Genomic DNA, 55849 nt, shown 5'->3' with positions numbered 1-55849 from the left:
AGGCCCAGGTCGACAGCGCGGCGGCGTAGTTGGAGGCCGAGACGACGAGCATCGTCTCGAGCGCCTGGTGCTCGGTCATGCTGCTGCCGGTCGGCATGGGCGCGATCGTCGCGTTCTGCACGTAGTACTGGTCGTAGAGCGCGTGGTCGGCGGCGCTGAAGGTGATCAGCGGTCCGGGCGTCGTCGCCCCCGAGAGCGGTTTCGCCTTCAGGATGACGAGCGCCGTCACGATCTTGCTGATGCTCGCCATCGGCACGGCGTCGTCGCCGCTCTTCTGCCAGACGCCGCTCGCCCCCGGGCCCAGGTAGTCGTCGGCGCCCGCGACGCTGATCGCCGACGAGCCCTCCGGCGCCAGCACCGGCTGGGCGGCCGGCGGCGTGGCCACCGTGGGCTGGGCCAGGGAGGCGGAGGCCGCGCCGATCGGCGCGTTGAGCGCCCAGCCGACGTAGGAGGCGACGAGCGCCGCCACGAGCAGGAGGATCCCGCCCGTGACAGAGAGGCCGACGATGCGGCGGCGACGCCGACGGCGCCGGTCGACCGGGGTGCGCGGGGCGGGGGATCGGAGCGGTGCGCCCGCCGGCGTGGACCGCATGATCTCGGTGAGCTGCGCGAGGCCGTCGCCGTCGTTCCGCGCCATGCCGCCCCCGATCCGTTACTGAGCTTCGATCATGCTAGGCGCTCGCGGCGCGTGCCGTACCCGTCCCAGTGCACGACGTCCTCGAGCGGCTTGCGACGGGGCTCCGACCAGCGGCCGCCGTCCGGATAGCCCATCGGGATCAGGCACATCGTCAACGCGTCGTCGGGCAGGCCGAGCAGCTCGCGCACGTCGTCCTCGTGCCCGCGGTAGAGCGTCGTCAGGTTGGTGCCGACGCCGTACGCCCGCGCCGCGAGGAAGAGCTGCTGGACCGCGCCGTAGATCGACGAGCCGGTGAGCGGATCCGTCGACCCTCGTGCGCCGAGGAGCGCGGGGATGACCCACACCGGCGCCTCGGCGAGGTGGTTCGCGAGGTGTTCGGCGCCGAGGAACGCGCGGGCGCTCATCGGCAGCTCACCGGGCTCGGCGCTCAGGAAGGCGTCGCGCCGACCGCCGTAGGCGGCATTCCAGCCCTCGAGGTACCAGGAGGCGATGCGGTCCTTGACGACCTGGTCCCGCACGACGACCCATGCCCAGCGCTGCGCGTTGCCGCCCGACGGCCCGCGAACGGCCGCGTCGAGGACGGCCCAGATCACGTCGTCCGGGATCGGCTCCCTCGAGAGGCGGCGGCGGGCCGGGGTCGAGTGGAGGGCGTCGAGCACGGAGAGGTCGTCGGGGGTTTTCATGCCCCCAGTCTCACTCCGCCCCCTCGCCCCCGCGCGGCGTCGGGCGCGCCGCACCCGGCGGACGACGAGCGCCCCCACGGCGACGGCGGCCGCCGCGATCATGGCCGCGTCGAGCCACCCCGAGTAGCGGTCGACGAGGTCGAAGCGGCGGCCGAGGGCGGCTCCCGCGAGGATGAGCGCGCCGTTCCAGAGCGCGCTGCCGAGGGCGGTGAAGAGCACGAACCGCGCGACCGGCATGCGCTCGGCGCCCGCCGGGAGCGAGATGAGCGACCGGACGCCCGGCACCAGCCGCCCGAGGAGCACCGCGCGCCCGCCGTGCCGGGCGAACCAGCGGCTCGCGCCCTCCAGGTCCTCGCGGTCCAGGAGCGGGATCCGGGCGAGCAGCCGGATCGACCGCTCGCGCCCGAGCGCTGAGCCCGCTGCGTACAGCGCGAGGGCCCCGGCGAGCGACCCGGCGGTCGCCGCGAGCACGACGAGCGCGAGGTGCATCGACCCCGCCGTCGACAGGAAGCCGGCGAGCGGCAGGATCACCTCGCTCGGGATCGGCGGGAACACCGTCTCGAGCAGGATGAGCAGCCCCACCCCGACCTCGCCGAGGAGGTCGAGGGTGCGCGCGGCGAACCCGGTGAGGCCGTCCAGGCGCCCGAGATCGGCGTCCGTCATGCCGCCGGTCTACCGGACCGGCCTGGGCGCCGCCTCAGTCGACCGAGTTCGACAGCCCGTCGAGGGTCGCCACGTCGTCCGGCGCGAGCTCGAAGTCGAGCTCGCCGTTGGCGCGGATGCGCTCCGGGGTGACCGACTTGGGCAGCGCGACGACGCCGTGCTCGAGCAGATAGCGCAGCGACAGCTGGGCGGTGCTCACGCCGTACTTGTCGGCGAGCCCGGTGAGGCGCTCGTCGTCGAGCAGCTTGCCCGTCGCGAGCGGCGAGTACCCCTCGACGAGCACGCCGTGGGATCGACACCAGGCCGTGGTCTCCGGCTGCGTGTTGCCGATGAACCACCGGATCTGGTTCGCGTGCGGGGTCACGTCGGTCTCCGAGCCGAGCGACTCGAGGTCGGCGACGTCGAAGTTGGAGACGCCGATCGAGCGGACCTTCTGCTGGTCGTAGAGTTCCTCGAACACCTTCCAGACCTCGATGTTGCCGGCGCGGTGGTCGGATCCGATCGCCGTCCACGGCCACGGCGCGTGGATGAGGTAGAGGTCGATCACACCGAGGTCGAGCGTCGCGGTGGAGCGCTCGAAGGCGGCGCGCGCGCCGGCCGCGTCTTTGATCTCGGCGCGCAGCTTCGTCGTGATGAAGATCTCGTCGCGCGGGATGCCGCTGTCGCGGACCGCGCGGCCGACGCTCGCCTCGTTGCCGTAGGCCGCCGCGGTGTCGATGTGCCGGTAGCCGGCGTCGAGGGCGACGCGGACCGAGTCGTAGGTCTCCGGCCCGTCCGGGATCTGCCACGTGCCGAAGCCGACCTGCGGGATCCGGACACCGTTGCCGAGGCTGAGGGTTTCGAGGAGAGCGCTCACCCGATCGACGCTACGCCTCCCTCATCCGCCTCGTGCCGGGTCGCCGGGCGCGCTCAGGCGATACTCCGGGACCGCGTGAGAACCACGGCCTGCGCGGCGATGCCCACGGCGGCCGACGCGGCGATCACCATGCCGTAGACCGCGGCGACGGCCGTCGCGCCTGCCGAGGCGAGGAAGAGCCCCGCGACGATGGCCGGGACGCCGAGCGCCGTGTACGACACGACGTAGATCCCGGAGAGGAGTCCCGCGCGCTCGTGCGGGTGGGCCGACGGGACCAGCGACCGGACCGTGCCGGAGAAGCCCGCGCCGATCCCGACGCCGCCGAGCACCGCCGCGACCCACACGAGCGGGAACGCGGCCAGCACGACGCTCCCGACGAACGCGGCCGAGCCGACGACCGAGGCGGCGGCTCCCACGATCATGAGGCGGTGCGCCCCGACCTTCGCGCCGAGGAGGCTGGTGGCCGCTCCCGACCCGAAGGCGACGGCGCCGCCGACGCCGGCGATCAGGGGGCTCTCGAGGTGGAAGACGTCGCGCACGACGGTCGGGACGAGCCCGAGGAACAGGGCGCCGGTCATCCACGCGGCGGCGTTGACGGCGATGGTCGCCGCGAACCGGGACTGGAGGCGGCGCGGGATCGCGATGCGCGGACGCAGTGAGGCGAGCGCGCCCGCCATGGGCGTCGTCGACTCCGGCACGAACAGGGTCACGCCGACGCCCGCGACCGCGAGGGCGAGCAGCACCACCCACACCGTGGTCGCGGGGCTGCTGGAGAGCTGCGCCACGAGTCCCGCGAACAGCGAGCCGATGGCGAGGCCGATCGGCACGGCGGCGCTGACGAAGAGCGCGCCGAACCGCTTCGAACGCTCCGGCGCCAGCTCGACGATCGCCGCGCCGAACGCGCCGGCCCCGGCGCCGACCGAGACGCCCTGCAGCACGCGCGCGACGAGCACCCATTCGATCGACGGCGCCACGAGGAACACCGCGATCGCCATGGCCTGGACGGCGACGGCGGCGAGAAGCAGCGGGCGCCGTCCGACGTGATCGGAGAGCGATCCGACGACCAGCAGGGTCACGAGCAGCGCCACGGCGTAGACGCCGAACGCCAGCGTGACGAGCCACGGCGCGAATCCCCACCGCGACTCGTAGATCGGCAGCAGCGGGCTGGGGGCGCCGGCCGCGAGGAAGAGGGAGGCGAGAACCGTCGCCGTCGCCGCGAACGCGATCGTCGCGGGCAGGAGTCGACGCGGCCGCGCCGCGACGGTGGGGATGCTGAGGGTCTGGGTCACGGGGTCACCATATCGATTCAATGATTGAACTTGCAAGCTTCAACCAAGAAACCGATTGTGGTATCCTCCGACCATGCCGCTCGGATCGGATTACGCCTCCCAGCACTGCGCGATCGCCCGCTCGTTGGAGATCGTGGGCGAGCGGTGGACGCTCCTGATCGTGCGCGACCTCTTCTACGGGGTGCGGCGCTTCAACGACCTCCGCAAGCACATCGGAGCGCCGAGCGCGACCCTCGCCCAGCGTCTCGGCGACCTCGTCGAGGCGGGCGTCGTGGCACGCGTGCCCGGCCGCGGGGCGCGCGACGAGTATGAGCTCACCGAGCGCGGGCGGGCGCTCTGGCCCGTGCTGCGGGAACTCGGCACCTGGGGCGGCGCATGCCTCGATCCCGACGAGCGTCACGCCTACACGCACGCCACGTGCGGCAGCGTGCTGGTCGACGGACGCTGCCCGGCCTGCGGCATCGCCCCACCGGCCGAGGACATCGTGATGCACCCGGCCGAGCGACAGCCCGCCGACGCCGATGCCGACCCCGTGACCCGGGCGCTCGGCCGGCCGCATCGACTGCTCGAGCCCCTCGCCGTCTGACGCTCGCGCCGCTCCCGCGCCCGCGCGACAATGGCGTCATGCGGATCGACGACGCGGTGGCCGTGGTCACCGGAGGTGCATCGGGGCTCGGGGCGGCGACGGCGCGGGCGCTCGCCGAACGCGGGGCGACGGTGGTCGCCCTCGACCTGGCACGGAGCATCGAGAGCGCCGAGACCGTCCCGGGCCTGACGTACGCGGAGGCGGACGTCACCGACGCCGACGGCCTCGGGACCGCCATCGAGCGGGCCGCGGGGCTCGGCCCGCTGCGGGTCCTCGTCAACTGCGCGGGCATCGGCCCCTCGGAGCGCATCGTCGGCCGCAGGGGCATGCACGACCTCGCCCTCTACGCGCGCGTCGTCGGCATCAACCTGATCGGCACCTTCAACGCGCTCGCGCTGTGCGCGGCCCGGATGGCGGAGACGGAGCCGGTCGACGCCGACGGGCAACGCGGCGTCATCGTCAACACCGCCTCCGTCGCGGCCTTCGACGGGCAGGTCGGGCAGGCCGCCTACTCGTCGTCGAAGGGCGGCGTGGTGGGGATGACGCTCCCGGCCGCGCGCGATCTGGCGCAGCACGGCATCCGGGTCGTCACGATCGCGCCCGGCATCGTCGACACCCCGATGATGGCGACCGTCAGCGACGCGTACCGGGCGGCGCTCGCGGCGAGCGTGCCGTTCCCGGCGCGGCTCGCGCGGGCCGATGAATACGCCCGGCTGGCGCTCTCGATCATCGACCAGGACTACCTGAACGGCGAGGTCATCCGCCTCGACGGCGCGCTGCGGATGGCGCCGCGCTGACGTTCCGACCGCGGACATGGTCGCGCCTCGGGCATCCTCTGTCGAAGATGCACCGGGGCGCTGGATCGTCGCGGTCGGACCGGTGGGGTGAGCACTGCGCGCCGCCTCTGCCCCGCCGGTGAAGGCCTATGCCCGATCTCCCGGGCACCTCCGCAACCGTGCTGCGACGAAGTTGACTCCAGTGTGCCGCGCGACCCGAGCGGACGTCGAATCCGGGACCACCTCTTCCAGGTGGCTCTCTGGTTGAGCGCCCGCCACGGTCAGCGCGACGCGTCGGCGGTGGGCGCCACCGGTTCGCGCAGCGACTCCCAGTAGGGGGACTGCCAGCGGATGAGACCCGCATGCCGGCGGCGGAATGCCGCGAGGACGGGGTCCGAGAAGCGCATGCCCTGCACGCCGGTCACCACGAAGGAGCCGCCGAAGCGGGCCAGCCCTTCGCGAGCGAGCTCGGAGTAGTGCACGCGACCGCGCTCATGGACCTGCTCGATCATCCACTGCGCCACGTCGTACTGATTCACCTTGTTTCGGAGCGTAAGCAACCGCGGTCCGCTCGCGCGAGGGGTTGACAGACCCGCCCGTCGCGGGGCAGCCGAGGCCTAAAGCCCGTAGGGTTCTCGCCATGACCGACGCCCTCGACGCCGACCACATCGCGCACCTCCGCAGACGGCTGGAGTGGGAGACGGACGCCTCCGACGTCCATGCGGCGCAGGAGGCGGGGGAGCGATTCGTGCTCGTCGACACCCGGGGCGACGCGGCGTGGGCGCAGGGGCGCGCGGTCGGCGCGATCCACCTGCCGACGGCACGGATCGCGGAGGACGCGGCCGCCGAGATCCCGATCGACGTCCCGGTCGTCGTCTACTGCTGGGGCCCCGGATGCAACGGCGCCACGAAGGCCGCGCTCGCGTTCGCCCTCCAGGGCTACCGGGTGCGCGAGATGATCGGCGGCTTCGAGTACTGGGCGCGCGAGGGCTACCCGGTCGAGACCGACGGCGGTCGGATCCACCGCGCGCCCGATCCGCTCACCGCGCCGACCGCGGGCGTCGCCTGCGATTGCTGAGCCGCGGCCTTCAGGCGATGCGGCTCCCGGCGCCGAGCCGTCCCGCAGGCGCGCGGATCGCGTAGCCCGCTCCCACCAGCGCACCGGCTCCGAGCACCACGTGGATGAGAAGTCCCACGGCCCAGCCGGGTGCGGTCGCGTCGATGATCCTGGCCGGTGTCCAGCTGCTCTCGCCGCAGTCGCTGCGCAGGGTACCCGGAGGCAGCTGCGCGGTGCGTTCGCCGAGCTTGATCGTGCCGAACAGGTCCGTCGGCGACTGCCCGCGATGGAGATCGGTGGGCACGGCATCGGCGAGGATCACGTACGGGTTCGCGGCCAGCACCCACCACACCCGGTCGAAGCGCGGTTCCTGCGTCGTGAAGGTCCCGTCGGTGAGGCATTGCCCGTCGGCCGTCCACTGGGTCGAGCGGTAGGTGGCCGGCGTCGTCATCACGGTCCCGGCGATCCCGAAGGCGATGAGGGTGCCGACGCTCAGCAGGGCGATCAGCAGGTACGTGACGACGATCGAGAACAGCGGTCGTCGGAGCAGCCCGGAGAGCCCGACCCCGAGGGCGGAGACGACGCCCATCTCGACCGCGAGGACGAGCAGCGACACGACGATCGTCACGGGCGACACCCCGCCGAGCACGCACGCCCAGAGCAGGAACGGCACCGCGACGACCAGGAAGGCGAGGGACGAGGCCCACGCGGCGAGGAACTTCCCGAGCACGAGCTGCGGCGTCGTCACGAGGGTGACCTGGGTCGTCGCGAGCGTGCCGGCATCCCGATCGCCGTTGATCGCGTTGCCGCCGAGCGCCGGGGCGACGAGCGTGGCCAGCAGCAGCACGAAGTAGACGACCCCGGAGAACAGTCCGGCACCGGACCCGCGGGCACCGTTCAGGCTGAGGGCCCAGGTGACCACGACCGAGACGACGAGCACGAGGAAGGCGAAGACGCCGAGCAGCACGTACCAGGCGACGCCGCGCACCCGCTGGCGCAGCTCGATGGAGGCGATGGTGCCGATCCCCTGCAGGCTGTTCATCGCGCGCCGCCGTCGAGGTCGAGGAGCGTGTGCTCGAGGTCGCCGACCGCGGGCGCGAAGGACAGGACCGGCTCGCCCGCGCCGACCAGGATGCGCAGCAGAGCGGCCGCCGCTTCGTCGGTCGCGACGTCGACATCGAGGCCGTTCGGGGCGGTCCGGATCGCCTCCGCGGGGACCCCGGCGGCGGCGAGCGCGGCCGGCAGACCGCCGGGCGCCAGCGAGCGGATGCGCCACGGCCGGGCGCGGGCCCGGGCCGCCTCGATCCGCTCGTCGCTCGCGGTGACGCCGCCCTCGAGGTAGACGGCGTCGTCGGCCATCTCCTCGAGCTCCGCCAGCACGTGGCTCGACACGAGCACCGTCCGGCCCTCCTCGGCGAGACGGCGCAACAGCGTCCGCAGCTTGGCGCGGGCGGCGGGGTCGAGGCCCGACGCCGGCTCGTCCAGCAGCAGAACCGAGGGGTCGTGCACGAGCGCCCGGGCGAGGCTCAGCCGCTGCTTCTGGCCGCGCGACAGGACGCGGGTCGGCTGCTCGGCGAAGGGCACGAGGTCGACGAGCTCGATGAGCTCGCGTGCGCGGTCATCGGCGGCCGTGCGGTCGATGCCGTAGAGGCGGCCTGTCAGTCGCAGCGTCGCACGGACGGTGAGCGGGGCCCAGGAGCCGAGCACGTCCGGCATCCAACCGATCGCCGCGCGCACGGCGCGAGGGTCTGCCACCGGGTCGTGCCCTGCGATCCGGATCCCGCCCCGGTCCGGGCGCAACAGCGTGGCGAGCATGAGCAGCAGGGTCGTCTTGCCCGACCCGTTCGGACCGACGAGCGCCGTCACTCGGCCGGGCAGCGCGTCGAAGGTCACGTCGCGCACGGCGTGCACCGCACCGAAGGACCGCGCCAGACCCGAGACGTGGATGCCCCCGTCGATCGCGTCCCCCATGCGGCCACCCTAACCGCGCGCCGGCCGATCCCGACGGATCCTCCGGTCCGCGTGGCGGTCGCGGCCACGTCGCCGCGCCGCGCGTCAGACTGGCGCGATGAGAGTCCGCCGCCTCCTCGTCGTCGCGGCGCTCACCGCGGGGCTGGTGGTCGCGGGGGCGGCATTCGTCGCCGCCGCCGTCCGACTCACGACAGCGCCGGCGGGGCGGCTCCCGGGCGACCCGTTCGGCGCGCGCATGCCGAGCGGCGCCCGGGCGGTGTTCGACGAGCCGCAGTCCGCCGGCGACCGGGCCGCGGCGCGGCCCTTCGGCTTCCCGACGCGGTCGATCGAGTCGGCGACGGTCCGTCTGCTCGCTCGACCCGACGGACTGCTCGTGCTCGGCTGGAGGTCGTCCGTCGGGGAGATCTGCGAGGGCGTCTACCGGCCGGGTCCGACCTTCGAGCCGGTCAGCGGATGCTCGACACCGGGGGACTTCACGCAGGGCGGGGTCACCGTGCGCTGGCCGGACTCGCCGGACCTCGGCCCGATCGACATCCTGTGGCAGCCTGACGGCGGGATCACGCTGCTCAGCGCGCGACCGCCCGGCGGCATCCGGGTGACGCCGCGGCCGAGTCCGACCGCGACGATCGAAGGCGGTTAGGCCGTGAAGGGCAGCCCGAGCGCCGCGGCGACGCCCGGGTTGCGCACCGCACCGCCGGCCGTGTTGAGCCCCTTCGCGAGCGCCGGGTCGGCGGCGAGGGCCGCCTCCGCCCCTTGAGCCGCCAGGGCGAGCACGTAGGGGAGGGTCGCGTTGGTGAGCGCCACCGTCGACGTGTGCGCGACCGCGCCGGGCATGTTGGCGACGCAGTAGTACACCGACCCGTGCACGCGGAACGTGGGGTCGTCGTGCGTCGTCGCGTGGCTGCCCTCGAAGCACCCGCCCTGGTCGATCGCGATGTCGACGAGCACGCTGCCCTGCTTCATGCCGGCGACCATCTCATCGGTCACGAGCTTGGGGGCCGCCGCACCGGGGATCAGCACGGACCCGATCACGAGATCCGCCTCGCGCACCAGCTCGGTGATCGTGTAGGCGGTGCTGAGCGCGGTCTCGAGCGCCGGATGCGCGGCCTCGAGCTGGCGGAGCCGCGCCACGTTGATGTCGACGACGGTCACCTGCGCGCCCAGGCCGAGCGCGTTGATCGCCGCGTGCTCGCCCGCGACACCGCCGCCGATCACGACGACGCGCGCCTTGCGGGTGCCCGAGACGCCGCCCATGAGGACCCCGGCGCCGCCGTTCGGGCCCATGAGCTGGACCGCGCCGACGTAGGCGGAGAGCCGCCCGGCGATCTCGCTCATGGGCGCGAGGAGCGGCAGCGAGCGGTCGGCCAGCTGCACGGTCTCGTAGGCGATGCCGGTGGTGCCGGCCTCGAGGAGCGCGGTGGTGAGCGGTCGGTCGGCGGCGAGGTGCAGGTAGGTGAAGAGGGTGAGGTCCGGGCGCAGGAACCCGTACTCCGAGGCGATCGGCTCCTTGACCTTGAGCAGCAGCTCGGCGCGGCTCCAGACGTCCGCGGCCGACTCCACGATCGTCGCGCCGACGGAGGCGTACTGCTCGTCGGAGATGCCGGACGCGGCGCCCGCGCCCGTCTCGATGAGCACCTCGTGACCGCGACCGGTCAGCTCGTGCGCACCCGCCGCGGTGATCGCGACGCGGCTCTCGTTGTTCTTGACCTCACGGGGGATCCCGACGCGCATCCTCGCGCTCCTCTCGCTCTGCGACGAATCTGGCCGAATAGGCGGTCGAATGGAAGACTTGCCGAATGATCTACGGTCAAAGACGTGGGAGGCCGACGATGTCGACGATGAGCGGGTCCGAATCGGCGCCGGGGCGCAACGTCATGCGACGGGAACCGGACGCGATCGACCGGCGGCTGCTGGAGCTCCTGCGCGACGACGCCCGGATCCCGAACGCCCGGCTGGCGGAGGAGGTCGGGCTCGCGCCGTCGACCTGTCTCGCGCGGGTGCGCGCCCTCGTCGACGCCGGGGTCATCTCCGGGTTCCACGCTCGGCTCGACCCGCGCGCGCTCGGCCTGACGCTCGAGGCGCTCATCAGCGTCAGCATCCGATCCGGCGCGCGCACGGCGCTCGCGCACTTCGCCGAGGAGATGCGGCAGCTGCCGGAGGTGCAGCAGGTCTGGTTCCTCGGCGGCGCGGAGGACTTCATCCTCGACGTCGCGACGCGCGACTCCGATCACCTGCGCGAGTTCGTCGTCGAGAACCTGTCGAGCCATCCGTCGGTCGCGTCGACCCGGACCAGCGTCGTGTTCGAGCACACGACGCCGGGCCTCCGCCTGCCGTGACGCGGGTCGAGTAGGCCGCGCAGCGGACCCGCCAGGCGTGTCGGCTCAGAGGCGCGACCAGGCCTCCGTCAGGACGCCGCGGAGGATGCCCTCGATCTCGTCGAACTCGGCAGGCCCGATCGTGAGCGGCGGGGCGAGCTGGATGACGGGGTCGCCGCGGTCGTCGGCCCGGCAGTAGAGGCCCGCGTCGAAGAGCGCCTTCGACATGAACCCGCGGAGCAGTCGCTCCGACTCGGCGTCGTCGAACGTCTCCTTCGTCGCCTTGTCCTTCACGAGCTCGATGCCGAAGAAGTACCCGTCCCCCCGCACGTCGCCGACGATCGGCAGGTCGGTCAGCCGCTCGAGCGCCGCACGGAACGTCGGGGAGTTCTCGCGCACGTGCTCGTTGAGCCCCTCCTCCTCGAAGATGTCGAGGTTCGCGAGCGCGACGGCCGACGACACCGGGTGCCCGGCGAACGTGTAGCCGTGGTAGAAGCTCGTGGTGCCGTGGCGGAAGGGCTCGTAGATGCGGTCGGAGACGATGGTCGCGCCGATCGGCGAGTAGCCCGAAGTCATGGCCTTCGCGCACGTGATCATGTCGGGCTGGAAGCCGTAGCGCGACGATGCGAACCAGTCGCCGATCCGCCCGAAGCCGGTGATCACCTCGTCGGCCACGAGCAGCACGTCGTACTGGTCGCAGATCTCGCGGACCCGCTGGAAGTAGCCGGGAGGCGGCGGGAAGCATCCGCCGGAGTTCTGCACCGGCTCGAGGAACACCGCGGCCACCGTCTCGGGACCCTCGAACAGGATCATCTCCTCGATCCGGTTCGCGGCCCACCGGCCGAAGGCGGCCTCGGCCTGCTCGCGCGAGGCGCCGGGCTCGGGCACGAAGCCCATCTCCTCCGCCCGGTAGAAGTTGGTGTTGGGCACGCGGAACCCGCCGGGCGTCACGGGCTCGAACATCTGCTTCATGGCCGGGATGCCGGTGATCGCGAGCGCGCCCTGCGGGGTGCCGTGGTACGCCACGGCGCGTGAGATGACCTTGTGCTTGGTCGGCTGCCCCTGGAGCTTCCAGAAGTACTTGGCGAGCTTGAACGCGGTCTCGACCGCCTCGCCGCCGCCGGTCGAGAAGAAGACCCGGTTGAGGTCGCCCGGCGCGTACTGCGCGAGCCGGTCGGCCAGCTCGATCGCGTTCGGGTGGGCGTACGACCAGATGGGGAAGAACGCGAGCTGCTCCGCCTGCTGGGCCGCGACCTCCGCGAGCCGCTTGCGGCCGTGGCCCGCGTTGACGACGAACAGCCCGGAGAGTCCGTCGAAGTACCGCTTGCCCTGGGCGTCCCAGATGTGGTGGCCCTCGCCGCGCACGATGATGGGGACGCCGTGCTCCTCGAGCACCGACTGCCGCGTGAAGTGCATCCAGAGGTGATCCTTGGCCTTCTGCTGGAGCGCCGAATGATCGGTGCCCGGGATCAGCTGCTCGGTGATCGTCATGGGCTCACGATATCAACCGTCAAGGGCGAAGGATAGAGCGGAATCGGTCGACCAGTGGCTCGAAATAGACGGATTCCGCAACTCATGCTGCGGAACTTTGTGGTCCCGAACGATCTCCTGTACTCCTGTCGCCGCGGATCCGCAAGACCCCCGGGTGCGGTGCGCGTCGGTCCTAGCGTCGGATACGAGCGAGGGGCGGGGTGCATGAGCGTGATGGCGAGTGTGACGACGGCGGTCCTGTCGGCGGCCGCAGCGGTGGCTGCCGCGGTGGCGCTGTTGAGCGGGGTCGTCCGTTGAGCATCGCCACGCAGCTGCCCGGTGCCCGGGTGGCCCGCACCGCACAGGCGGCCGCTCCGCAGCTCCTGTCGCTCGCGACGAAGCGCCCCGACCTCGTCGAGGTGTCGTCGTCGCAGCGCGTCGTGGGCTACATCGAGGTCGTCGAGCACCTGTTCGTCGCCCTGGCGGGCCCGCGGTACGACCTCGCGGTCGAGATCGCGCAGGCCCACGACTTCACCCTCGCGCTCCACGCACTCCAGGAAGGAATCCGAGATGACGACATCTAAGCCGAACGGGGTGGCCATGCTCAGCCGGGTCAGCTCGCCGTACCTCCGCGCGCTCGGCGAGCTCCACGTGCTCGAGCTGCGCCTGCGCCACATGGCGCAGGGGCCGGCCGCCGGGATGGGGCCGTCGTGGCACGAGGCCACCGACTTCCTCCTCCAGCAGAACGCCGCGCTTCAGGAGCGTCTGGCCGAGGGGCCGCTCGTGGAGCACTCGCTCCACGTCCGAGCGGTCGACGGTTCCATGGTCCCCGCGGACATCGTCTTCGTGCAGCGCCTCGTGCGCCGCATGAGCTACCAGCTCGGCCTGATCACCGTGGAGCAGCCCTCGGTGGCGGGACAGCTGCCGACCGCTCCGGTCTCGACCATCTCCGCTGAGAAGCCGGCGGCCGCGGCGGCGATGGCGTCCTGAGCCTCAGGCCGGTGGTGCGGGCTCCGGGACGATGTGCATGCCCCCGGGCGAGTTCGCGGACTTGGTGAGGGCCTCGACCCAGGCAGGATTGATCGCCGCAGTCTTGGATCCGAAGTAATCGAAGACGAGGGAGACGTGAGGAGTGATCCAGATGGACGTACGACCGAAGCCGTTGCGCTCCGGATCGTTCCACGTGAACGCGAACGTCTCACCGCGGCGCAGCTTCGACCAGAAGACGACCTGCAGGTGGGCGAGCACGCGATCGTCGATCGTCGCCACGACCTTAGAGTCGTATGTCAGGGTGCCCACCGTCAAATCGTATGCGGCCGGCGGGTGACATCATGTCCATCGCCATGACCGAGAACGAGCTGCGGACGGCCATCGACGCCGATCAGATCTTCGCGCTCTACCAGCCGCAGGTCGACGTGACCTCCCGCCGCGTGGTCGCGGGGGAGGTGCTGGCGCGCTGGCGGCACCCTGACGCCGGCATCGTGTCGCCGCTGGAGTTCATCCCGCTGGCCGAGCGCACGGCCCTGATCGACGACATCGGCCTGCGCATGCTGCAGGCCGGATGGCAGGCCGCTCAGCGCTGGAACACCCCGGACATGCACGTCGGCGTCGCCGTGAACGTCTCGCCGGTGCAGCTCACCTCCGAGCGCCTCGACGAGGCGGTCTCGATGCTCGTGCAGCACACCGGCCTGCCGGCCGACACGCTGACGCTCGAGATCACGGAGTCGCATCGGATCCTCGACGTGCCGGGCGTGGCCGCACGTCTCGAGAGCCTGCGCGAGCTCGGGGTCGGCATCTCGATCGACGACTTCGGGGTGGGCTACTCCTCGATGGAGCGGGTGGAGGAGCTGCCCATCTCGGAGATCAAGATCGACATCTCGATGGTGCAGGACGACTCCGACGCCGGCTATGCGGCGTTCATGGAGATCGCGGAGTACGCGCACGACCGGGCGCTCCGTCTCGTCGCCGAGGGTGTCGAGACCGAGGCCCAGCTGGAGCGGGTCGATCGGCTGCACTGCGACCGCGCGCAGGGCTGGCTCTTCGGCGAGCCGCTCGACGACGCGGCCTTCGAGCGCGCGGTGCGCCCGGGACCGCTGCGCGGGCTCGACGACTGACGTCGTCGCAGCCCGAACCGGTCAGAGCTCGGTGTAGCCGGCCTCTGCTCCGAGATCGGCGGGCGTGTCCGCGACCTCGATCTGCGACCACGTCGCCGGCATGCCGGGCGAGAACAGGATCTCGATTCCCGGACCGCCCCGCAGGGGCGGGATCGTGACGTATCCGCCGCCCGCCCGGATCGCGTCCAGGATCTGCTGCTTGAGCGCGTCGACCGGATCGGGCAGGAAGTAGTCGCGACCGTCCACGGTCAGCCGATGGATGAGTGCCACGGCCCTAGTATGACAAGCACGATGGGTCATCTCCGCTACGGGTCGCCGACGCAGACCTTCGACATCGACGATCGCACGCTCGCCCACGTCGAGATCGTGACCCTCGCGAAGCTCCGCCGCGGCGAGCCGTTCGCTCTCACGATCCCCAGTCCGACGGGCGGCCGCAGCACGCTGTGGGTGAGCGGCTCGAGCACCCTCGTGTTCGAGCTCGACGGCGAGAGCGGCCCCATCGACCGGGCGTGGCTCGAGTCGCTGATCGACGCGGCCAACGGCGCGGCCGGCTTGCGCCTTCCCGCTGTCCCCGTCGAGTGAGCTCCATCGGGTAAGCGCGCCGTCGGAGGAGGCGCCGCTACTCCGCCGAGCGGTTCCGTCCCGCGCCCTTGGCGCGGTACATCGCCGCGTCCGCCCGGTCCAGGTTCTCGGCCGGGGATCGGTCGTGGTCGAGCGGGGCGATGCCGAAGGAGCCGGTGATCGTCACCGTCGGCCGGCCCGGCGTCTCGACCGGTCGCGCCACCGCCGCCAGGAGTCGCTCGGCGATCCGGGTCGCCTCGGCGACGCCGACGCCGCGGCACAGCAGGACGAACTCGTCGCCGCCGAGCCGCGCCACGACGTCGTCCGGCCGCGAGCTCTCGCGCAGCCGCTGGGCGACCGCCGTCAGCACGATGTCGCCGAACTCGTGGCCGTGGCTGTCGTTGATCGACTTGAAGCGGTCGAGGTCGACGAACAGCAGCGCCGCCCGCGCATCGTCCGCGACGGCGAGCTGGAGCTGCTCCGTGAGGTACCGCCGGTTGTGCAGCCCGGTGAGCGGGTCGAGCAGTGCCAGCCCCGCGAGCTCGGCGTCGGCGCGCCGCGCGAGCACGTCGCGCAGCTCGCGGCCTAGCTCGGTCGCGTCGGAGGCCGCGTCACCCCAGGGCAGCGACCGGCCGGAGACGCTCTGCTGCCACTCCGAGAACGAGTTGCGCGGCGACAGCGGGTCGGCCCGGTTGTCTTCGCCGAGGTCGCCGAGCCAGCGCACCACCTGGGCGGCCTCGCGCCGGAGGAAGAGCAGGCGGTCGTCGCCGCCGAGCGGCACGACGAGGAGCCCTGCGAAACCCGGCATGAGCCGGGCGAGATCCGGACGGTCGGCGGCCAGCGCGTCGGTGGCGACGGCGTCATCGCCGACCGCGTCGACGAGGGCGTCCCGGTCTCCGCCCGGCACGTCGCCGGCGACACGGACCATGCCGTCCACGCGGGCGATCACGCCCTCCGAGGGGATGAGGTCGCGCACTGTTCCGCGGCCGTCGAGGAGGGTCGCCAGCACGTCGCCCGACGCCATGAGCGGTGCCAGCAGCGCGGCCCGCCGCTCGCGCACGCGAAGGGTGCGGCTGAGTCGCTCGATCGATTCGAGCGCGACGATCTGGAGTGTGATCTGGCCGGCGAGCACCTCGAGCGCCCGGCGCAGCAGGATCGGCATACGGCGCTCGGTGCGGTGGGCGCAGGTGATCATCCCGATGAGACGCCCGTCGGAGATCATCGAGAGCGACACCGTGGTCGCCTGCCCCATGTTCCGCATGTACTGCAGATGGTGCGGCGAGACGGCGCGGAGCTCCGCCTGGCTGAGGTCGAGCGAGCTCGCGTCGCCCTCCAGGGCGAGCAGCGGCGTGCCCGGGTCGTCGGTGCTGACGATCGCGCGCGACAGCTTCGTGAGGTAGAGCTCGCGCGCCTGCACCGGGATGTCGGATGCCGGGAAGTGCAGGCCGGCGAACGACTCCATGTCGTCCGCCCTCGCCTCGGCGACGACCTCCCCGTGCCCGTCGTCGTAGAAGTGGTACATCATCACGCGGTCGTAGCCCGTGATCTCGCGCACCATCTCGACCGTTCGGCGTCGGATGGCGTCGACGTCGGAGAGCTGAGAGAGCTGCTGGATCGCGCCGACGACCGACAGGCGGGCGTAGTCGAGCGAGGTCACGGCCGGTTCGAGTTCGATGACGGCCCGGTCGCCGAGCTGGTGCGCGATGGCGTCGTAGGGCTCGCCGGCCAGCTCGACGCGCACGGGATCGATGTGCGCACCGGCGGCGACGGCCCACTCGAGGGTCTGGCTGCCGAGGTCGGCGACGTGGCGGCCGAGGAGGCTGCCGGCGTTCTCGCTCGCGACGGTGACCGTGCCCGAGACGGCGTCGACGCCGAGAAGGATCCCGTGCGACTGGATGCGGCCGGGAGTGCGGATGGCCTCCACCGAACATTCGGCGAGGCGCTGTCGCTCACTGACGGCGTGGAAATCGAGTGCGGCGTCGTCAGTCATGTGCTCCAACTTTGTATCAGGGCTGAAAACCCTGCGACACCCCTTGACCCGGTGTCCGCGAGCGACTATAGACGCATCCTCATCGGAACGGACTCAGTGCGGCCGGGGGTCAGGCATGTCTCTCGGGACGATCAAGCGCTGAGCCAGGCGCGCCAATCGGCGGGCAGGTTGGCGATGGTCATTCCCCGCTGCTCGTCGTCCGCAGCGGCGTACAGCTGGACGAGCGGCCACCGCTGCCCGCTCTCGTCGTGGTAGTCGAGGCGGAATAGGAGGTCCCGCCCCGCTGCCAGCTGGCGCTCGAGCCGGTGGAGGAGCCGGCCGAGGTACTCCTCGTCGGCGGGGAACATGGTGCCGTCCGCCGATTCGGTCGCGATGGTGTCGCCGCGCGATCCCGAGAAGTGGGCGCCACCACTCGCCGCGAACATCCGATCGCGTGTATCCAGCAGGCGGGCGACGCTGCCGGCCCAGCCGGCGACGTCCTTCGCGGTGGCGACGCTCCACGGGGGCGGGACAAAACGCTCGCGCTGCAGTCGCGGCACCGTCCTGTCCTCCGGATCCCGGAGCTTGACGGCGCGTGCGACCTCGCGCGCGACCAGCTCCAGTCGCGAGGCGTCGACCGCCACCTCGCCGAGGTGCTTCAGCACCACCTCGTTGGCGTGCCCGCTGCCCGCGAGCGGCCCCACGGCCTGCAACGTCATGGCCTCAGCCTCGCACCGTCCCCGGGTTCCGGCCAGGGCTTTGTGCCCCGTTCGGGGGCCCCGTACAATCGCGCGCCGAGCTAAGACAGTGATGGCCGGTGGAATCGATCCACCGGCCGTCACCGCTCCCAGTGAGGGACGACAACTAGACGCGCGTTCCGCGTCCGCTGATGAAGCGGACCAGCCACACGATGACCGCGATCACGAGCAGCACGATGCCGACCCAGAGCAGGAACTGCAGGGACTGCACGAACCCGCCCGTGAGCAGCAGGATGACCGCGATGATCGCGACGATGATCGCCAGGATGTTCATCTTCTTGACTCTCCCTCTCACGTCCGGCCGGGGCCGATCGGGTCGGGGGCCTCGCGTGGTACGACCTCCATGGTCCCGAGAGCGTGCGGTCGAGACGGTGCTTCTCCAGGCAACGACCAGGCGCTGTCAGTCGGCGTTCAGCCGCTGTCGGACCGCGACGAGCCTCAAGTCGTAGGCTCGGATCGCGGAGGTGGGCATGCCCGACGACCCGAAACGCATCGACCCCCGGTACGACCCGGCGTTCCAGCGCGGGTACCGGGGAGACGTCCGTACCCAGCCGCGAGGCGAGTCGGCGCTCCGCCGGACGCCGCCCGCGGATCCCCACCCGGCGCACGAGCGATCCGCCGCCACCTCTCCGGCTCCGGCGATGATCCCCGGGCCTCCCGCTCCCGCGCCGGTTCCGACCGCCGCGGAGCCGGTCGGAACGGCGGTCGTCCCGCACGCCTCCGAGCCGACCGTCCCGCCCGAGGTCTCGGCGACGCCGCGTGACGTCACCCGGAATCCCTTCTACCTCGCCGCCGGCGCGCTCGCCGTGCTCCTCATCGTCGGCGGTGCCGTGTGGCTCGGCCAGGGATTCGCGGCGATCGCCGACGGTCGCGCCGCGAGTGTCGTGGGCTACTACGCGGCCGCGACCATGACGGTCGGGGCGCCGCTCCTCATGGGCATCGGCGTGCTGATCATCGCCGGGCTGCTCTTCGTCCTGGCCCGGAGCTGGCGCCCGCGCGACGAGGCCTAAGCGCGGGGCTCGTCGGCCTGCGACGGTGGCTGTGGTGCGAGCGGTGCGGCCGGGCGGGTGCTGCGGAACGCCGCGATCAGGATGCGTGCGCAGCCGAGTGCCGTGAACGCGACCGCGATCACCAGCTGCAGGGTGAACCGGGGGTCGGCGATGGCGGCGAACACCTGCTGCCAGAACCGCCCGTCGACGAGCGCGTCGGCGACGCTGCGGCCCGTGACGTCCAGGTAGGAGGGGATCAGCTCCACCGCGAAACCGGAGATGTAGGCGAGCACCATGGTGGCCGCGGTGATGACGAGGACGGCGATCGCGCCGGTCCGGCTGAACGCCCCGTTGGAGCCGAGCCGGTAGAGGCGCAGCGCTCCCCAGGACACGCCGAACGCGACGATCGAGGCGACCAGGCCGAACGTCCAGAGCAGGTCCCACACCACGATCCCGGCGGGCAGGACGATGAGCGCGAGCGCGACGCCGCGCTGAACGTTCTCGGGCGGCGCGTCGAGCGATCCCGGCGCCGCCGGGGCCGCCGGGGGTGCGGGCTCCGGCTGCCGCCGCGAGGGCTCGGACGAGGTCATGCGCCCACCCTATGCCGGGCGGTCCTCAGCTCTGGCAGACGGGGCACCAGGTCACGACGCGCTCCTCGCCCTCACGACGGCCGAGCTCACCGCCGAGCAGGGTCGTGCCGCAGCGCCGGCACGGCTGGCCGGTGCGGCCGTACACCCAGCTGCGCCGACCCGGGCGCAGATCGCCGGTCGTCGACCGGGTGAAGCGGTCGCGGTTGGCCCGCAGCATCCGCCGGGCGAGCGCGACGAGCGCCGGCAGGTCGGCCACCTCGCCGATCGGGCGGGTCGGAAGGAGTCCGCGGACGAAGCAGAGCTCGTTGGCGTAGACGTTGCCGATGCCGGCGAGATTGCGCTGGTCGAGGATCGCGCCGAAGACGGTCTGCTCCGGCTCGGCGCGCAGCCGCCGCAGCGCCTCCTCCGGATCCCACGCGTGCGGGCCGGGACGCGTCGACGCCTCGGGGGCGAGGAGGTCGGGCCCCAGGTGGCCGACGACCGACTCCTCGTCGACGGTGGCGACCAGCTCGGTGACGCCGAGCTCGAACCCGATCGCGACGACGTCCGCGGCGCTCAGCACGGCGCGCGCCTGGAAGGCGGGGCGCGGCCAGCGCGCGCCGGGCGCGACGGTGCGCCAGGCTCCCTCCATCTTGAGGTGGGTGTGCAGGCTGAGGCCGCCGCTGAACCGGTGGAACAGGTGTTTGCCGACGCTCGCGACCTCGACGACCGTCTCGCCGGTCAGGTCGACGGTCGAGAACTGCGGCATCCGGACCTCGAAGCCGGTCAGCACCGAGCCCGCGAGTGCGCGGTTCTGCAGGAGCGCGGTGCGGTAGACGGTGTCGCCCTCGGGCATCCGATCAGCCCCGAAGCCGCAGGCCCTGCGGCGTCGCGGCGAACCCCGCCGCGATCAGCGCGTCGCCGAGCGGGGTGCCCATCGCGAAGGCGCCGTCGATCTTCTCGACGCGCATCCGGCCGCCGGTCGCGCGGACGGTGGCGGCGAGGGAGGAGGCGGCGGCGGATCGGCAGGCCGCGGTCCGCTCGGCGTCGTCGTGGGGCAGCAGGTCGAGCACCGTCTTGCCGCCGCGCTCGACGTAGAGCGCGAGCCCGCCGTCGACGAGCACGACGAGCGCACCGGCCTTCCGCCCCGGGCGGTGTCCTTCCATCTCCGGCCACGAGAGGGCGGCGCCGTACGGATTCGCCGGGTCGGTCGCGGCGAGGGTGATCGCGACCGGCGGCTCTCCGGAACCCGCGGACGGATCGTCCGGCTCCGCTGCGAACGCCCGCACGCGGTCGACGGTGGCGGGCGTCGCGAACTGGGCGGCGCCGAGCCCCTCGACGAAGTAGCCGCGGCGGGTCCGCCCGGTCTCCTCGAGGCCGGCGAGCACCTTGTAGGCGAGCGCGAAGCCGCCCGCCACGCCCTCGCTCTGCACCGCGCCGCGGGTCACGATCCCGTGCCGGTCGAGCAACTGCTCCGCGAGGGCGGCGGCACGCACCGTCGTCGCGGTCTCGGGCTGGGGGAGGAGGCTCCAGCGGCCCGCCACAGTCGGCGGCGCGGTCTGCGCGAGCGAGGCGGCGACCCGCGCGCGGGCGCGGTACTGCCGCCCGCGCGGCGTGCTGCGAGGACGGGTGGTCGTGGCGCCGAGGCGGGAGCGGAGCGGGGCGAGCGTGTCGTTCGTCACGAGCCCGGCCCAGACGAGATCCCAGAGAGCTCGGGCCACGTCGGTGTCGTCGGCCGGACCGTTCGCGGCGAGGGACTGCTGCTGCAGCTGCCGGAAGAAGAAGGCGCCGCCGCCGGTGAGCGCCAGCAGGATCCGGTCGTGCAGCTCCGTCATGCTGGCGAGCGGGGGCGCGTCGGGATCCGGCACCGGCAGCGTGAGCGGCGCGGTGTCGGCGAGGTGCAGCGCCAGCCACCCGTCACCCCCCGGCAGTTCGCCGCGGCCCGACCAGAGCACCTCGCCGGTGGTCGTGAGCTCGTCGAGCATCGCGGGCGAGAAGTCGCGCACCCGGCTCGGCAGGATGAGCGACTCCCACGCGGAGGCGGGGAGGGCGACGCCGCCGAGCTGATCGATCGCGGCGATGACGCCGTCGAGGCCGCGGAGGCCGGGCCGCGGCGATGCGCCGGCTTCGAGGGTGCCGACGTGCTGCCAGTCCGGCAGGAAGCGTCCGAGCGCGCGCTGGGGGACCGGCTCCACCTCGGACCGGAGGGCGGCCAGGGAGCGCGCCCGCAGCCGGCGGAGCACCTCCGCATCCACCCACTCGGTGCCGGTCGCGCCGGGCCGGAACTCGCCCTCCGCTGCGCGCCTGTCGGCCGCGAGCCGCCGGAGCGCGTCGGTCACGACGGCGACGCCGAGCCCGAGACGGGCGGCCGCGTCGCTCGCCGCGAACGGGCCGTGGGTGCGGACGTAGCGGCTGACGAGGTCGCCCACCGGGTCGGCGACGGGCTCGAGGAAGGCGGTCGGGACGCCGATCGGGAGCGGGACGCCGAGGGCGTCGCGGAGGCGCGACGCGTCCTCGATCACCGCCCAGCGCTCCTCACCCGCGATCGCGGCACGCAGGATGCGGTTCGCGCGGGCGAGATCGTCGAGGACCGGGACCGAGACGACGCCGTCGAGGGCGCGCGCCTCCAGCTCCGCGACCGTGAGCGGCCCCAGCATCCGCAGGAGGTCGACGAGTCCCTCGGCGTCCTTCGCGCGGCGCTCGGGCGCGAGCCGCTGCAGCTCGAGCTCGGTCTGCTCGATGACCTTCGGGTCGAGCAGCTCGCGGAGCTCGGCCCGGCCGAGCAGCTCGGCCAGCAGGGTCGGATCGAGCGAGAGCGCGGCCGCGCGGCGCTCGGCGAGCGGGGAGTCGCCCTCGTAGAGGAACGCGGCGACGTAGCCGAACAGCAGGGTGCGCGCGAAGGGCGACGGCACGTCGGTCTCGACCTCGACCATCCGCACCCGGTTGGCCGCGAGCTCCCGGGCGAGGGCGTCGAGGGCGGGCAGGTCGTAGACGTCCTGCAGGACCTCGCGCACCGTCTCGAGGATGATCGGGAAGCTCGGGTACTTGCGCGCCACCTCGAGCAGCTGCGCGCTGCGCTGTCGCTGCTGCCACAGGGGGGAGCGCCGGGTCGGGTTCATCCGCGGCAGGAGCAGCGCCCGCGCCGCCGACTCCCGGAACCGCGACGCGAACAGGGCCGAGCCGCCGACCTCGAGCGTCACGAGCTCGTCGAGCTCCTGCGGCTCGAAGAGGAAGAGCTCGGCGCCGGGCGGCTCCGCGTCGGTCTCGGGCAGCCGCACGACGATGCCGTCGTCGCCCGCCATGGCCGAGCCCTCCACGCCGAGGCGCTCGCGGATCCGCGCCGCGACCGCGAGCGCCCACGGCGAGTGCACCGGCATGCCGTACGGGGAGTGGAGGACGAGCCGCCAGTCGCCGAGCTCGTCGCGGAAGCGCTCGACGACGAGCGTCGTGTCGGTGGGGACGACGCCGGTCGCGTCCTTCTGCTCCTGCACGAAGCGGAGCAGGTTCGCCACCGCGTACTCATCGAGGCCGGCCGCGCGCAGCCGCTCGGCGACCGCGTCGGCCTTCCTGCCGGACGCGAGCAGCTCCGACGTGAAGGCGCCGATCGCCTTGCCGAGCTCCGCCGGCCTCCCGAGCCCGTCGCCCTTCCAGAACGGCACGCGCCCCGGCTGGCCGAACGCGGGGGAGACGAGCACCCGGTCGGAGGTGATCTCCTCGATCCGCCAGCTCGTCGCGCCGAGCGCGAAGACGTCGCCGACGCGCGACTCGTAGACCATCTCCTCGTCGAGCTCGCCGACGCGGCGCGCGCCCTCGTCCGCCCCGACGATGAAGACGCCGAACAGGCCGCGGTCGGGGATCGTGCCGCCCGAGGTGATCGCGAGCCGCTGCGAGCCGGGCCGGCCGGCGATCGTGTTGGCGACGCGGTCCCACACGATGCGGGGGCGGAGTTCCGCGAACTCGTCGCTCGGGTAGCGGCCCGCGAGGAGGTCGAGGGTCGCGTCGAACGCGGAGCGCGGCAGCGTGGCGAACGGGGCCGAGCGGCGCACCGTGTCGTACCACTCGTCGACGTCGACGCTCTGCCCGTCGGTACCGCCCAGGGCCGTCGCGGCGACGGTCTGCTGGGCGAGGATGTCGAGCGGGTTCTGCGGGATCGAGATCGCCTCGATGAGCCCGGCCGTCATCCGCTCGCTCGCGACCGTCGTGTGCAGCAGGTCGGCGCGGTGCTTCGGGAAGAGCACGCCCTTCGAGATCTCCCCGACCTGGTGACCCGCGCGGCCGACCCGCTGGAGGCCGCTCGCGACGCTCGGCGGCGACTCCACCTGGATGACGAGGTCGACGGCGCCCATGTCGATGCCGAGCTCGAGCGAACTCGTCGCGACGACGCAGCGCAGCCGCCCGGACTTGAGGTCGTCCTCGATGATCGCGCGCTGCTCCTTCGACACGGACCCGTGGTGGGCGCGGGCGAGCACCGGTGTCTCGGAGACCGCCGCCGCCACCCTGGCGGCCCCCGTGATGCCGGAGCCGCCGACGGCCTGCGCCGGGAACCCGGCCGGCGCCGCCCCGGTCAGCGACTCCTCGTACAGCTCGTTGATCGACGCCGTGAGCCGCTCCGCGAGCCGGCGCGAGTTCGCGAAGACGATGGTCGAGCGGTGCTGCAGGATCTCGTCGACGATCGCGCGGTCGACGTGCGGCCAGATCGAGCCGGCGCTCTGCAGCGCGCCCTCGTCGTCGTCGAGCGCCTCGTCCGTCTGGCGCGCCCCGAGCTCCGTCATGTCCTCGACCGGCACGACCACGCGCAGGTCGAACGTCTTCTGGATCGGCGGCTTGACGATGGAGACCGGCGCCGGTCCGCCGAGGAACCGCGCCACCTCCTCCACCGGCCGCACGGTCGCCGAGAGCCCGATGCGCTGCGCCGGCGCCTCGAGCATCGCGTCGAGCCGTTCCAGCGACACCGCGAGGTGGGCGCCGCGCTTCGTCGCCGCGACCGCGTGGATCTCATCGATGATCACCGTCTCGACCCCGGCGAGGGTCTCGCGCGCCGAACTCGTGAGCATGAGATAGAGCGACTCGGGTGTCGTGATGAGGATGTCCGGCGGCTCCCGCAGCAGCAGCCGGCGGTCGCCGGCGGGGGTGTCGCCCGAGCGCACGCCGACCGTGATCGGCGGCACCTCGGTGCCCATCCGCTTGGCGGTCTGGGTGATGCCGACGAGCGGCGCCCGGAGGTTCCGCTCGACGTCGACGCCGAGCGCCTTGAGCGGCGAGATGTAGAGGACCCGCGTGCGGTGCTTCCGCTCCGGCGGCGGCGGCGTCGCCGCGAGGCGGTCGAGCGACCACAGGAACGCCGACAGCGTCTTGCCGGAACCGGTGGGCGCCACCACGAGCGCGTGCCGTCCGGACGAGATCGCCTCCCACGCCCCGGCCTGCGCCGGCGTCGGCTCGCGGAACGCGCCTTCGAACCACGCCCGCGTGGCGGGCGAGAACGGATCGAGGGCGGAGGCCATCCCCATATCTTCCGACCGACCACCGTCGCGCCGCCGGGTTCTCAGCCCCGCTGCGGTGTCGGCGGCGATGTGTACGCTGTCCACATGGCGGCCACGGAGGCACCGGACGTCCCCGCCCGTTGGCGCGCCAACGTGGCGGTCTTCCTCGGCGGGCAGACGGTCTCGCTGTTCGGCTCGATGATCGTCCAGTACGCGGTCATGTGGTACGTGACGCTCGAGACGAAGTCCGGCTGGGCGCTCGCCCTCTACGCGCTCGCCGCGTTCGCACCGCAGGGGATCGTGTCGATCTTCGGCGGCACGCTCGCCGACCGGATCAACCGCCGGATCCTGGCATGGTCTCCGACGGCGTCATCGCGCTGACGACGCTCGCCCTCGCGCTCGTCATGATCTCGGGCATCACCGAGCTCGGGATCATCCTGCTGGCCGTCGGGGTGCGCTCGGTCGGCGCCGGGGTGCAGCAGCCGGCGGTGCAGGCGATGATCCCGCAGATCACGCCGCCGGATCAGCTCCTGCGGGTCAACGGGCTGTTCGGCACGGTGCAGTCGGCGATGACGCTCGTCGCGCCCGCCGCCGCGGGGCTCGTCTTCGGGCTGGTCGGGATCGTGCCCACGTTCTTCATCGACGTCGTCACCGCCGTCATCGGCATCGGCCTCATGGCGGTCGTGCGGGTGCCGTCGCTGCAGCGGATGACGGAGTCCACCACCGGCTACTTCGCCGACCTCGCCGACGGCCTGCGCTACGTCGGCGGGCACGGGGTCGTGCGGTGGCTGCTCGCCGTCTTCACGATCATCTTCCTGCTGACCGTCGCGCCGTCGTTCCTGACGCCGCTCATGATCGCGCGCTCGTTCGGCGACGAGCCGTGGATGCTCGCGGGGATGGAGATCGCGTTCGGCATCGGCATGACGCTCGGCGGGGTCGCGGTGTCGACGTTCCTCGCGAAGCGCAGCCGGCTCGGGCTCATCCTCGCCTCGACGTTCGGCTTCGCGATCCTCGACGTCGCGCTCGGATTCAGCCCGAACCTCTGGATCTTCTACGGCGTCATGTTCCTGTTCGGGCTCGTCGTGCCGGCGTTCTCGGCGCCCTTCATGACCCTCATCCAGGAGACCTCCGATCCGGAGAGGCTCGGCCGCGTGTTCTCCTACGTCGGCATCGTCATGGCGCTCGCGACGCCCATCGGCATGGTCGGGTTCGGTCCGCTCGCCGACGTCGTGAGCGTGCAGCTGCTGCTCGTGCTGGGCGGCGTCGCGACGGCGGCCGTCATGCTCATCGCAGTTCTCGTGCCGTCGGGGCGCGCCGCGATGCGGGCCGCGCGAGGCCCGGCGCCGGAGGGGCTGGACGCCGCGCCGGCCTAGTCGCGCTCGTCGGCCCCGCCGCCCAGCCGCTCGCGGAGGAAGGCGCCGGCATCCTCCGCCTCCCGCCGCGACACCGTGTGCCGCAGTCGCGGATAGAGCCGCGCGGTCGTCGTCGCGTGGGCGTCGAGCCACGCCGTCGTGCGGTCGATCGCGGACGGGCGGATCACGTCATCCATCCCGCCGCGCCCCCAGAAGACCGGCGGACGCCGCTCCCGCAGCTCGGCGTCGCGCTCGCGATCGCCGCGGACGGAGAAGCCGCCGAGGTTCACCGCGAACGCCACCCGGTCGGGATCGCGGCGGAGCAGCTCGAGCGCCATCGCGCCGCCCTGCGAGAACCCGCCCGCGCCGACGAGCGGCGGGGGCGGCAGGGTCGCGAGCCAGCCGAGCACGGCGTCGGCCGACGCGATCGCGTCCTCGGGTCGCGGATCGCCGCGCTCGTTGTCGGCGGCGAACCACGACCAGCGGTCGTCCTCGGGCCACGGCGCGCGCAGGTGGGCGATGACGTAGTCCTCGGGCCACGCCGCCGATGCGGCGACGAGCCGCTGCTCGCCGCTCACCCGGCCGTGCATCGCGAGCAGCAGCGGGCGGCCGAGCCGCGCCTCGGGCGAGGCGCTCCATCGGATCGCGTCGACGTCGAGCGCGACGGCCGGCGTCATCCCCGATGGGCCTCGACGAACGCGGCGGCGTCGGCGATCTCCTGCTCGGAGACCGCGTGCACGAGCCCCGGATAGGTGCGCTCCTCGAGCGCGGTCAGCGGGCGCGCCCACTCCACGAGCATGGTGTGCCAGGCCGCGGGGACCACGTCGTCGGACTCGCCCCAGCCGACGAAGAGCGGCGGGCGGCGGGCCGCGAGCGCGGTGTCGTCGCCGGTGCCGGGGAGGAATCCCGCGAGGCTCACCGCGTAGTCGAGCAGCTCCGGTCGGCGCCGCAGCACGTGCACCGTGATCGCGCCGCCCTGCGAGAAGCCGAGCAGACCGACCGAGGACGGCGCCGGCTGCGCCTCGATGAAGCGGATCACGGCATCCGCGGCGTCGTCGACCTGCGCCGGCAGCTCGGCCGTCTGCTCCGGCGGGAACCACGACCAGCCCGGCGGGAACGCGATCGGCGCGCGCACCGACCCGATCGCGAGGCCCTCGGGCAGCATCGGCACGATCGGCAGGAAGTCGTGCTCGTTCGCGCCCAGCCCGTGGAGGATGAGGAGGAGCGGGCGGCCCTCGCGATCGTCGCGGTTCCAGATGACGGCCGAGGCGTCGATCTCCATGTGTCGAGGCTAGCCCGCGCGAGCGGACACAATGGGGGCATGAGCTCCGTCGGCACCCCGGACCCGCCTCCCGACGACTTCGAGCCCCGCGAGCCGAACTCGGCGTGGCTGACCGATCAGGAGCTCGCCGACGTGCGTCGCCGGATCCCGATCCTGTACGTCGAGGCGGTGCCGGTGCGGGTCGACGGCCTCGGCGTCGTGACGAGCGTCGGGCTGCTGCTGCGCGCCAACGCGCACGGCGACATCACGCGCACGATCGTGAGCGGACGGGTCATGTTCGGCGAGACCCTGCGCGACGCCCTGTTCCGCCACCTCGAGAAGGACCTCGGGCCGATGGCGTTCCCGCAGCTGCCGGCGAGCCCGGTGCCGTTCCACGTCGCCGAGTACTTCCCGATCCCGGGGCTGAGCGCCTACGTCGACGAGCGCCAGCACGCCGTCGCGCTCGCCTACGTCGTGCCGATCACCGGCACCCTGGAGCCGCGTCAGGACGCGCTCGAGGTGTCGTGGCTGACGCCCGCCGAGGCGTCGAGCCCCGAGGTGCACGCCGAGCTGGAGGGAGGCCGCGGCACGCTGCTGCGCGCGGCGCTCGCCTCCGTCGGAGTGCTCGGCTAGGAGCGCCGAGATCGGCATCACGACGCCGGGCGGGCGCCGAGCAACCGATCGCGGCGTCGTGCGCCGCGCCGCGCCCGGCCGGCCGGGGCCTAGCGGGACGTGCCCGCCGGACGCCCGGCGCGGCGGCCGCCGCGACGCGGGTTGCCGGACGGAGCCGACTGGCCGCCGCCCGCGCGGGTCGAGCCGGAGCTCGCGCCGCCGCCGGACGACCACACGGGCGTGCTGCCGCCGCGGGTCGACGACTGGCCCGAGCGCGCCGCACCCGCGGACGATCCGGCAGCGCGACCCGAGCGATCGCGACGCGGACGGCCGGAGCCGGCGGGCTGCGCCGCGGCCTGGCCGTCGCGCGAGCGCTGCTGTGCGCCGCGCCCTCCGCCGGTGCCGCCGGCACGTGCCTCGCGATTCGCGCGCTTGCGCTGCGCATTGGCGCCGGTCGAGGCGCCGCCGCCACCCTGCGGACGCTGCTCGCGCGGCGCCGGGGTGACGTGAGCGGCGACCTCGCCGACGAGGGCGGTCACGGCCGCGTCGGAGGCGGTCACCCGCTGGATCGGCGCCGTGATGTCGGCGCGTCGGAGCAGCTGCTTGAGGTCGCCCTCCTGCGTCGGCAGGACGATCGTGACGACGTCGCCCGACGAGCCGGCTCGCGCGGTCCGGCCGCTGCGGTGGAGGTACGCCTTGTGCTCGGCCGGCGGATCGACGTGCACGACCAGCTCGACGTCGTCGACGTGCACGCCGCGCGCCGCGACGTCGGTCGCGACGAGCACGCGGATCTCGCCCGCGCCGAACGCCGCGAGGTTGCGCTCGCGGTGCGCCTGCGAGAGGTTGCCCTGCAGGTCGGCGGCCGGGATCCCGGACTCGGTGAGCGTGCGCGCCAGCTTCTTCGCCTGGTGCTTGGTGCGCATGAAGAGGATGCGACGGCCGGTGCCCGAGGCGAGCGCGCGCACGAGGTCGTTCTTGGCGGCGACGTCGGCCGCCCCGAACACGTGATGCGTCATGTCGACGACCGGCGAGGTCTCCTCGTCGACCTCGTGCCGCACGGGGCTGTGCAGGAAGCGGGCGACGAGCTTGTCGACGCCGCGGTCGAGCGTGGCGCTGAACAGCATCCGCTGCCCGTCGGCGGGGGTCGCGGCCATGATCCGCGTCACGCCGGGGAGGAAGCCGAGGTCGGCCATGTGGTCCGCCTCGTCGAGCACGGTGATCTCGATCGCGTCGAGGTGCGCCTGCTTCTGGCTCATGAGGTCCTCGAGGCGGCCCGGGCAGGCGACGACGATGTCCACGCCTGCCTTGAGCGCGGCGATCTGCCGGTTCGGCGAGACGCCGCCGAAGACCGTCGTCGTGGTGAGACCGTAGGCCGCGGCGAGCGGGGCGATGGTCGCCTCGATCTGGGTGGCGAGTTCGCGGGTCGGTGCGAGGACGAGGCCCAACGGACGGCCGGCGCGGCGCGCACCGCCGGCGAGGCGGGTGCCGAGACGGGCGACGAGCGGCAGCGCGAAGGCGAGCGTCTTGCCGGAGCCGGTGCGGCCCCGGCCGAGCACGTCGCGCCCCGCGAGGGAGTCGGGCAGCGTGTCGGCCTGGATCGGGAACGGGGTGGTCTTGCCCTCGGAGGTGAGCACCTCGAGGAGCGGATAGGGCACGCCGAGCGTGCCGAACGTGATGTCGGACATAGGAGTCGTACGGGTCTTTCGTGGGATGGGCGACGGCGCCGATGGGCGCAGAAGTTCGCCGCAGAGAAGATGTCAGCCGGGCCCTGAGCTGATGTCGACAGGCTCGATCAGCACACGGGCGGCGAGGGAAGCGTTCTACGACGCGGGCGGGCGCTGAGCTCCGCCGTCATCCACCGTATCAGTACGAGCCGAAATACAGCTCGCCGACGGGGATCTCGGCCGCGACCGTGTTGCCGGCGGGGGCGAGCGGGCACGCCCACGCGGGGTCGTAGGCGCACGACGGGTTGTACGCGAAGTTGAAGTCGATGACGAGCGTGTTCGCCGCCGGGTCGGAGCCGAGATCGGCGCCCTTGATGGTGTCGAGCAGGTAGCGCCCGCCGCCGTAGGTTCCGCCGTGCCGGCCCTTCAGGCCGTCCTTGACCGGCACGAAGAGGCCGCCGCCGTAGCCGGTGAGCCGCCAGACCTCCAACGACCCGACCTCCGGCACGCGCACGAGCCCGGCGCGCTCGAAGACGACCGTGCCGTCGGTGCCGGTCTCGAAGGCGAACCCGGTGGGGTCCGCCGGCTCGAGCTCGAGGGTGAAGCGCCACGCCGGATCGTAGTCGGCGACCGGGAGCCCGGTGAAGCCCGCGCGGTCCTCCGGCAGGAGCGGCGTGGCCGGGTGGTTCGCGAAGAGCGCGTCGCGTCCGTCGCGCCAGAGCCGGTGCGCCGTCGCCGGGTCGTCCTCGCGGCGCACCGTCTCGTAGAGCGCGAAGACCGTGCGGCGCCAGTCGACGACGTCGAGCGGGGTCATCGCGTGAACCGCGTCGCGAACGTCGGCGCCAGCTTCTTGAGCCGACCGCCGCGGTACTGCCAGAGCTCCCAGAGCGCCGGCCAGAACGGCACGGCCACCGGGCCGCGGAAGTCGAGCCGGTCGCGGTAGAGGGTCCGGCCGTCCTCGGTCGGCGACACGGCCATCCGGTGGCGCCAGAGCGTCAGCGGGGCGAGCGGTCCGGTGACCGGGTGGCCGGCGTCCTCGAGGATGCGGGTGTCGCCGCGCACCGTCCGCGACAGGTCGACGATCTGGTCGCCGAGCGGCACCAGGCCGGAGAACGAGGTGATCCGCAGGAGCGACGCCCCGTCGGGCCAGCGCTCGGGGAACACCGGCGGGTCGATCGGCTCGACGTTCGCGAAGGGGTGGAACACCTCCCGGAACACGTCGGGCGACTGCAGCGCCTCCCACGCGGCGTCGGGCGGGCAGTCGAGCACCAGCTTGAGGGCGACGCGCATGGCTCCAGCCTCCCACTGTCGGCGGTCGGCGGCATCATCCGGGCATGAGGTACTGGCTGGGTGTGGTGCAGCGCGAGCACGTCCTGCGCGGCGTCGCGCTCGGGATCGCGCAGACCAACCACGGCGCGAGGGCGGGCGTCGCGCGGATGCAGCCCGGCGACGGATTCGTCTACTACTCGCCGAAGACGAGCTACCCCCAGGGCGATCCGCTCCGCGAATTCACCGCGATCGGCCGCATCGCGCCGGGCGAGCCCTGGCAGTCGGAGGAAGGCGACTTCCGCCCCTGGCGACGCAAGGTCGACTACGACGGCGCCGCGGTCCCCGCCCCGATCGCGCCGCTCCTCGACGTGCTCGACCTCACCCGTGGCAACCCCAACTGGGGATTCCAGCTGCGCCGCGGCCACCTCGAGGTGACGCCGCATGACTTCGCCCTGATCGCCCGCGAGATGGGGGCGGATAGCCTGCTCGCGTGAGCGCGGCGTCCCAGACCTCCTACCAGGTGCGGTTCGACTGGGGCGCGCCCGGTCGCGACGCGATCGCGGTCGACGCCGACGCGGTCCTCTGGGTCGACCAGCTGGACGGCGCGGACGGATCCCGCACCCTCGAGGAGGCGGACGAGATCGCCGCGTGGGCGCTCGCCGAGCAGGAGCGGCTCGGCGGTCGCTTTCGCATCGCGGTGGTCGCCGCCGGAGCGGCACGCCCCGACGGGAGTTTGCGCTTCGCCGTCGAGGACCTCCTCGCCGCCGGCGCGATCATCGAGGCGATCGCCGGCGTCGGCATCGATCACCAGTCGCCCGAGGCCGCGGCGGCGGCGGCCGCCTACCGGGGCCTGCGCACCGCGACGCGGCATCTCGTCAGCGCCTCGGTCAGCGCCCGGGAGCTGCGCGCCGAGTAGCCTCGCGGCATGCCGAAGGACCGGGGATTGGTCACCTCCGCGATCGCTATCGTTGTCGCGTTGTCGATCGCGATCGTGCAATCGGCCGTGCATCTCGGCACCGGGGCGTGGCGGCCGATGCTCGACGGCGCGGCGACCTTCCTCGGGTTCGCTGCCCTCGCCGGTGCGATCAATCTGGCGCTCTTGTGGTGGGTGCGATCCGCGTCCCGCCGGGTGAAGCGCAAGCATCCGGAGGCCGACGTCTGGCTGATGTACGCCACGTCACAGACGAGGGCGGCGCTGCGCAGCGCCGGTCAGGCTGAGCCGATCGCGTTGGGGTGGGGTTTCGTCGGGGCTGATCGCAAGGGTTTCTTCCTGTGCTCGCGCGACGGTGCGGTCCTGCTCGGAGTCTGTTGGCCGCACGTGCTGGACGTGCAGCTCTCGATGAACTGGGTGTCGATCCTCGCGCCCGTCAAAGCGATCACCGCGACGATCGAGCGCCACGGACAGCGGACAGACATCCCGATCGGCCTCGGCCGCGCGGGCATCGGCGGGATCGGGCCTCTCCAGTGGGGGAGAGGCGGCGATCGCATGCTGGCGCGCTGGCAGGAGTTGCGGGAATCCCGCGAGGCCCCGGCGGGTTGACCCTCACATGGCTACCGCAACGCTGAACGGCACCGTCATCGCCGAGGCTCCGGCCGAGGACATCATCCACATCGAGGGCAACGCGTACTTCCCGCCCTCGAGCGTGAAGTCGGAGTTCCTCCAGGAGAGCCCGACGCCCTACACCTGCCCATGGAAGGGCGAGTGCCAGTACTTCTCCGTCAAGGACCCGGCCTCCGGCGAGCTGCTGCAGGACCGCGCCTGGAGCTACCCGACGCCGTATCCGACCGCGTTCGAGCGCGTCGGCAAGGACTTCTCCAATTACGTCGCGTTCTGGAAGGACGTCCAGGTCACGGAGTAGCGGCCTCCGCGCCGCCGTTCCGACGGCGGCGGACGATCCAGATCACGATCGCGGCGAGGAGGAGGAGCGCGGCGAGGATCGCGATCCCCGCGATGACCAACGGGCCTGCGTCCGCGGTCCGGGCGAGCGTCGCGGTCGGTGCTCCGACCTTCGGCTGCGCCGCGGAGCCGGATGCGGAGTCGGCGATGTCGACCGGCGCGCCGTCCGCGGTCACGGTGAGCGCGAGGGTCTTCAGCTGCGTCGCGGTGGACGCGGAACCTCCCGCCCCCCCGCGGGTGTCCGCCCCCGCGACGCCGCCCGCGCTGACGCCGCCGGTGGCGCTGTCGCCCATCCCGGTCGAGCAGGACGTGACGGTGAGCGATCCGCTCCGCGTCGTGCGAGGCGCGGCGTCGTCGCTGACGGCGACGCGGTACGACCCCGGCGCGAGCCCGGCGAACCGGACGCTGTGGGAACGGTCGTCGCCCCGCATGGAGACGACCGGCAGCTGCTGGCTCGAGCCGTCCGAGGTGAGCGCGACCTGGTAGCCGCGGCCGACGACCAGGTCGCCCAGATCCGCGGTGATCGGTGTCGTGCCCGTGCCGGACGTGCAGAGCGCGACGCTCGCGTCGAGGTCGATCGCGGAGGCGCAACCGGGGATCGTGATGTGCTGCGACGTCGAGAGCTCGTCATCCGACTGGTCGGTGACGCGGACGAGATAGTCGGTGCCCGCCACCAGACCGGAGAAGTGCTTGGTGACCTCGGGCTGGGTGCGGAACTGGAAGTGCGTCACCACGGCGCCGTCGGTCATCACCTCGACGAGGTAGGTCGTGCTGCGACGCAGCTCGCCGATCGTGAGGTCGAGACCCTGCTTCGCAGCTGATCCCGGGCTGATGCAGTTCGTGGCCGCGACCCGCAGCGATACCGGGTCGCACGGCGTCGTCGTGCCGCTCCACGTGGAGTCGGATCCGGTGCCCGACGAGAACGTGCGCCCGGCGCTGTCCGCGGCGAAGGAGTTGATCTGGATCGAGTATCGGTGCGCGACGCGGGGGTCGAACGCGTAGACGCCGGCGTAGCTGCCCGTGAAGACGCTCCAGTCGTCGCCGGACGCGTCCTTCTGGGCTGAGCCGTCGGTCTGGACCTCGCCGTCGACGACGACGCGGAGCTCGCCCTTGTCGGCGAAGCCCTGCGGCTTGACCGTGAGGGTCGAGCAGGTGGCCGAGACGCCGGGGGTCGCGGCGGAGGCGGCGACCGGGGCCGCGGAGGCGGCGGACGCGCCGGCGAGGGCCAGGGCGCCCGCGAGGGCGACGGTGACCAGGGCACCGGCGAACCGGGACATCGACATCATTCCTGTGTTCCTCATCGGCCGGTCGGGTTCCAGCCATCGGCGCCCGCGAGGTAGCTCGCGGCGGTGAAGCCGCCCGCCGCGGCGTCGCTCAGCTGCGGTCGCGTCGTCGGGTCGACGATCGCGGCACCCGGCCCCGAGTTCTGGTACTCGGAGAAGCGGCCCGCGGTCCACGTGGTCACGGCATCCCAGTCGTTCCAGGGCTTGGCGACGACGATCGCGGCGCCGAGCGCCGTGTTCCGCACGACGACCTGGGCCTGGCCCTGCGTCGAGTACGGCCGACCAAGGTAGATCGTGTTCGCGGCGCCGTCGGTCACGATGCTGCTGTTCGTGATCAGGAAGCCGTAGGGCGAACCGGCGGCGATCGACGAGTCGGTGAGGGAGGCGCCCGGCCGGTCGAGCACGTGGATCGTGCTCCGGTCGACGACGGTCACCGCGCGGCCGACGATCAGATCCGCGCCGCCCTCGATGAACGAGTTCGTGATGTAGATACGGCTGAACGTCGTGCTGTTGGCCGTGGAGGCGAGCACCGTCTGCTTGTCGCCGAGCAGTCGGACGTTGTCGAACACCTGCTTGTCACCGGCCTTGACCTGGACGGCCGTCGCCTGGGCGCCCGCCGAGGCGGCGACGCTCTGCAGCGTCAGCGATCGGAAGGTCCACTGGTTGCCGGAGACGGACATCGTCGGCACCGTTCCGCCGGGCGCCGTGATGACGACGTCGGCCGGGTTGCCGGTGGCGCCGACGATGTTGACGCCGTAACGGTTGCCGCTCACGACCGGACCCGTGTAGGTGCCAGGTTTCACGAGGATCGTGCGGTACCCCTGCGAGCTGTAGTCGGCGTTGTTGGCGAGGCTGCCGGGGTTGGCCGCCACGAGGGCGCCGGTGCCGTCGACCTGCCCGAGCACCGCCTGCAGGGTCGTGGCGTCGCCGGAGCCGTCGGCCGCGACGACGATGTCGACCTTGAGGGGCGTCGCCGCGGCGGCCGCGGAGGGCGCCGACGCGTTGCCGGATCCGTCCTTCGACACCACGGTGTAGGAGTACGTCGTGCCGATCGCCACGGTCGGGTCCGTGAACGACGTGCCGGCCGCGCCGACGGAGCCGATCAGCGCCGCGGTGCTCGAGCCGGAGGCGCGGTACACGTCGTAGCCGGCCAGGTCGGCGTCGCCGACCGCCGTCCAGTGGACGGTCACGGCGTTGCGACCGAGGACGGTCGAGACGCCCGTCGGGACCGCGGGCGGCACGTTGTCGCCGGGCGCCGGGACGACCGCGGCGCTGCTGCTCGGCGCCGACTCGTTGCCGGCGGTGTCGACCGCGGTCACGCGGTAGGCGTAGGACGTGCCGTTGACGAGCCCCGTATCGGTGAAGGAGGCGGCGGCGAGGGGAGCCGAGGTGATCTTGGTGCCGTCGCGGTACACGTTGTAGCCGGCGAGGTCGGACTCGGCGTTCGCGGTCCAGGAGAGGATCGCCTTGCCGTCCGCCGCGACGCCGCTGAGGCCCGTGGGAGCGGCCGGCGGCGTGGTGTCGGCGGGTGTCGCCGTCACGGTCGTGGCGCCGGCGCGGTTGCCCACGGCGTCGAGCGCCACCACGGCCCAGGTGTAGGTCGAGCCGTTGACGAGACCCGCGTCGACGAAGGACGACACGAGGCCGACCCGGGCGACGAGGGTCGCCGGGGAGGGCGTCACGCCGGAGCCCGCCGCACGGTAGATCGCGTAGCCGGCGAGGTCGGCGTCCGTCGGAGCCGTCCAGCTCAGCGTCGCCGTCGCATCACCGGTGGTCGCCGTCAGACCCGTGACGGGCCCGGTCGGCGTCACGTCGGCCGGGGTGGCCGGGTCGGCGATCGCCGGGTACCAGCTCGGGGCGCCGATCCAGTTGGCGACGGTGACCCCCACGGAGTCGGCCGGCGACAGTTGGGGACGCGTGGCCGTGACCGTCGCGCCCGCGCCGGTGTTGGCGTACTCCGCGAACCGCGCGTTGAGCCAGGCGTACCCGTTGAAGTCCTGCCACGGGCTGGACTTGATACCAGCCGCCATCGCGGTGTCGCGGATGATCGCCTGCGGGGCGTTCGACGCGCTCGTCGGGCCCTGCGCGTACGGGGCTCCGAGCCGCACGTCGCTCACTCCGGGGGCCGGGGCGATGCTCGACCCGATCACGAGGATCCCGTTGCCACCGGTCGCCGTCGTGGACGGGATGAGCACGGTGCCCGAGGTGCGGGTGGGGATGATCGTGCTGGCGTGGATGACGAGGGTCGCCCGGCCGAGCACGATGTTCGTCGCGCCCGTGATGGTCGACGCCTCGATCAGCTGCCGGCTGGTCGCGCCCGCGGTCGGCACGTCGGCCCACACCGCGCGATCGGTCGCGCTCAGCGCGACCCCGCTCAGCAGGATCTTGTCTCCGGTCATGGACACGGCCGGCCCGTTGCTGACGCCGGAGGTGTTCTGGATGCCGATCCCGGAGACGCTCACGTTCGATCCGGTGATCGTCATTGTGGGCGTCGCGGTGGCGTTCGTCAGGGTGACGTCGCCCGCGCCGGCCCCTCCGCCGACCACGGTCACGTTCGACCGGGTGATGGTGGTGGTGCCGCTGTAGGTGCCGGGGGCGACCTGGACGACCCACGGCGCGGTGCCGGGCGCGGCGTCGACCGCCGCCTGCAGGGTCGGGTACGCACCGCCGGCCTGCACGGTCGCGTCGATCCGCATCGCGGGCGTGACGCTCACGGTGGCGGAGAGCGGCGACTCGTCGCCGGCCGCGTCGAGGGCGCTGACCTGGAAGCCGTACGAGCGGCCGTTCAGCAGCCCGGTCGCGGTGTATCCCGCGCCGCTCGTCGTGGCGACGAGGCTCCCGTCGCGGTAGACGCGGTACCCGACCACGTCGGCCTCCGCGTTCTCCTGCCAGCTCAGAACGGCCTGCCCGCTCCCGGCCGCGGCGCTCAGACCGTAGGGCGAGGTCGGGGCGGTCTGCGGGGTCGGATCCGCGACGGGGTTCCAGCCGTCGCCGCCCTGGAGGTAGGCGGCCGCGGTGCGGGAGGACGCCTGGTCGGCGTTCAGCTGCGGGCGGTTCGCGTTGACGGTCGCGCCGGGGCCGGTGTCGCCGTACTCGGCGAAGCGGCCGTCGGTCCACGCGTTGGGCGCGAAGTCGATCCAGGGCTGGGACGTCGTGATCCCGGCGGCGATCCAGGTGTTCTTGATCGTCGTCTCGCCGCGCGAGTTGTCGGCGTAGGCGCCGTCGTTCCAGGCGCGCCACGGACGGCCGAGCGCGAAGGCGCCGTCGTTGTCGCTCGCGATGCGGCTGTCGACGACCAGGTAGCCCTTCGCCTTGCTCGCGGTGCTCGGCGCGAAGATCGTTCCGCCGGTGTGCGCGGTGGCGTGGAAGGTCGTGCGGTCGAAGACGGCGGTGGCGCGGCCGAAGACGAAGTCGACGTTGCCCTCGATGAAGCTGTCGACGTAGTACTGGCGCGGGTACCCCGAGCCGTCCGCCGAGATGCCGCCGCTGGCGTCCGCGTTCAGGGTGTCCTGGACGCCGAGGAGCCGCACGTCCTGGTAGACCTGCCGGTCTCCCGTGGCGCGGAGGGCGACGGCCTGGGTGTTGAAGTTGCCGATCTCCGGGTGCGATGCGCTGTCGAAGGAGTTCTGGATCGTGAGGTCGCGGACCTGCACGCCGGCGCCGCCGAGGGTCACCGTCGCGCTGCCGGCCGTGCCGCAGGTCGTGGCCGTGACGGCGGGGCAGGTCGAGGCGGAGGCCGCGGTGCCGTTCGCGTTGTCGAACGTCAGGACGACGTCGCGCGGGTCGCCCGTCGTGCCGGCGATGATGATGTTCGCCTTGGAGGACGACACCACGCCGCGGTAGACGCCCGGCTTCACGAGGATGACCTTCGGTCGGGCCGGGGTGCCCGCCGGGATGGCGGCGAGGGCCGCCTGCAGGGTCGTGACGTCGCCGGATCCGTCGGCGGCGACGGTCAGGTCGGCGACGAGCGGCGTGACCGCGGGCGTCGCCGAGACGCCGACAGTGGGGGAGATCGTGCCGTCGCGGGTGACGGCGACCACGAGGTAGTCGTAGGCGGTGCCGTCGACCAGCCCCTTGTCGAGGTAGCTCGGCTTGGCGACCTCGGCGACGAGGTGCGCGGCGTCGGCCGCGACCGGGTCGGAGCCCGTGGAGCGGTACACCCGGTAGCCGACGACCTGCGGGTCGACGGAGTCGTTCCACGACAGGCCGATCTGCTGGTGGTCGGGGGTCGCGGTGAGCCCCGTCACGGCGGCCGGCGCGGTGCTCGGCGCGGTGTCGACGACAGGGTTCCAGCCGTCGGATCCGGCGAGGTAGGCCGTGCTCGTGTACGTCGCGGCCTGGTCGTCGGTGAGCTGCGGCCGCGTCGCCGACGTGCCGGCGCCGGGGCCGATGTTGTCGTACTCGGCGAACCGGGCGCTCTGCCACGTGGTGGTGACGCCGCTGTTGATCATGTTGGTCCAGGTCTGCGTGCCGCTGACCACCGGGCCGAGCCAGGTGTCGCGGACCACGACCTGCGCGACGGCGTTGGTGTCGGGCACCGAGCTGCCGTCGGCCTGGGTCTTGCCCGGCTGCCACGGACGACCGAGATTCTGCGATCCGTCCGGGGCGGTGCCGATGATCCGGCTGTCGGTGATGAGGATGCCGTATTTCTGCGAGACGTCCGTGCTCGCCGCGGTCACGGCGCCGTTGGGAGACGTGCCGTGGTCGAGCGCCTTGAGCGTCGAGTCGTCGATCACGACGGTGCCGCGACCGAAGATGAAGTCGACGTCGCCCTCCACGTACCCGCCGTGGAAGTAGGAGCGGGCCGGGGTGGTGGTCGACGGGCTGTTGGCGTACCAGGTGTCCTGGTTGCCGAGCAGACGGACGTTCTCGTACCGCAGGCGGTCGCCCGTGGTGCGCAGGGCGACGGCCTGGCCGTTGGCGTAGGTGCCCTCGACGTAGGCGTTCTCGACGGTCAGGTTCCGCAGCTGCACGTTGTTGCCCGTGATGACGAGCGTTGCGCTGCCGGAGGTGCCGTAGGTGTCGGGGATACCGTCGGTCACGGTGCCCGTGGGGGTGCCCGCGGCGCGGTTGCCGGTGATCACGACGTCGGAGGCGGTGCCGGTCGCGCCGACCACGATGGTGTACGGCTTGGCGATCGTGTCGTACTCGGCGTAGCGACCCGCGGCCAGCGAGATGACCGTGGGGTCGGTGGCGGTGCCCGCGGGGGCGGCGGCAAGGGCCGCGGCCAGGGTGGTGAAGTGGGTCGCGTCGGAGGGCCCGTTCGGGTCGACCGAGAAGTCGGTGACGAGCGGTGCGGCCGCGACGAGCACCGAGACCTCGGCGCTCTGTGCCGACGAGACGCCGCTCCGGCTGTCGGCTGTGACGACGTAGCGGTAGGTCGCGCCGTCGGTGACGGTGCTGTCGCTGTAGCTCGGGACGACGGTGGACGCGATCTTGGTGAACGGCCCGGTCGCGTCGGCGCGGTACACGCTCCATCCGGTGACCGAGGCGGTGGTGTCGTCGCTCCAGGTCAGGTGGACCACGCGGGTGTCCGGCGCGGCGACGAGGTTCGTCGGGGTGGCGGGGACGGTGGTGGAGGGCGCCGTCACCGGGTTCCAGCCGTCCTTGCCCGCGAGGTACTTCTCGGGGGTGGCGTTGGCGGCCTGGCTCGCGGTGAGCTGCGGGCGGTTCGCATTGATCGTCGCGCCGGGGCCGATGTTCGCGTACTCGTCGAAGCGGGCATCCTGCCAGGAGAAGTTGACCTTCACACCCGAGCTGTTGGTCGACGCCATGTCGTCCCACGGCGCGGCCGTGTCGATCGCGGCGGGCAGCCAGGTGTTCATGATGACGACGGAGGCGAGCGCGTCCGGGTCGGCGCTCGGATGCCAGGGACGGCCGAGGTTGATGGTGCCGGGCGCCGCGTCGCTCACGATCTTGCTGTCGGTGATGAGGAAGCCGTACTTGCTGCCCTTGTCGGTGCTGGCGGCCGTCAGGTAGCCGTTGTTGCTCTTGCCGCGGTCGAGCGAGCGGAAGGTGTCGCGCTGGAAGACGGCGGTGCCCGCGCCGAACAGGTAGTCGACGTCGCCCTCGATGTAGCTGTCGACGTAGTACTGCCGGATGCGCGTGGTGGGCTTCGGGGTGTCGGCGAGCAGCGTGTCCTGGTTGCCGAGAAGGCGGACGGTGTCGGCGACGAAGCGGTCGCCTTCGACGCGCAGCGCGACCGCCTGGGCGTTCGTGATCTGCGGGTTGCCGGCCTCGTCGAAGGTGTTCGCGACGGTGAGGTTGTCGAGGGTGACGTTCGACCCGGTCACCGACACGACGGCGCTGCCGGCGGTGCCGAGCGTCGCCTCCGGCTCGTCCGGGTCGCTGCTGCCCGAGGCGCGGGCGGCGCTGATCACCACGTCGCCGGGCGTCGCGCCGGTGCCGTGCAGGGTCACGTTGGAGCGGGAGACCTCGAACGCCTCGGAGTACGTGCCCGGTGCGATGTCGATGCGGTACGCGGCGAGCGAACCCGCGGGGATCGCGGCGAGCGCCTGCGTGACCGTCGGCACGTCGCCCCCCGGTCCGACCGTGATGACCGTCTGCTCGACCGGGATCGGGATGGGCGTGGTGAGCGAGGTGCCGGAGACCGTGCTGCTCGGCTTCGAGATGTTGCCGACGGCGTCCTGCGCCGTGACCCGGTAGTAGACCGTCACGCCCTTGGGCGCGCTCGTGTCCACGAAGCGCAGCGAGGCGCCGGCGTCGGCGACCGGGATGGTCTTCAGGAGCGCGTAGACGCCGGACGAGCTGGTGCTGCGCGAGATCGAGTACCCCGCCAGGTCGAGATCCTTGGGCGCGGTCCAGGCGAGGTCGAGGCCGGCGGTCGGATCCTGGGTCACCTTGAGAGAGGTGGGCGCGCCGGGCGCGACCATCGGGTTCTTCGCCGTGACGGAGAGGTAGGAGGACTGGTTGCCGGAGGTGTCGACGGCACGGACCCGGTAGTAGTCGGTGTCCCCCTCGACGACCGAGAGGTCGCTGAACGAGGGCGTGACGAGGGTCGACGCGGACCCGGTCGGCGTCCAGGGCACGTAGACGTCGTCGCCGTTCCGCTTCATCACGAGGTAGCCGGCGAGGTCGGCCTCGGCGTTCGCCTTCCAGGAGACCGTCACGCCGCCGGTCGGGATCACGGCGACCTTGGGGCTGGAGGGCGCCTTCGGGGGCGTGCTGTCGCGCGGCACGGCGACAGACGCCGACACGGCGGAGCTCGACCCGGCCGCGTTCGTCGCCGTGAGCGTGTAGTACGCGGTGGCGCCCACCGGGGCGCCGGAGTCGGTGAAGCTGGTCGCGGTCGTCGACCCGGCGTTGATGCGGGTGAACGGACCGGCGGCCGAGGCGGAGCGCGAGAGCACGTAGCCGGTCGCGCCGCTCGAGGCGCTCCAGGACAGGGTCGGGACACCGGCCGAGCCGAGCTTCGCGACGAAGCCGGACGGTGCGGCAGGGGCGACCGGTGCTCCGGCCGGACGGGTCGCCGACGCGGAGGCGGAGGAGGAGACGTTGCCGCTGAGATCGATCGCGGTGACGCGGTAGTACGACTTGACGCCGGCCGGTGCCTGGGCGTCCGTGAATCGGGAGGCGGTGATCGGCGAGGGGGTCAGGAGCGCGTAGCTCCCGCTCGACGAGCCGCTCCGCGACACCGAGTAGCCCCGCAGGTCCGGCTGGTCGTTGTCGGCCCAGTCCAGCGTGATCCCGTCGCCCGCCGCCGTGGCCCTGAGGCTCGACGGCGTGCTCGGCTTGGTGGTGTCCTTGGCGACGATCGTCTTCACGCTCGAGAGCTTCGAGACGTTGCCCGAGGTGTCCACCGCGACCACGGCGTACGAGTAGGACGCGCCGCCCGTCGCGGTCGCGTCGGTCGCCTTGAGCGACGTGGTCGACGTCACGAGGGTCGACGAGGTCGTAACCGCCGGGGTGCTCGAGCGGTACACGCGGTAGGTCGCCAGGTCCCCGGCCGAGACCCTGCCCCAGGTGAGGACGGTCCCGACGCCGCCGTAGTAGCTCGCCGACAGGCTGCTCGGCGACGACGGCGGCGTGGTGTCGGGTGCGGCGAGCGCGCCCTGGAGCGGCACCACGACGCCGACGAGGGCGAGCACGGTGACGGCCGCGCCGATCAGCAGACCCGAACGCCGTCGGGCGCGAGCGGGGGACGTGGGGGACGGGGATGCGGGCGACGCGGGCATGGCCGGGGGGAGCCTTCGGGATTCGTCGCGGCCGATCGACATTCGCCCGGAATCACCGGGTGAGCAGGGGGAAGCGCAGGTCGGGGGGAGGCCGCTGTCAGCGGGGGGAGGGTGCGGGCCCGCACCGTCGGGGAACGCGCGGTGTCCTCATAATGAGGGACCGGATCATCCGGCGCAAGTCCGGGCGTGTCGCCCCCGCGTCCCGGGTCTCGAGGGGCGCCCGCGCTACTCGACCCGCTGGCGCGCGCGGAAGGCCGCGACCTTCGCCCGGTTGCCGCAGGTCAGCATCGAGCACCACCGGCGGTTGCCGGTGCGGGAGTCGTCGTGGAAGACGCGTCCGCAGCCGGCGCACCTGCGGATCCGCCCGTCGTCGGCGGCGAGGATGGCGATCGCGTCGCGGGCGATCGACGACAGCGCCTGCGCGATCCGCACCTGGCCGCCTCCCGCTCGTCGACGACCGCCGTCGAGGACGGGCGGCACGTCCGGCGTCGCCGCGAAGAGGTTGACGGTGTCGACGTCGTCCGCCCGACGGGTGGTCTCGTCGGCGGTCGCGACGACGAGCCGCTCGATGGCGGCGGACAGCTCCTCGGCGTCGGCCGCATCGCGCTCCGTCGCGGGCGCGAGGTGGTCGAACCGGGCGGCGAGCCACGGCGCGACCGCGGAGGCGCGGTCCACGAAGTCGATGCTCAGCGTCACGCGAGCGATCCTCTCAGGCGCGACGCTCCCACTCGATGCGGAACGCCGCGTCGAAGCGCCGTGAGCACCTGCCGCAGCTGAGCGGCCGGGTCGGCGCGCGGTAGCGGTAGTGGCGGTGGCCGGCGGGGCAGGTGCCCACCCACGGCGCCAGCTCGCTCGCGACGGCACCGTCATGGAGCCGCTTGCCCACGTAGCCGAGGTCCTGGGCCGTGCGCTTCCACCGCGGTCCGTGACCGGCCGCGGGCCCGGCGAGCGCGTGCGCGACCTCGTGCAGCAGCACCTGGTGGATCTCGTCGTCCTCGTAGCGCTCGGCCAGCAGCTTCGAGACCGAGATCCGCTTGCGGTCGTAGTTGCAGAGCCCGGCGCGGGTGCGTGCGTTGTCGAACGCGAAGCTCCAACCGTCGTCGAGGTGCAGCCGGATGAGGGCCTCCGCCCACGTGCGCACCCGGTCCAGCTCCGCCATCGTGCGTCCATGATGCGGGATGCGGCGGACGTCGCGCCGGATCGTCGCCGACGTCAGGAGGCCGGCACCCCGATCCGCAGCAGCCGGTCGTCGCCGGGCCGCGGCGTCCCGCGCCCGTCGGTGTTGTCGGTCAGCACGAGGAGGCCCCCGTCGGGGCCCGGCGCGACGTCGCGCAGCCGCCCGCGGCTGTCGTCGCCCGCGAGGAGCACGGAGCTCGCCGCGCGGCCGTCCTGGCCGATCGTGATGCGCCAGAGCCGCTCGCCGCCGAGGCCGGCCATCCAGAGCGAGCCGTCGAGGAACGCGAGCCCGCTCGGGCTCGCGTCGTCGGTGCGCCACTGCGCGACCGGGTCGACGAACCGGTCGTCACCGGCCTTCCCCTCGACGGTCGGCCAGCCGTAGTCCGCGCCGGGGCGGATGCGGTTCAGCTCGTCCCAGGTGTCCTGTCCGAACTCCGACGCCCAGAGCTGCCCGTCCGCGTCCCAGGCGAGACCCTGCGGGTTCCGGTGCCCGTACGAGTAGACGTAGGAGCCCGGGAACGGGTTATCGGCCGGCACCCGCCCCTCCGGCGTCATCCGCAGGATCTTGCCGTTCAGCGAGTCGAGCTCCTGCGCGTCGGACGTCGTGCCCGCGTCGCCGACGGTGACGTAGAGCATTCCGTCCGGGCCGAACGCGATGCGGCCGCCGTTGTGATTGCCGGCCTTCCTCATGCCCTTCAGCACGACCTGGGGAGAGCCGAGCACGAGGCGCTGTCCTGCGCCTGTCGAAGGGCCGTCGCCGAGCCGCATCCGCACCACGCGGTTGTCGTCCGCCGTCGTCTCGTAGGCATAGAGCCATCCGTCGCGGAACGCGATCCCGAGCAGGCCGGCCTCGCCCTGGTGCACCACGCCGGGAACGGTGCCGATCGGGCGCGGCTCGCCGCCGTCGACGCGCATGATCCGGCCGTCGTCGCGCTGGCTGACCAGGATCGTCCCGTCGTCCCGGCGCAGGATCGACCACGGGCTCTCGAGACCGGTCACGACGTCCGAGACCACGGCCCGTCCCGATCCGGTCGGACGCGGGTCCGGCGCGGGCACGGACGCGCAGCCGGCGAGCAGCACCACTGCGACGACCGCCGCCGCGATGGGCCCGCCGGCTCGTCTCATCCGCCGAGCCGTCGGGTGAAGATGCTGCGGTTCGGATCGGGCGACCCCTGGGCGTTGTCGTCGGTCGTCACCGGCGCGCCCGCGGTCCAGTCGCGCAGATCGACGCCGGTGAGCAGCCCCGCCGGGTGCGGTCCGCCGGCGAGGATGCGGCCCATCCACTCCTCGGGCAGCTCGCGCGCCGAGCCCACGAGCACGAAGTTGCCGAAGCGCCGGCTGCGGATCACCTGCGGCTCCGCGAGGACCGCGACCCGCTCCGGTGCGCCGAAGACGTCGAGGAGCGTGGCCGCCTGCGACCGGGCGAAGGCGGCGTTCGGCGAGCCGCTCAGCCCGCCGTCCGCGATGTTCACGAGCATGACCCCGTCCGGTGCGAGGAACGCCGCGCCCGCCGCGTAGAACTCCCGGCTCGTGACCTGGGGCGGCGTGAGCGCCCCGCCGAAGACGTCGACCACGAGCAGGTCGACCGTGCCGCGGAGGCCGCCGGGCAGCTTCTCGAGCGTCGTCCGCGCGTCGCCGTATCGCACCCGGATCGACGCCCCGCGCGGGAGGGGGAGCGCGCCGCGCACGAGCTCCACGAGCTTCGGCTCCAGCTCGATGACCTGCTGACGCGACCCGGGCCGCGTCGCCTCGACGTAGCGCGGGATCGTGAGACCGCCCGCCCCGAGGTGCAGCGCCGTGAGGGGCTCACCCGGCTGCTTGAGACGGTCGATGACATGGCCCATCCGGCTCACGTACTCGAAGAACAGCTCGGTCGGGTCGTCGAGGTTGACGTGCGACTGCGGCGTGCCGTCGACGACGAGTTCGTACGCGCCCGGCACGAACCGATCGGGACGGATCAGCGCGCGCAGGCCGCTGTCGAGGGTGACCGAGGGCTCCGCATCCATCCCCTCCATCCTCCCGCACGCCGCGCTTTTCCACCCGCGTCTCCACCCCCGGGTGGTGCCGCCGGATCCCGCCCCGGCGGATCGTGGACGTCATGAGCATCGTGAACATCGCCGAGGCGCTCCTCGGCGTCGCCCTCCTGATCTGGATCCTCTACCGCCAGATGACGTGGACCGCGGTCGACGTCGGCCGCATGTGGCGCATGCCGCTGATCCTCGGGATCATCGGGCTCGCCACGCTGGCCACCTCGGGCAGCGCCGCGAAGCTCACCGCCGCCGACCTCGGGCTCCTCGCGATCGAGCTCGCCGTCGCCCTCGTCACCGGCGCCCTCATGGGCTTCGTCGCCGTGTTCCGGCCGATCACCGAGCAGAGCCTCACCCGCTGGCGGGCGCGCCGCCGCTCGGACGGCCCTGAGCCGACGACCGAGTCGCGCACCGGCTGGATCGGGCTCGCGCTCTGGATCGTGATGATCGCCGTCCGCGTCGGCCTCGGCTTCTGGGGGCACCAGATGGGATCGGCGCTCGCCGAGTCGTCGGGCGTGATCCTGCTCGTCGTCGCCGTCAACCGCGGGGTGCGCACGCTCGTGTTCTCGATGCGGCACGATCGGCACCTGAGCAGCGTCTCGGCGCGATGATGGGGGCGTGAGCCTGGGGTCCGCGGCAGGGGTCGACGACGATCGTCGGCCCCTCGGCCGTGCGTTCTCCGTCGCCGGCTCGATCTTCGTGAGCGCCTTCGTCGTGCGGGAGGTCGTCGAGGAGCGACTAGAGCCCTGGATCGCCGCCGTCGCGCTGGTCGCGGTGGTGTCATGGCTGCTCGCGAGCCTCCTGCCGTCCCGCCTCGACCGGGTGCGGATCCCGCTCTGGTTCGTCGCCGTCGGCGCCGGGTCGCTGGTCGCGTGCGCCACGCAGGTCGTCGGCTTCGTCCCGGCGCTCATCGGCTTCGCCTCGCTCATCCGGCGCCCCGGGCGCCCGCTCGCGTACGCGTTCGCGGCCGGGGGGCTCTCCCTCGCCCTCCTCGGCGCCGGAGCGCTCATCGCGCCCCAGCCGGTGCAGCTCATCAGCTCGGTCGCGGCGCTTCTCATCGCGGGGCTCGTCGCCTTCAGCCGACGCCAGTACCGCGCGAGCGAGCAGCAGGAGCGGCTGCTCCTCGCGGAGCGGCTCGCCGTCGAGCAGGAACGGGCCGAGAACGCCGCGCTCGCCGAGCGGTCCCGCATCGCCCGCGACATCCACGACGTGCTCGCGCACTCGCTCGGCGGGCTCGTGCTGCAGCTCGACGCGGTGGAGGCGCTGCTCGAATCGGGGCGCGACGACGAGGCGGCGCGACGGGTGACCGCGGCGCGCGGGCTCGCGGCGGAGGGGCTCGAGGAGGCGCGGCGGGCGGTCGACGCCCTCCGCGATCCGGAGGCGGCGCAGGACCCCGGCGCGGCGATCCGCGCGCTCGTCGAGACGCACCGCTCGCTCGGCGCCCGGGCGGAGCTCCACGAGTCCGGCGACCCCGGTCCGCTCGATGCGGCGGCCGCGGGTGCCCTGCGGCGAGCCGCGCAGGAGGTGCTGAGCAACGCCCGCCGGCACGCGCCCGGCATGCCGACGGAGCTGACCCTCGACTGGAGCCCGCGCGACGTCGCGTTCCGGGCGAGCACGGCGCTCGCCGCGGGAGCGCCCCGGGCCTCGGTCGGCGGGGGCCACGGCCTGACCGGCCTGCAGGAGCGCATGACGGCGCTCGGCGGCAGCGCGACCGCGGGCGTCCGGGGCCGGGCGTTCGTGGTCGAGGCGCGCATCCCGCGTGCGCGGGGTGCGCAGGAGGAGAAGGAGACGGTGTCCGCATGATCCGCGTGCTCGTGGCCGACGATCAGGCGATCGTGCGCGACGGTCTCGTCACCCTGCTGTCGGTGCTGCCCGACGTCGAGGTGGTGGGGGAGGCCGTCGACGGCGCGGAAGCCGTGCGGCTCGCCGGCGAGACCGCGCCCGACGTCGTGCTCATGGACCTGCGGATGCCCGTGCTCGACGGTGCGGGGGCGACGGCCCGGATCAAGGCGGCCGACCCGTCGGTCGCGGTCGTGGTGCTCACGACGTTCGCCGACGACGCGTCGATAGCGGGCGCGCTCGGCGCCGGAGCGCGGGGCTACCTCACGAAGGACGCGGGACGGGAGGAGCTGGCCGCCGCCATCCGCTCGGCCGCCGCCGGCCAGTCGACCTTCGCCCCGGAGGTGGGGGAGCGGCTCGTCGCCGGGTTCGCCTCCGCGCCGGCCGCGCCCGCGCCGCTCGTCGACCGCTTCGCCCAACTCACGCGGCGCGAGGCGGAGGTGCTGGAGCGGATCGCGGCCGGCCGCAGCAACGCCGAGATCGCACGCGACCTCTTCCTCAGCGTCGCGACGGTCAAGTCGCACGTGAACGCGATCTTCGCGAAGCTCCCCGCGCGCGACCGCGCCCAGGCGATCGCGCTCGCCCTCGGCTCGGCCCCCGACCGACCCTGACCCCCGCGACCCTGGCGACCATCCTCGAGTCGTGCGAAACCGCGGGTCCGCGACCGGATCGCGCGTGGTTCCGCACGACTCGACGGGGTGAGATGCCGGCCATCACGGACTTCGGTGCGGGGTTATAGCGCTGATCCGGAATCAAGTCAAGGAATAGCTGGACACGGCGCGTCGTTTCCCCCTATGCTTGTTCTTTGCGCTCCCCACTTCTCCGTGCCGTCATATTGCGGTCAGCACGCGCGCGCAGAAACCCTCCCGAGAATAGCGGCGGGACGGTGTCTGAGAGGGAGCCCTTCTCCATCACCCACACACGAGAGGCCGACGGGCCTCACGGAGGTTGCATTTCCCTTGGCTGCTGCGCGCTCCGCATCCAGTAACAACGCTCCCAAGAACGGTCGGACCGCATCGCGGCTCTCGTTCGCCAAGATCGCCGACACGCTGACCGTGCCCGATCTCCTCGCCCTGCAGACGGACAGCTTCGACTGGCTCGTCGGCAACGAGAAGTGGAAGGCCCGCGTCGCCGCGGCGAAGGAGGCCGGCGACGCCGGCGTTCCCGAGACCACCGGACTCGACGAGATCTTCGAGGAGATCTCCCCGATCGAGGACCTCAGCGAGACCATGCAGCTGAGCTTCTCGAACCCGGAGCTCGAGGAGCCGAAGTACTCCATCGACGAGTGCAAGGAGCGCGGCAAGACCTACGCCGCTCCGCTGTACGTCAACGCCGAGTTCATGAACCACATGACGGGCGAGATCAAGACCCAGACGGTCTTCATGGGCGACTTCCCGCTCATGACCGACAAGGGCACGTTCATCATCAACGGCACCGAGCGCGTCGTCGTGTCGCAGCTCGTCCGCTCGCCCGGCGTCTACTTCGAGCGCCAGCAGGAGAAGACCTCCGACAAGGACGTCTACTCGGCCCGCATCATCCCGAGCCGCGGTGCGTGGCTCGAGTTCGAGATCGACAAGCGCGACCAGGTCGGCGTGCGCATCGACCGCAAGCGCAAGCAGTCGGTCACCGTGTTCCTCAAGGCGCTCGGCATGACCTCCGAGGAGATCCTCGAGAAGTTCGCCGGCTACGAGTCGATCGCGTCGACGCTCGAGAAGGACCCGATCCTCACCAAGGAGGACGCGCTCCGCGACATCTACCGCAAGCTCCGTCCGGGCGAGCAGGTCGCCGCCGAGGCCGCCCGCGCGCTCCTCGACAACTTCTACTTCAACCCCAAGCGCTACGACCTCGCGAAGGTCGGCCGCTACAAGGTCAACCGCAAGCTCGGTCTCGACGCGCCCCTCAAGGACTCGGTGCTGACGATCGACGACATCGTCGCGACCATCAAGTACCTGGTCGCGCTGCACGCCGAGCAGACCACCCTCCCGGGCGTGCGCGACGGCAAGCCGGTCGAGCTCCGCCTCGACGTGGACGACATCGACCACTTCGGCAACCGCCGCATCCGCGCGGTCGGCGAGCTCATCCAGAACCAGGTCCGCACGGGTCTGTCGCGCATGGAGCGCGTCGTCCGCGAGCGCATGACCACGCAGGACATCGAGGCGATCACGCCGCAGACCCTGATCAACGTGCGACCCGTCGTCGCCGCGATCAAGGAGTTCTTCGGCACCTCGCAGCTGTCGCAGTTCATGGACCAGAACAACCCGCTCGCGGGTCTCACCAACAAGCGCCGCCTCTCGGCCCTCGGGCCCGGCGGTCTGTCGCGTGAGCGCGCCGGCGTCGAGGTCCGCGACGTCCACCCGTCGCACTACGGCCGCATGTGCCCGATCGAGACCCCGGAGGGCCCGAACATCGGCCTGATCGGCGCTCTCGCGTCGTTCGCGCGCGTGAACTCGTTCGGCTTCATCGAGACGCCGTACCGTCGCGTCGAGAACGGCAAGGTCACCGACAAGATCGACTACCTGACCGCCTCCGAGGAGGACGAGTTCATCGTCGCGCAGGCGAACGCGCCGCTCACGGGCGACCGCCACTTCGCCGAGGACCGCGTCCTCGCGCGCAGCAAGGGCGGCGAGGTCGACCTCTTCCACCGCGAGGACGTCAACTACATGGACGTCTCCCCGCGCCAGATGGTGTCGGTCGCGACGTCGCTCATCCCGTTCCTCGAGCACGACGACGCGAACCGCGCGCTCATGGGCGCGAACATGCAGCGCCAGGCCGTGCCGCTGCTCCGCTCCGAGTCGCCGCTCGTCGGCACCGGAATGGAGGGCTACGCGGCGATCGACGCGCGCGACGTCGTCGTGGCCGAGAAGGCCGGTGTCGTGGCGGAGGTCTCCGCCGACGTCGTCACCGTCCAGCTCGACGAGGGCGGCACGCAGGAGTACTTCCTGCGCAAGTTCGAGCGCAGCAACCAGGGCACCTCGTACAACAACCGCGTCGTCGTCAGCCAGGGCGAGCGCATCGAGGTCGGCCAGGTCATCGCCGACGGCCCCGCGACGGAGAACGGCGAGCTCGCGCTCGGCAAGAACCTCCTCATCGCGTTCATGCCGTGGGAGGGTCACAACTTCGAGGACGCGATCATCCTCAGCCAGAACCTGGTGAAGGACGACGTCCTCTCCTCGATCCACATCGAGGAGTACGAGGTCGACGCCCGCGACACCAAGCTCGGCAAGGAGGAGATCACCCGCGACCTCCCGAACGTGAGCCCCGACCTGCTGGCCGACCTCGACGAGCGCGGCATCATCCGCATCGGCGCCGAGGTCTCGCCCGGCGACATCCTGGTCGGCAAGGTCACGCCGAAGGGCGAGACCGAGCTGTCGGCCGAGGAGCGCCTGCTCCGCGCGATCTTCAACGAGAAGAGCCGCGAGGTCCGTGACACCTCCCTCAAGGTGCCCCACGGCGAGGAGGGCACGATCATCGGCGTCAAGGTGTTCGACGCGCAGGACGGCGACGACGAGCTCGGCTCGGGCGTCAACCAGCGCGTGGTCGTCTACATCGCCCAGAAGCGCAAGATCACCGAGGGCGACAAGCTCGCCGGACGCCACGGCAACAAGGGCGTCATCTCGAAGATCCTGCCGGTCGAGGACATGCCGTTCCTCGCGGACGGCACGCCGGTCGACGTCGTGCTGAACCCGCTCGGCATCCCGGGCCGCATGAACTTCGGCCAGGTGCTGGAGACCCACCTCGGGTGGGTGGCCAAGCAGGGCTGGGAGGTCGAGGGCTCCCCGGAGTGGGCGAAGAGGCTGCCGAAGGAGGCCCACTCGGCCGCCCCCGGCACGAAGGTCGCGACCCCGGTGTTCGACGGTGCGCTCGAGGAGGAGATCGAGGGGCTGCTCGACTCCACCATCCCGAACCGCGACGGCGAGCGGATGATCGGCAGCTCCGGCAAGACCCAGCTGTTCGACGGCCGCTCCGGCGAGCCGTTCCCGGACCCGGTCTCGGTCGGCTACATGTACATCCTCAAGCTGCACCACCTGGTGGACGACAAGATCCACGCCCGCAGCACCGGCCCGTACTCGATGATCACCCAGCAGCCGCTCGGTGGGAAGGCGCAGTTCGGCGGTCAGCGCTTCGGCGAGATGGAGGTGTGGGCCCTCGAGGCCTACGGCGCCGCCTACGCCCTCCAGGAGCTGCTCACCATCAAGTCGGACGACATCCTCGGCCGCGTGAAGGTGTACGAGGCGATCGTCAAGGGCGAGAACATCCAGGAGCCCGGCATCCCGGAGTCGTTCAAGGTGCTCATGAAGGAGATGCAGTCGCTGTGCCTGAACGTCGAGGTGCTCGGCGCCGACGGTCAGCCGCTCTCGCTCAAGGACACGGACGACGAGGTCTTCCGTGCCGCGGAGGAGCTCGGCATCAACATCTCCAGCCGCTTCGAGACGTCGTCGATCGACGACATCTGAGCCGGCTCACATCGACTGTCACTGACTGAGACATAGCGAAAGAAGACACGACACGTGATCAGTGCAACCTCCTTCGATCAGCTCCGAATCGGTCTCGCCACCAGCGCGGACATCCGCGCCTGGTCCTACGGCGAGGTCAAGAAGCCGGAGACGATCAACTACCGCACGCTGAAGCCCGAGAAGGACGGGCTCTTCGGCGAGCAGATCTTCGGGCCCTCCCGCGACTGGGAGTGCTCCTGCGGCAAGTACAAGCGCGTGCGCTTCAAGGGCATCGTGTGCGAGCGCTGCGGCGTCGAGGTCACCAAGTCCTCGGTGCGCCGTGAGCGCATGGGCCACATCGAGCTCGCCGCGCCCGTGACCCACATCTGGTACTTCAAGGGCGTCCCGTCGCGCCTCGGGTACCTGCTCGACATGGCGCCGAAGGACCTCGAGAAGGTCATCTACTTCGCCGCCTACATGGTGATCTCGGTCGACGAGGAGGCGCGTCACCAGGACATGCCGGGCCTCGAGAACGAGCTCCGTCTGGAGATCTCGCAGCTCGAGCAGCAGCGCGACAGCCAGATCGCGACCCGGCTCTCGACGCTCGAGACCGACCTCGCCTCGCTCGAGGAGGAGGGCGCCAAGAGCGACCAGAAGCGCAAGGTCAAGGACGGCGCCGAGAAGGAGATGGGCCAGATCCGCAAGTCGTACGACGAGCAGATCGCCCAGCTCGAGCGGGTGTGGGACGACTTCCGCAACCTGAAGGTCGGCGACCTGAAGCCGGAGGACTCGGTCTTCCACGAGCTGCAGGACCGCTTCGGCCTGTACTTCGAGGCCCACATGGGTGCGGAGGCGATCCAGCGTCGCCTCCAGGCCTTCGACCTCGAGGCCGAGTCGGCCGACCTGCTCGAGCAGGTCGCCAACGGCAAGGGCCAGAAGAAGATCCGCGCGATCAAGCGCCTGCGCGTCGTCAACTCGTTCCTCGCGACCGGCAACTCGCCGGCGGCGATGGTGCTCGACGTCGTGCCGGTGATCCCGCCGGAGCTGCGCCCCATGGTCCAGCTGGACGGCGGCCGCTTCGCGACGTCCGACCTCAACGACCTGTACCGCCGCGTGATCAACCGGAACAACCGCCTCCGTCGTCTTCTCGACCTCGGCGCCCCGGAGATCATCGTCAACAACGAGAAGCGCATGCTGCAGGAGGCGGTCGACGCGCTGTTCGACAACGGCCGCCGCGGTCGCCCCGTCACGGGCACCGGCAACCGCGCGCTCAAGTCCCTCAGCGACATGCTGAAGGGCAAGCAGGGCCGGTTCCGCCAGAACCTGCTCGGCAAGCGCGTGGACTACTCGGGCCGCTCGGTCATCATCGTCGGACCGCAGCTGAAGCTGCACCAGTGCGGTCTGCCGAAGCAGATGGCGCTCGAGCTGTTCAAGCCGTTCGTGATCAAGCGCCTCATCGACCTGTCGCACGCGCAGAACATCAAGTCGGCGAAGCGCATGGTCGAGCGGTCGCGCCCGCAGGTGTGGGACGTGCTCGAGGAGATCATCCGCGAGCGCCCCGTGCTCCTGAACCGCGCGCCCACGCTGCACCGTCTCGGCATCCAGGCGTTCGAGCCGCAGCTCGTGGAGGGTAAGGCCATCCAGCTGCACCCGCTCGTCTGCGCCGCGTTCAACGCGGACTTCGACGGCGACCAGATGGCCGTCCACCTGCCGCTGTCGGTGGAGGCGCAGGCCGAGGCCCGCATCCTCATGCTGGCGTCGAACAACATCCTGAAGCCGTCGGACGGCCGCCCGGTGACCCTGCCCTCGCAGGACATGATCATCGGTCTGCACCACCTGACGACCCTCAAGGAGGGCGCCACCGGTGAGGGCCGCGCGTTCTCGTCCGTCGCCGAGGCGATCCTCGCGAAGGACCAGGGCTCGCTCGACCTCAACGCGAAGATCCGTCTGCGCATCGAGAACCTGCACCTCTCCGAGGAGGGGGCCGCGGCCCGCGAGGGCTTCGAGCAGGGCTCGACCGCGCTGATCGAGACGACGCTCGGACGCGCGCTGTTCAACGAGGCGCTCCCCACGGACTATCCGTACGTGGAGGCGCTCGCCGACAAGGGCAAGATCTCGGCGATCGTGAACGACCTCGCCGAGCGGTACCCCAAGGTGGAGGTCGCGGCGACGCTCGACCGGATCAAGGACGCGGGCTTCTACTGGGCCACGCGCTCCGGCGTCACGGTCGCGCTCAGCGACATCGTCACCCCGGAGAACAAGCCCGAGATCATCGCGACGTACGAGAAGCGCGCCACCAAGGTGCAGGACGAGTACGACAAGGGTCTGATCGACGACGCCTCGCGTCGTCAGGAGCTGATCGACATCTGGACCGAGGCGACCAACGAGGTGGCCAAGGCGATGCAGGACGCCTACAAGCCGGGCAACAACATCTACCGGATGGTGTCGTCGGGTGCGCGAGGCAACTGGCTGCAGGTGCGCAACATCTCGGGTATCCGCGGCCTGGTCGCGAACCCGAAGGGCGAGACGATCCCGCGCCCGATCATCTCCTCGTACCGCGAGGGGCTGTCGGTGGCGGAGTACTTCATCGCCACGCACGGTGCCCGCAAGGGTCTCGCCGACACCGCGCTGCGCACCGCCGACTCCGGGTACCTCACCCGTCGTCTGGTGGACGTGTCGCAGGACGTCATCATCCGCGAGGACGACTGCGGCACCACCCGCGGCCTCGAGATCCGCATCGCCGACATGATCGACGGCAGGCTCGTCCGTGACGAGAACGTCGAGAACTCGGTGTTCGCGCGGTCGCTGGCCGAGGACGCGGTCGACGCGAAGGGCACCGTCATCGCGGAGGCCGGCCACGACGTCGGCGACGTGCTGATCGACCAGCTCATCGCGGCCGGCGTGGAGACCATCAAGGTCCGCTCCGTGCTCACCTGCGAGTCGGCGGTCGGCGTCTGCGCCGCCTGCTACGGACGGTCGCTCGCGACCGGCAAGCTCGTGGACATCGGCGAGGCCGTCGGCATCATCGCGGCGCAGTCGATCGGCGAGCCCGGCACGCAGCTCACCATGCGCACCTTCCACCAGGGAGGCACCGCGGGCGCGGACGACATCACGCAGGGTCTGCCGCGCGTCACCGAGCTGTTCGAGGCCCGTACCCCGAAGGGCGCGTCGCCGATCGCCGAGGCGGCCGGTCGCGTCCAGATCGAGGACACCGAGAAGCAGCGCCGCCTGATCCTCACGCCCGACAACGGCGACGAGGTGCAGGTCTACCCGGTGCTGAAGCGCGCGACGCTCCTCGTCGAGGACGGCCAGCACGTCGAGCTCGGCCAGCAGTTCGTGGTCGGCAACCTCGACCCGAAGGAGGTGCTGCGCGTCAAGGGCGTCCGCGCCGTGCAGCAGCACCTGGTCGACGGCGTGCAGGGCGTCTACCGCTCGCAGGGCGTGCCGATCCACGACAAGCACATCGAGGTCATCGTGCGTCAGATGATGCGCAAGGTGACGGTGGTGGAGCACGGTGACACCGAGCTCCTGCCGGGTGAGCTCGTCGACCGCTCACGGTACAACGAGATCAACCGCGCTGCGCTCGCCGAGGGCAAGAAGACCGCGTCGGCCCGCCAGGAGGTCATGGGCATCACCAAGGCCTCCCTCGCGACCGAGTCGTGGCTGTCGGCCGCGTCCTTCCAGGAGACGACCCGCGTGCTCACGCAGGCCGCCATGGAGGGCAAGTCCGACCCGCTGGTCGGCCTGAAGGAGAACGTCATCATCGGTCAGCTGATCCCGGCCGGTACCGGCCTCAGCAAGTACCGGAACGTCTCCGTCGAGGCGACCGAGGAGGCGAAGGCGGAGCGTTACCCGAATCGCATCTTCTCCGACGACGCGGTGTTCAACGAGTCCGACCTGAGCTTCGTCGACTTCGACTGCTTCTCGACGGACGACTACCCCCCCGGCACCTACAACTGCGGCGGGCGGGGGGGGCGCCGCCCCCCCCCCCCCCGCGACTCAGTTGTACGTGCCGGGCGTGAAGTCGTCCGTCGAGAAGCTGTCGAAGTCGACGAAGCTCAGGTCGGACTCGTTGAACACCGCGTCGTCGGAGAAGAT

At 72.2% G+C, this 55849-nt stretch carries 49 protein-coding genes and 1 pseudogene (1 of these 50 cut by a window edge); 22 read left to right on the top strand and 28 right to left on the bottom strand.

Going from position 1 to position 55849, the window contains the following annotated elements:
• The 4 genes in view from ACTHM3_RS05085 to ACTHM3_RS05070 are tightly spaced (at most 53 nt apart) and all read right to left on the bottom strand, a layout consistent with a single transcriptional unit that may run on beyond the window.
• Positions 1-637 carry the start of a D-alanyl-D-alanine carboxypeptidase family protein gene (locus tag ACTHM3_RS05085; RefSeq protein WP_440405017.1) on the bottom strand. 734 nt of this gene lie to the left of the window's left edge, so only the first 637 of its 1371 coding nucleotides appear in the window; it begins with the start codon at positions 635-637; its stop codon lies beyond the left edge, outside the window.
• Positions 638-666: 29 nt separating this feature from the next.
• Positions 667-1983, bottom strand: coding sequence for a VTT domain-containing protein (locus ACTHM3_RS05080; protein WP_440405016.1), 1317 nt, complete (start codon positions 1981-1983; stop codon positions 667-669).
• Between the two features lie 34 nt (positions 1984-2017).
• Positions 2018-2839, bottom strand: a complete 822-nt coding sequence (locus tag ACTHM3_RS05075) for an aldo/keto reductase (protein WP_440405015.1) — start codon at positions 2837-2839, stop codon at positions 2018-2020.
• 53 nt (positions 2840-2892) lie between these two features.
• A complete protein-coding gene (locus ACTHM3_RS05070; RefSeq protein ID WP_440405014.1) occupies positions 2893-4128 on the bottom strand; it encodes an MFS transporter in 1236 nt (411 codons plus the stop codon).
• A 73-nt stretch (positions 4129-4201) separates the two neighbouring features.
• On the opposite strand from ACTHM3_RS05070, the gene ACTHM3_RS05065 reads away from it, so the two are divergent.
• A complete protein-coding gene (locus ACTHM3_RS05065; protein WP_440405013.1) occupies positions 4202-4714 on the top strand; it encodes a winged helix-turn-helix transcriptional regulator in 513 nt (170 codons plus the stop codon).
• Positions 4715-4752: 38 nt separating this feature from the next.
• Positions 4753-5511: an SDR family NAD(P)-dependent oxidoreductase gene (locus ACTHM3_RS05060; RefSeq protein WP_440405012.1), complete on the top strand. Its 759-nt coding sequence runs from the start codon at positions 4753-4755 to the stop codon at positions 5509-5511.
• A 260-nt stretch (positions 5512-5771) separates the two neighbouring features.
• On the opposite strand, the gene ACTHM3_RS05055 is transcribed toward ACTHM3_RS05060, so the two are convergent.
• Positions 5772-6029 (bottom strand): DUF6953 family protein, encoded by a 258-nt coding sequence (locus ACTHM3_RS05055; RefSeq protein ID WP_440405011.1) that lies wholly within the window; start codon positions 6027-6029, stop codon positions 5772-5774.
• 101 nt (positions 6030-6130) lie between these two features.
• Between ACTHM3_RS05055 and ACTHM3_RS05050 the strand changes: the two genes are divergently transcribed.
• Positions 6131-6568 carry a rhodanese-like domain-containing protein gene (locus tag ACTHM3_RS05050; protein ID WP_440405010.1) on the top strand — a complete coding sequence of 146 codons (438 nt, stop codon included), beginning with the start codon at positions 6131-6133 and terminating at the stop codon, positions 6566-6568.
• A gap of 10 nt (positions 6569-6578) precedes the next feature.
• Here ACTHM3_RS05050 and ACTHM3_RS05045 read toward each other — a convergent pair whose 3' ends face one another.
• Both ACTHM3_RS05045 and ACTHM3_RS05040 read right to left on the bottom strand, forming a co-directional pair.
• Positions 6579-7589, bottom strand: coding sequence for an ABC transporter permease (locus ACTHM3_RS05045; RefSeq protein WP_440405009.1), 1011 nt, complete (start codon positions 7587-7589; stop codon positions 6579-6581).
• Complete coding sequence (locus ACTHM3_RS05040; RefSeq protein WP_440405008.1) at positions 7586-8518, bottom strand: ABC transporter ATP-binding protein; 933 nt, start codon at positions 8516-8518, stop codon at positions 7586-7588. Before ACTHM3_RS05040 ends, ACTHM3_RS05045 begins: the two co-directional genes overlap by 4 nt.
• A 97-nt stretch (positions 8519-8615) precedes the next feature.
• On the opposite strand from ACTHM3_RS05040, the gene ACTHM3_RS05035 reads away from it, so the two are divergent.
• Entirely contained in the window at positions 8616-9158 is a 543-nt protein-coding gene (locus ACTHM3_RS05035) for a hypothetical protein (protein WP_440405007.1), read from the top strand.
• Here ACTHM3_RS05035 and ald read toward each other — a convergent pair.
• Positions 9155-10249: an alanine dehydrogenase gene (gene ald / locus ACTHM3_RS05030; RefSeq protein ID WP_440405006.1), complete on the bottom strand. Its 1095-nt coding sequence runs from the start codon at positions 10247-10249 to the stop codon at positions 9155-9157. The two genes, ACTHM3_RS05035 and ald, sit on opposite strands and share 4 nt — an antisense overlap.
• A 107-nt stretch (positions 10250-10356) precedes the next feature.
• Here ald and ACTHM3_RS05025 point away from each other — a divergent pair, with 107 nt between their 5' ends.
• Positions 10357-10854: an Lrp/AsnC family transcriptional regulator gene (locus ACTHM3_RS05025; RefSeq protein WP_440405005.1), complete on the top strand. Its 498-nt coding sequence runs from the start codon at positions 10357-10359 to the stop codon at positions 10852-10854.
• A gap of 45 nt (positions 10855-10899) precedes the next feature.
• Here the strand turns inward: ACTHM3_RS05025 and ACTHM3_RS05020 are convergent, their stop codons facing one another.
• A complete protein-coding gene (locus ACTHM3_RS05020) occupies positions 10900-12324 on the bottom strand; it encodes an aspartate aminotransferase family protein (RefSeq protein ID WP_440405004.1) in 1425 nt (474 codons plus the stop codon).
• 293 nt (positions 12325-12617) lie between these two features.
• Between ACTHM3_RS05020 and ACTHM3_RS05015 the strand changes: the two genes are divergently transcribed.
• Entirely contained in the window at positions 12618-12887 is a 270-nt protein-coding gene (locus ACTHM3_RS05015; protein WP_440405003.1) for a hypothetical protein, read from the top strand.
• The gene (locus ACTHM3_RS05010) at positions 12874-13293 is read left to right on the top strand and encodes a hypothetical protein (protein ID WP_440405002.1); all 420 of its coding nucleotides are present in this window, start codon (positions 12874-12876) and stop codon (positions 13291-13293) included. The genes ACTHM3_RS05015 and ACTHM3_RS05010 overlap by 14 nt, the downstream gene beginning before the upstream one ends.
• A 3-nt stretch (positions 13294-13296) precedes the next feature.
• Here the strand turns inward: ACTHM3_RS05010 and ACTHM3_RS05005 are convergent, their stop codons facing one another.
• Entirely contained in the window at positions 13297-13602 is a 306-nt protein-coding gene (locus ACTHM3_RS05005) for a DUF7882 family protein (RefSeq protein ID WP_440405001.1), read from the bottom strand.
• A 32-nt stretch (positions 13603-13634) separates the two neighbouring features.
• On the opposite strand from ACTHM3_RS05005, the gene ACTHM3_RS05000 reads away from it, so the two are divergent.
• The gene (locus tag ACTHM3_RS05000) at positions 13635-14417 is read left to right on the top strand and encodes an EAL domain-containing protein (RefSeq protein WP_440405000.1); all 783 of its coding nucleotides are present in this window, start codon (positions 13635-13637) and stop codon (positions 14415-14417) included.
• Positions 14418-14438: 21 nt separating this feature from the next.
• Here the strand turns inward: ACTHM3_RS05000 and ACTHM3_RS04995 are convergent, their stop codons facing one another.
• Positions 14439-14687: a hypothetical protein gene (locus ACTHM3_RS04995; protein ID WP_440404999.1), complete on the bottom strand. Its 249-nt coding sequence runs from the start codon at positions 14685-14687 to the stop codon at positions 14439-14441.
• Between the two features lie 21 nt (positions 14688-14708).
• On the opposite strand from ACTHM3_RS04995, the gene ACTHM3_RS04990 reads away from it, so the two are divergent.
• Positions 14709-14999, top strand: a complete 291-nt coding sequence (locus tag ACTHM3_RS04990) for a DUF7882 family protein (RefSeq protein ID WP_440404998.1) — start codon at positions 14709-14711, stop codon at positions 14997-14999.
• 37 nt (positions 15000-15036) lie between these two features.
• On the opposite strand, the gene ACTHM3_RS04985 is transcribed toward ACTHM3_RS04990, so the two are convergent.
• The 3 genes from ACTHM3_RS04985 to ACTHM3_RS04975 form a co-directional block, all read right to left on the bottom strand.
• Positions 15037-16968 carry a diguanylate cyclase domain-containing protein gene (locus ACTHM3_RS04985; protein WP_440404997.1) on the bottom strand — a complete coding sequence of 644 codons (1932 nt, stop codon included), beginning with the start codon at positions 16966-16968 and terminating at the stop codon, positions 15037-15039.
• Positions 16969-17099: 131 nt separating this feature from the next.
• Positions 17100-17666 carry a hypothetical protein gene (locus tag ACTHM3_RS04980; RefSeq protein ID WP_440404996.1) on the bottom strand — a complete coding sequence of 189 codons (567 nt, stop codon included), beginning with the start codon at positions 17664-17666 and terminating at the stop codon, positions 17100-17102.
• A gap of 145 nt (positions 17667-17811) precedes the next feature.
• On the bottom strand, positions 17812-17979 hold the full coding sequence (locus ACTHM3_RS04975; protein WP_440404995.1) for a hypothetical protein: 168 nt from the start codon (positions 17977-17979) through the stop codon (positions 17812-17814).
• A gap of 196 nt (positions 17980-18175) precedes the next feature.
• Between ACTHM3_RS04975 and ACTHM3_RS04970 the strand changes: the two genes are divergently transcribed.
• Positions 18176-18715, top strand: a complete 540-nt coding sequence (locus ACTHM3_RS04970; protein ID WP_440404994.1) for a hypothetical protein — start codon at positions 18176-18178, stop codon at positions 18713-18715.
• Here the strand turns inward: ACTHM3_RS04970 and ACTHM3_RS04965 are convergent.
• The 3 genes from ACTHM3_RS04965 to ACTHM3_RS04955 are packed head-to-tail and all read right to left on the bottom strand — an operon-like array spanning position 18712 to position 24764.
• Positions 18712-19284 (bottom strand): hypothetical protein, encoded by a 573-nt coding sequence (locus tag ACTHM3_RS04965; RefSeq protein WP_440404993.1) that lies wholly within the window; start codon positions 19282-19284, stop codon positions 18712-18714. The genes ACTHM3_RS04970 and ACTHM3_RS04965 overlap by 4 nt on opposite strands.
• Positions 19285-19309: 25 nt before the next feature.
• Positions 19310-20119 (bottom strand): DNA-formamidopyrimidine glycosylase family protein, encoded by an 810-nt coding sequence (locus ACTHM3_RS04960; RefSeq protein ID WP_440404992.1) that lies wholly within the window; start codon positions 20117-20119, stop codon positions 19310-19312.
• 4 nt (positions 20120-20123) lie between these two features.
• On the bottom strand, positions 20124-24764 hold the full coding sequence (locus ACTHM3_RS04955) for an ATP-dependent helicase (RefSeq protein WP_440404991.1): 4641 nt from the start codon (positions 24762-24764) through the stop codon (positions 20124-20126).
• 84 nt (positions 24765-24848) lie between these two features.
• On the opposite strand from ACTHM3_RS04955, the gene ACTHM3_RS04950 reads away from it, so the two are divergent.
• On the top strand, positions 24849-25124 hold the full coding sequence (locus ACTHM3_RS04950; RefSeq protein ID WP_440404990.1) for a hypothetical protein: 276 nt from the start codon (positions 24849-24851) through the stop codon (positions 25122-25124).
• Entirely contained in the window at positions 25097-26116 is a 1020-nt protein-coding gene (locus ACTHM3_RS04945) for an MFS transporter (protein ID WP_440404989.1), read from the top strand. The genes ACTHM3_RS04950 and ACTHM3_RS04945 overlap by 28 nt, the downstream gene beginning before the upstream one ends.
• Here the strand turns inward: ACTHM3_RS04945 and ACTHM3_RS04940 are convergent.
• Both ACTHM3_RS04940 and ACTHM3_RS04935 read right to left on the bottom strand, forming a co-directional pair.
• Positions 26113-26772, bottom strand: a complete 660-nt coding sequence (locus ACTHM3_RS04940) for an alpha/beta hydrolase (RefSeq protein WP_440404988.1) — start codon at positions 26770-26772, stop codon at positions 26113-26115. The genes ACTHM3_RS04945 and ACTHM3_RS04940 overlap by 4 nt on opposite strands.
• Positions 26769-27377 carry an alpha/beta hydrolase gene (locus ACTHM3_RS04935; protein ID WP_440404987.1) on the bottom strand — a complete coding sequence of 203 codons (609 nt, stop codon included), beginning with the start codon at positions 27375-27377 and terminating at the stop codon, positions 26769-26771. The genes ACTHM3_RS04940 and ACTHM3_RS04935 overlap by 4 nt, the downstream gene beginning before the upstream one ends.
• A gap of 39 nt (positions 27378-27416) precedes the next feature.
• On the opposite strand from ACTHM3_RS04935, the gene ACTHM3_RS04930 reads away from it, so the two are divergent.
• Complete coding sequence (locus ACTHM3_RS04930) at positions 27417-27989, top strand: NUDIX hydrolase family protein (RefSeq protein ID WP_440404986.1); 573 nt, start codon at positions 27417-27419, stop codon at positions 27987-27989.
• Between the two features lie 89 nt (positions 27990-28078).
• Here the strand turns inward: ACTHM3_RS04930 and ACTHM3_RS04925 are convergent, their stop codons facing one another.
• From ACTHM3_RS04925 to ACTHM3_RS04915, 3 genes are all read right to left on the bottom strand, one after another.
• A complete protein-coding gene (locus ACTHM3_RS04925; RefSeq protein WP_440404985.1) occupies positions 28079-29653 on the bottom strand; it encodes a DEAD/DEAH box helicase in 1575 nt (524 codons plus the stop codon).
• A gap of 178 nt (positions 29654-29831) precedes the next feature.
• Positions 29832-30446: a DUF1684 domain-containing protein gene (locus ACTHM3_RS04920; protein WP_440404984.1), complete on the bottom strand. Its 615-nt coding sequence runs from the start codon at positions 30444-30446 to the stop codon at positions 29832-29834.
• Positions 30443-30922 (bottom strand): hypothetical protein, encoded by a 480-nt coding sequence (locus ACTHM3_RS04915; protein WP_440404983.1) that lies wholly within the window; start codon positions 30920-30922, stop codon positions 30443-30445. The genes ACTHM3_RS04920 and ACTHM3_RS04915 overlap by 4 nt, the downstream gene beginning before the upstream one ends.
• 44 nt (positions 30923-30966) lie before the next feature.
• Between ACTHM3_RS04915 and ACTHM3_RS04910 the strand changes: the two genes are divergently transcribed.
• Genes ACTHM3_RS04910 through ACTHM3_RS04895 form a run of 4 tightly spaced genes read left to right on the top strand, consistent with a single transcriptional unit; the run spans position 30967 to position 32760 of the window.
• Positions 30967-31395, top strand: a complete 429-nt coding sequence (locus ACTHM3_RS04910) for an EVE domain-containing protein (RefSeq protein ID WP_440404982.1) — start codon at positions 30967-30969, stop codon at positions 31393-31395.
• Positions 31392-31817, top strand: a complete 426-nt coding sequence (locus tag ACTHM3_RS04905) for a hypothetical protein (RefSeq protein ID WP_440404981.1) — start codon at positions 31392-31394, stop codon at positions 31815-31817. The genes ACTHM3_RS04910 and ACTHM3_RS04905 overlap by 4 nt, the downstream gene beginning before the upstream one ends.
• Positions 31818-31826: 9 nt before the next feature.
• A complete protein-coding gene (locus ACTHM3_RS04900; RefSeq protein WP_440404980.1) occupies positions 31827-32441 on the top strand; it encodes a hypothetical protein in 615 nt (204 codons plus the stop codon).
• Positions 32442-32448: 7 nt separating this feature from the next.
• Complete coding sequence (locus tag ACTHM3_RS04895) at positions 32449-32760, top strand: DUF427 domain-containing protein (protein WP_440404979.1); 312 nt, start codon at positions 32449-32451, stop codon at positions 32758-32760.
• Here ACTHM3_RS04895 and ACTHM3_RS04890 read toward each other — a convergent pair.
• The 6 genes from ACTHM3_RS04890 to ACTHM3_RS04865 all read right to left on the bottom strand — a co-directional run bounded on the left by ACTHM3_RS04890 (position 32750) and on the right by ACTHM3_RS04865 (position 45458).
• The gene (locus tag ACTHM3_RS04890; protein WP_440404978.1) at positions 32750-34084 is read right to left on the bottom strand and encodes a hypothetical protein; all 1335 of its coding nucleotides are present in this window, start codon (positions 34082-34084) and stop codon (positions 32750-32752) included. The genes ACTHM3_RS04895 and ACTHM3_RS04890 overlap by 11 nt on opposite strands.
• 11 nt (positions 34085-34095) lie before the next feature.
• Complete coding sequence (locus ACTHM3_RS04885) at positions 34096-42276, bottom strand: pectinesterase family protein (protein ID WP_440404977.1); 8181 nt, start codon at positions 42274-42276, stop codon at positions 34096-34098.
• A gap of 225 nt (positions 42277-42501) precedes the next feature.
• Positions 42502-42972: a CGNR zinc finger domain-containing protein gene (locus tag ACTHM3_RS04880; protein WP_440404976.1), complete on the bottom strand. Its 471-nt coding sequence runs from the start codon at positions 42970-42972 to the stop codon at positions 42502-42504.
• A 13-nt stretch (positions 42973-42985) separates the two neighbouring features.
• On the bottom strand, positions 42986-43435 hold the full coding sequence (locus ACTHM3_RS04875) for a SprT-like domain-containing protein (RefSeq protein ID WP_440404975.1): 450 nt from the start codon (positions 43433-43435) through the stop codon (positions 42986-42988).
• A 53-nt stretch (positions 43436-43488) separates the two neighbouring features.
• Positions 43489-44577, bottom strand: coding sequence for a PQQ-dependent sugar dehydrogenase (locus tag ACTHM3_RS04870; RefSeq protein WP_440404974.1), 1089 nt, complete (start codon positions 44575-44577; stop codon positions 43489-43491).
• Positions 44574-45458: a spermidine synthase gene (locus ACTHM3_RS04865; RefSeq protein WP_440404973.1), complete on the bottom strand. Its 885-nt coding sequence runs from the start codon at positions 45456-45458 to the stop codon at positions 44574-44576. The genes ACTHM3_RS04870 and ACTHM3_RS04865 overlap by 4 nt, the downstream gene beginning before the upstream one ends.
• A 92-nt stretch (positions 45459-45550) precedes the next feature.
• Between ACTHM3_RS04865 and ACTHM3_RS04860 the strand changes: the two genes are divergently transcribed.
• From ACTHM3_RS04860 to ACTHM3_RS04840, 5 genes and pseudogenes are all read left to right on the top strand, one after another.
• A complete protein-coding gene (locus ACTHM3_RS04860; RefSeq protein ID WP_440404972.1) occupies positions 45551-46090 on the top strand; it encodes a hypothetical protein in 540 nt (179 codons plus the stop codon).
• A 7-nt stretch (positions 46091-46097) separates the two neighbouring features.
• Complete coding sequence (locus ACTHM3_RS04855) at positions 46098-47282, top strand: sensor histidine kinase (protein WP_440404971.1); 1185 nt, start codon at positions 46098-46100, stop codon at positions 47280-47282.
• Entirely contained in the window at positions 47279-47929 is a 651-nt protein-coding gene (locus tag ACTHM3_RS04850; protein ID WP_440404970.1) for a response regulator, read from the top strand. Before ACTHM3_RS04855 ends, ACTHM3_RS04850 begins: the two co-directional genes overlap by 4 nt.
• A gap of 348 nt (positions 47930-48277) precedes the next feature.
• Complete coding sequence (gene rpoB, locus ACTHM3_RS04845; RefSeq protein ID WP_440404969.1) at positions 48278-51772, top strand: DNA-directed RNA polymerase subunit beta; 3495 nt, start codon at positions 48278-48280, stop codon at positions 51770-51772.
• Between the two features lie 54 nt (positions 51773-51826).
• Positions 51827-55708 (top strand): annotated as a pseudogene (locus ACTHM3_RS04840) (DNA-directed RNA polymerase subunit beta'); the annotation flags it as partial.
• Between the last annotated feature and the right edge of the window lie 141 nt (positions 55709-55849).

Origin of the sequence: Pseudolysinimonas sp. (assembly GCF_051954455.1) — a bacterium.
Taxonomy (GTDB): Bacteria; Actinomycetota; Actinomycetes; order Actinomycetales; family Microbacteriaceae; genus Pseudolysinimonas.
The sequence above is the reverse complement of the archived record's forward strand: the minus strand, read 5'-3'. Positions and strand labels throughout refer to the sequence as shown.

What these genes read in the sequence shown, in the direction of transcription:
- ACTHM3_RS04850 (WP_440404970.1), top strand. Translation starts at nt 47,279, where the DNA reads ATGATCCGCGTGCTCGTGGCCGACGATCAGGCGATCGTGCGCGACGGT.
- ACTHM3_RS04990 (WP_440404998.1), top strand. Translation starts at nt 14,709, where the DNA reads ATGGGTCATCTCCGCTACGGGTCGCCGACGCAGACCTTCGACATCGAC.
- ACTHM3_RS04935 (WP_440404987.1), bottom strand. Translation starts at nt 27,377, where the DNA reads ATGGAGATCGACGCCTCGGCCGTCATCTGGAACCGCGACGATCGCGAG.
- ACTHM3_RS05080 (WP_440405016.1), bottom strand. Translation starts at nt 1,983, where the DNA reads ATGACGGACGCCGATCTCGGGCGCCTGGACGGCCTCACCGGGTTCGCC.
- ACTHM3_RS05000 (WP_440405000.1), top strand. Translation starts at nt 13,635, where the DNA reads ATGTCCATCGCCATGACCGAGAACGAGCTGCGGACGGCCATCGACGCC.
- ACTHM3_RS05020 (WP_440405004.1), bottom strand. Translation starts at nt 12,324, where the DNA reads ATGACGATCACCGAGCAGCTGATCCCGGGCACCGATCATTCGGCGCTC.
- ACTHM3_RS04985 (WP_440404997.1), bottom strand. Translation starts at nt 16,968, where the DNA reads ATGACTGACGACGCCGCACTCGATTTCCACGCCGTCAGTGAGCGACAG.
- ACTHM3_RS04930 (WP_440404986.1), top strand. Translation starts at nt 27,417, where the DNA reads ATGAGCTCCGTCGGCACCCCGGACCCGCCTCCCGACGACTTCGAGCCC.
- ACTHM3_RS05010 (WP_440405002.1), top strand. Translation starts at nt 12,874, where the DNA reads ATGACGACATCTAAGCCGAACGGGGTGGCCATGCTCAGCCGGGTCAGC.
- ACTHM3_RS04860 (WP_440404972.1), top strand. Translation starts at nt 45,551, where the DNA reads ATGAGCATCGTGAACATCGCCGAGGCGCTCCTCGGCGTCGCCCTCCTG.
- ACTHM3_RS04895 (WP_440404979.1), top strand. Translation starts at nt 32,449, where the DNA reads ATGGCTACCGCAACGCTGAACGGCACCGTCATCGCCGAGGCTCCGGCC.
- ACTHM3_RS04945 (WP_440404989.1), top strand. Translation starts at nt 25,097, where the DNA reads ATGGTCTCCGACGGCGTCATCGCGCTGACGACGCTCGCCCTCGCGCTC.
- ACTHM3_RS04970 (WP_440404994.1), top strand. Translation starts at nt 18,176, where the DNA reads ATGCCCGACGACCCGAAACGCATCGACCCCCGGTACGACCCGGCGTTC.
- ACTHM3_RS04885 (WP_440404977.1), bottom strand. Translation starts at nt 42,276, where the DNA reads ATGCCCGCGTCGCCCGCATCCCCGTCCCCCACGTCCCCCGCTCGCGCC.
- ACTHM3_RS04890 (WP_440404978.1), bottom strand. Translation starts at nt 34,084, where the DNA reads ATGATGTCGATGTCCCGGTTCGCCGGTGCCCTGGTCACCGTCGCCCTC.
- ACTHM3_RS04925 (WP_440404985.1), bottom strand. Translation starts at nt 29,653, where the DNA reads ATGTCCGACATCACGTTCGGCACGCTCGGCGTGCCCTATCCGCTCCTC.
- ACTHM3_RS05040 (WP_440405008.1), bottom strand. Translation starts at nt 8,518, where the DNA reads ATGGGGGACGCGATCGACGGGGGCATCCACGTCTCGGGTCTGGCGCGG.
- ACTHM3_RS04875 (WP_440404975.1), bottom strand. Translation starts at nt 43,435, where the DNA reads ATGGCGGAGCTGGACCGGGTGCGCACGTGGGCGGAGGCCCTCATCCGG.
- ACTHM3_RS04915 (WP_440404983.1), bottom strand. Translation starts at nt 30,922, where the DNA reads ATGCGCGTCGCCCTCAAGCTGGTGCTCGACTGCCCGCCCGACGCCGCG.
- ACTHM3_RS04960 (WP_440404992.1), bottom strand. Translation starts at nt 20,119, where the DNA reads ATGCCCGAGGGCGACACCGTCTACCGCACCGCGCTCCTGCAGAACCGC.
- ACTHM3_RS04865 (WP_440404973.1), bottom strand. Translation starts at nt 45,458, where the DNA reads ATGGATGCGGAGCCCTCGGTCACCCTCGACAGCGGCCTGCGCGCGCTG.
- ACTHM3_RS04920 (WP_440404984.1), bottom strand. Translation starts at nt 30,446, where the DNA reads ATGACCCCGCTCGACGTCGTCGACTGGCGCCGCACGGTCTTCGCGCTC.
- ACTHM3_RS04910 (WP_440404982.1), top strand. Translation starts at nt 30,967, where the DNA reads ATGAGGTACTGGCTGGGTGTGGTGCAGCGCGAGCACGTCCTGCGCGGC.
- ACTHM3_RS04975 (WP_440404995.1), bottom strand. Translation starts at nt 17,979, where the DNA reads ATGAACATCCTGGCGATCATCGTCGCGATCATCGCGGTCATCCTGCTG.
- ACTHM3_RS04955 (WP_440404991.1), bottom strand. Translation starts at nt 24,764, where the DNA reads ATGGCCTCCGCCCTCGATCCGTTCTCGCCCGCCACGCGGGCGTGGTTC.
- ACTHM3_RS04900 (WP_440404980.1), top strand. Translation starts at nt 31,827, where the DNA reads ATGCCGAAGGACCGGGGATTGGTCACCTCCGCGATCGCTATCGTTGTC.
- ACTHM3_RS04965 (WP_440404993.1), bottom strand. Translation starts at nt 19,284, where the DNA reads ATGACCTCGTCCGAGCCCTCGCGGCGGCAGCCGGAGCCCGCACCCCCG.
- ACTHM3_RS04940 (WP_440404988.1), bottom strand. Translation starts at nt 26,772, where the DNA reads ATGACGCCGGCCGTCGCGCTCGACGTCGACGCGATCCGATGGAGCGCC.
- ACTHM3_RS05035 (WP_440405007.1), top strand. Translation starts at nt 8,616, where the DNA reads ATGAGAGTCCGCCGCCTCCTCGTCGTCGCGGCGCTCACCGCGGGGCTG.
- ACTHM3_RS05045 (WP_440405009.1), bottom strand. Translation starts at nt 7,589, where the DNA reads ATGAACAGCCTGCAGGGGATCGGCACCATCGCCTCCATCGAGCTGCGC.
- ACTHM3_RS04950 (WP_440404990.1), top strand. Translation starts at nt 24,849, where the DNA reads ATGGCGGCCACGGAGGCACCGGACGTCCCCGCCCGTTGGCGCGCCAAC.
- ald (WP_440405006.1), bottom strand. Translation starts at nt 10,249, where the DNA reads ATGCGCGTCGGGATCCCCCGTGAGGTCAAGAACAACGAGAGCCGCGTC.
- ACTHM3_RS05025 (WP_440405005.1), top strand. Translation starts at nt 10,357, where the DNA reads ATGAGCGGGTCCGAATCGGCGCCGGGGCGCAACGTCATGCGACGGGAA.
- ACTHM3_RS05060 (WP_440405012.1), top strand. Translation starts at nt 4,753, where the DNA reads ATGCGGATCGACGACGCGGTGGCCGTGGTCACCGGAGGTGCATCGGGG.
- ACTHM3_RS04980 (WP_440404996.1), bottom strand. Translation starts at nt 17,666, where the DNA reads ATGACGTTGCAGGCCGTGGGGCCGCTCGCGGGCAGCGGGCACGCCAAC.
- ACTHM3_RS05065 (WP_440405013.1), top strand. Translation starts at nt 4,202, where the DNA reads ATGCCGCTCGGATCGGATTACGCCTCCCAGCACTGCGCGATCGCCCGC.
- ACTHM3_RS05050 (WP_440405010.1), top strand. Translation starts at nt 6,131, where the DNA reads ATGACCGACGCCCTCGACGCCGACCACATCGCGCACCTCCGCAGACGG.
- ACTHM3_RS04870 (WP_440404974.1), bottom strand. Translation starts at nt 44,577, where the DNA reads ATGAGACGAGCCGGCGGGCCCATCGCGGCGGCGGTCGTCGCAGTGGTG.